The organism is Paraburkholderia oxyphila NBRC 105797 (genome assembly GCF_000685075.1).
Lineage (GTDB): Bacteria > Pseudomonadota > Gammaproteobacteria > Burkholderiales > Burkholderiaceae > Paraburkholderia > Paraburkholderia oxyphila.
The window spans coordinates 1-56,027 of sequence record NZ_BAYD01000045.1; the positions used below are offsets into that span (position 1 = coordinate 1).

The following is a 56,027-nucleotide window of genomic DNA, read 5'->3' on the forward strand; positions in this document are numbered from 1 at the left end:
GGGCAGACCCGCGTCCACGAGCAGGCGCGGCACGACGAGAAAGAGCGCGGTCTGCGTGGCGTGCAGCACGAGCACGCCGAAGTTCAGTCGCAGCAGCTCCACGTTGTGCAGGACTTCGGCGAACGGCGCGCGCACGTGCACGGGCTTGGGCGCATCGGGCACGATCCACAGCACGACGCCGACCGCCAGGATCGAGAACACGCCGACGAGCGCGAACAGGCCGCTCATGCCCAGCCAGTGGAACACGATGGGCGCGCCGACGATGGCGACCGCGAAGGACATGCCGATCGAGCCGCCCACCATCGCCATGGCCTTGGTGCGGTGCTCCTCGGAGGTGAGGTCGGCAATGAACGCGAGCACGGCGGAGGACACCGCGCCCATGCCCTGGATCACCCGGCCGACGATGATCCACGTCATGTCGTGCGCGCCGGCCGCCACGAAGCTGCCGATCGCGAAGATCACGAGGCCGGTGGCGATCACGCGCTTGCGCCCCAGCATGTCGGACGCCCAGCCATAAAAGATGTACAGGAGCGACTGCGTGACGCCGTAGGCGCCGAGCGCGATGCCGACGAGCAGCACGTTGTCGCCGCCGGGGATGGTTTTCGCATAGACCGAAAACACCGGCATGATCATGAACAGGCCCAGCATGCGCAGCGCGAAGATCGCGGCGAGCGACACGGTCGCGCGCATTTCGGGCGCGCTCATGCGTGAGGAAGTAGCGGGAGAGTTGGAGGACATCGGAGCGTTTTTTGATTGGGCCGCCGCTGCGCGCGCGTTACGCTGGTCCCAAGCCTGAAGACATTCCCGGCCGCCTGCTGTCGAACCTCTTTCGGCGCCCCTCGCGCAACCATTCGGGACCCTTTCAAGGACTGTCAGCAAGCCGTAACGGCGGTCTGGAAAAGTCGCTATAGTAGCAGGTTTAGCCTCCCTTTCTCCCGCAGGTTCATGGAACAAATCCGTATCCGTGGGGCCCGAACCCACAACCTGAAGAACGTCAATCTGGACCTGCCGCGCCACAAGCTCGTGGTGATCACCGGGCTTTCGGGCTCGGGCAAGTCGTCGCTGGCGTTCGACACGCTCTACGCGGAAGGCCAGCGGCGCTACGTGGAGAGCCTCTCGGCCTATGCGCGTCAGTTCCTGCAACTGATGGAGAAGCCCGACGTCGACCTGATCGAGGGTCTGTCGCCGGCCATCTCCATCGAGCAGAAGGCCACTTCGCACAACCCGCGCTCGACGGTCGGCACGGTCACCGAGATTCACGACTACCTGCGTCTGCTGTACGCGCGCATCGGCACGCCCTACTGCCCCGACCACGAGATCCCGCTCGAGGCGCAAAGCGTCTCGCAGATGGTGGACGCCGCGCTCGCGCTGCCCGAAGAGACCAAGCTGATGATCCTGGCGCCCGTGGTGGTCGACCGTAAGGGCGAGCACGCCGAGCTCTTCGACGACATGCAGGCGCAGGGTTTCGTGCGCTTTCGCGTGCGCTCGGGCGGCGGCACCGCCAACGAAGGCGAGGCGAAGATCTACGAAGTCGAGTCGCTGCCCAAGCTCAAGAAGAGCGAGCGGCACACCATCGACGTGGTGGTGGACCGCCTGAAGGTGCGGCCCGACATGAAACAGCGTCTCGCGGAGTCGTTCGAAACGGCGCTGCGTCTCGCCGACGGCCGCGCCATCGCGCTCGAAATGGACACGGGCCGCGAGCACCTCTTCAGCTCGAAGTTCGCCTGCCCGATCTGCTCGTACTCGCTGCCGGAGCTCGAGCCGCGCCTCTTCTCGTTCAACAACCCGATGGGTGCGTGCCCGGAGTGCGACGGCCTCGGCCAGATCACCTTCTTCGACCCGAAGCGCGTGGTGGCGCATCCGTCGCTCTCGCTCGCCGCGGGCGCGGTGAAGGGCTGGGACCGGCGCAACCAGTTCTACTTCCAGATGCTGCAGAGCCTCGCAGCGTTCTACGATTTCGACATCGACACCGCGTTCGAGGACCTGCCCGAGAAGGTGCGCAAGATCCTGCTCTACGGCTCGGGCAAGCAGGAGATCCCGTTCTCGTACATCAACGAGCGCGGCCGCACCTCGGTGCGCGAGCACGTGTTCGAGGGGATCATCCCGAACCTCGAGCGGCGCTACCGCGAAACCGACTCGGCCGCCGTGCGCGAGGAGCTTTCGAAGTACCAGAACAACCAGGCCTGCCCGCACTGCGAAGGCACGCGTCTGCGCCGCGAGGCGCGCTTCGTGCGGATCGGCGCGGGCGATGAGGCGCGCGCCATCTACGAGGTGAGCGGCTGGCCGCTGCGCGATACGCTCGGCTACTTCCAGACGCTGCGTCTCGAAGGCGCCAAGCGCGAGATCGCCGACAAGGTGGTCAAGGAAATCGTCGCGCGCCTGATGTTCCTCAACAATGTCGGGCTCGACTACCTCTCGCTCGAGCGCAGCGCCGAAACGCTCTCGGGCGGCGAGGCGCAGCGCATCCGGCTCGCCTCGCAGATCGGCTCGGGGCTCACGGGCGTGATGTACGTGCTCGACGAGCCGTCCATCGGCCTGCATCAGCGCGACAACGACCGCCTCATCTCCACGCTCAAGCACCTGCGCGACCTCGGCAATTCGGTGATCGTGGTCGAGCACGACGAGGACATGATCCGCATGGCCGACTACGTGGTCGACATGGGCCCCGGCGCCGGCGAGCACGGCGGCATGGTGATCGCCGAGGGCACGCCCCAGGAAGTGGAGCACGACCCGGCCTCGATGACCGGCCAGTACCTCTCGGGCGCGCGCCGCATCGACTACCCGGACGAGCGCATCGAACCCGGCGAGCGGCGCCTGCGCATCGTCGAGGCCTACGGCAACAACCTGAAGCGCGTCACGCTCGACCTGCCGGTGGGCCTGCTCACCTGCGTGACGGGCGTCTCGGGCTCGGGCAAGTCCACGCTGATCAACGACACGCTTTACCACGCGGTGTCGCAGCATCTGTATGGTTCGTCGGCGCAGCCGGCGCCGTTCGAGGCCATCGAGGGCATGGAGCACTTCGACAAGGTCATCAACGTCGACCAGTCGCCGATCGGGCGCACGCCGCGCTCGAACCCGGCCACGTACACGGGTCTGTTCACGCCCATCCGCGAACTGTTCGCGGGCGTACCGGCGGCCAAGGAACGCGGCTACGAATCAGGCCGCTTCTCGTTCAACGTCAAGGGCGGCCGCTGCGAAAGCTGCCAGGGCGACGGCGTGCTGAAGGTCGAAATGCACTTCCTGCCCGATGTCTACGTGCCCTGCGACGTCTGCCACGGTAAGCGCTACAACCGCGAAACCCTGGAGATCCAGTACAAGGGACGGAACATCAGCGAAGTGCTCGACATGACGGTCGAGGCCGCCTACGAGTTCTTCAAGGCGGTGCCGGTCGTGGCGCGCAAGCTCAAGACGCTGCTCGACGTGGGTCTGGGCTACATCCGCCTCGGCCAGTCGGCCACCACGCTTTCGGGCGGGGAGGCGCAGCGCGTGAAGCTCTCGCTCGAACTGTCCAAGCGGGACACGGGCCGCACGCTGTATATACTCGACGAGCCGACCACGGGTCTGCATTTCCACGACATCGCGCTCTTGCTGGAGGTGATCCACCGGCTTCGCGACCAGGGCAATACGGTGGTGATCATCGAGCATAATCTCGATGTCATCAAAACCGCCGACTGGATCGTGGACATGGGCCCCGAAGGCGGCGCGGGCGGCGGCCAGATCGTGGCGCAGGGCACGCCCGAGCAGGTGGCGAAGGCGAAGGCGAGCTTCACGGGCCGCTATCTCGCGCCGCTGCTCAAGCGCCAGGCGGCCACGCTCGATGCGGCCTCGGGAAAGTAAGCAGTAGAAAACGCTGCTCCGACAACCGCTGCAGCGGTTGCCACAGCAACACAGAACGGGGGCGCTTGCGCCCCCGCGGTCTGGAGACGGAATACATCCAACATGGTCAAGCGCAACGAAGCGACCGACGATAAACAGGTGCGCGACCTGCGGCCAAGGCCGGTCAGGCTCACGAGCGATATGAGCCTGCCGAAACTCTCGGCAGTGGAGATAGGCAGCTATATGGCGGCGCTCGCCGGATTGTGGGCGGTGCTGCACCTGGACCTGCTCGGCGCGCTGCTCGCGGGGATGCTCGTCTTTCAGCTCGTGCACACCATCGCGCCGCTGATCGAGCGGCGCATGCCGAGCCAGCGCGCGCGCTGGCTCTCCGTCGTGCTGGTTTCCATTGTGATCGTGGGCGTGCTCACGGGCATTACCGTGGGCGTCATCGAGCAGTTCGAAAGCGACGTGCCGAGCGTGCAAAAGGTCATGGCGCAGATGATGACCTTCGTCGACCAGGCGCGCGGCAAGATCCCCGACGCCATCGCGGCCTATCTGCCCGTCGACGTCGCCCAGATGAAGCTCAAGGCCATCGCGCTCATGCACGAGCACGCCACCCAGCTTGGCCAGGGCGGCAAGAACGCCGCGCGCATCTTCGGGCGGATCGTGATCGGCATGATCATCGGCGCGATCATCGCCATTGGCGCGCAAAAGAACGCCACGCGGCTGCCGCTCTCGACGGCCTTCGTCACGCGCGTGGCGCGCTTCGCCGATGCGTTCCGCCGCATCGTGTTCGCGCAGGTGAAGATCTCGGCCATCAACACCGTGTTCACCGGGCTCTTCCTGCTGCTCGTGCTGCCGCTCTTTCACGCGCCGCTGCCGCTCGCGAAGATGCTTGTGGTGGTGACTTTCGTGGTCGGTTTGCTGCCGGTGATCGGCAACCTGATCTCGAACACGCTGATCGTCGCGATCGCGCTCACCGTGAGCCTGCCCGCGGCGGTCACGGCGCTCGTGTTCCTGATCGTGATCCACAAGCTCGAATACTTCCTGAACGCACGCATCGTGGGCGGCCAGATCGAGGCGCGCACGTGGGAGCTGCTGGTCGCGATGCTCGTGATGGAAGCCGCGTTCGGCCTCCAGGGCGTGATCGCCGCGCCTATCTTCTATGCCTATATCAAGCGCGAGCTGATCTATCTGCGGCTCGTTTGAGCGTGCGGCGTGGAGGACAGGACCGCGCAGAAGCGGTTACGCCGTCGTGCAACAAGCGTAGTTCGAAACACCGTAGCGTGCCGTGTGACACGCTACGGCAAGTTGTCGCAGCAGCAACCCGTCTGGACGACAGCGGATTAGCGGAACACCACCGTCTTGTGCCCGTTGAGCACGATGCGATGCTCGACGTGCCACTTCACTGCGCGCGCGAGCGTCACGCATTCCACGTCGCGGCCGATTGCCGTGAGCTGGTCCGGCGTCATGTTGTGATCGACGCGCTCGACTTCCTGTTCGATGATCGGGCCTTCGTCGAGATCGGACGTCACATAGTGCGCCGTCGCGCCGATCAGCTTCACGCCGCGGTCGAACGCCTGGTAGTACGGCTTCGCACCCTTGAAGCTCGGCAGGAACGAATGGTGAATGTTGATCGCACGGCCTTTGAGCGCATCGCACAGCTGCGGCGAGAGAATCTGCATGTAGCGCGCAAGCACCACGAGGTCGGCGCCCTCGCCGTTCACCACGTCGAGCACGCGCGCTTCCTGCGCGGCCTTGTCCGCCTCGCTGCCGCCGAGCAGCGGGAAGTGATGGAACGGGATGTTGTAGCTCGCCGCGAGTTGATAGAACTCCTTGTGATTCGAGATGATCGCGGGAATCTCGATGGAGAGCTGGCCGGTGCGGTAGCGGAACAGCAGATCGTTCAGGCAGTGGCCGATCTTCGAGACCATGATGACCACGCGCGGCTTCACGTTCGCGTCGTGCAGCTCCCAGCGCATGCCGAACTCATCGGCGAGCGGCGCGAACGCGGCGCGCAGGCCCTCTAGCCCCGGGTCGCCGCCCACTTGCTGAAAATGCACGCGCATGAAGAACTCGCCCGTGTGGCTGTCGCCGAACTGGGCCGAATCGAGAATATTGCTGCCGCGCTCGAACAGGAAACCCGACACGGCATGCACGATGCCCGGCCGGTCGGCGCACGACAGTTTGAGAATGAAGCTGTGATCGGTCGACATGACCCTGGTAACTCCCGTCAATTCTTTGGTGATTCAGAAGGGCTTTCGGTGCTGACGAAAAAACCGGCGCCCTTTCACAGCGTCGGCGGCTCGAAGATCGCGGCGATGCCCTCGCACGCGTCTTCGTCTATCCATTGGCGGCGCAACAACAGATCGAGCGTCGCGAGGCTCGCATCCACCGTCATCTTGCCCTCTTCGATCCAGCGCGCGGCTTCGTCGATGCGCGCGAGGCGGTGCTCGCCGACTTCGCCGTCCTGATTGTGCGGCACGAAGTCCTCGGGCAGCGCGAGGTCGTAGACGAAGATCTGTTCGGCCTGGGTGCCCTCGGGCAACGACTGCAGCACGTGCACGGTGCGGCCCGCCCTGGCCTGCGCAGCCAGCCCGGCGGCAACGCCCGCCTCTTCCCAGCATTCCTTCACGAGCGTCTCGTCGATGCCGAAGCCCCAGCCGATGCCGCCCGCCACGACGTTGTCGAGCATGCCGGGGTCGGTGGCCTTGGTGTCGCTGCGGCGCGCGATCCACAACTGCGGCGCGCGGGGCGAAGCAGAGCCCGCGTATTCTACGACGCCGTTCAAATGCACCGCATACGTCATCGTGCCGAAGAAGCGCGAGGCGGCGCGCTCGATGAAGGCGAGCGGCGGCGCGTCGAAAGCGTTGCGGATCGCGTAGGTCTCGTCGCGCCAGCCGGGAATGCGGCCCTCGGCGGCAAGCGCGCCGATCACCGCGCCCAGCGCGGCGCTGCGCGCCGTCACGCTGTCGAACTTCGCGGCGAGCGTGACGCGCGCGCGTTCGCCGGCGCGTTCGCCCGTATCAGTGATCTCGAACACATCGGGCCAGCGTGCGAGCAGCGCGACGTCGCCGCGGCGGATCCAGCCCACGCGTTCGTCGCCGAAGAAAAACGGCAGATGCGCGCTCGCGTCGAAGCGGCGCGCGTCGGTGATGCAAGGCAAGGTCATCTCGTGAAGCTCCAGGCGTCGTGCGGATGCGTCAGTCGCGCAGCGCAATGCGCATGCCGATGGCGATGAAGGTGAGCCCCGCAAGGCGGTCGAGCCACAAGCCCGCGCGCGGCCGGCGCTTGAGCCAGCCGCCGATGGTGCCCGCGCACAGCCCGAACAGCGAGAACACCACGACGGTCTGCGCCATGAACACGAGACCGAGCTCGAGCATCTGCAGCGTGACGCTGTGCGCGCCGTGGGTATCGACGAACTGCGGCAGGAACACGACGAAGAAGAGCGTCACCTTCGGATTCATCACGTTGCCGAGCACGCTCTGGCGAAAGATCGTGGCAAGCGGCTGGCGCGGCTTGTCGCCGGCGGCGGCCAGGCCCTGGCTGCGCAGCGCCTTCACGCCGATCCAGATGAGGTACGCCGCGCCCGCGAGCTTGAGGATCTGGAACGCGAGCGGCGACGAGCGCAGCACGGCCGCGATGCCGAGCGCCGCGAGCGTCGTGTGGAACGTCACGCCCGCGGCAAAGCCGAGCGCGGCGACGAGGCCCGCCGCGCGGCCCTGCGAGATGCCGCGCGCGAGCACTTGCAGGTTGTCGGGACCGGGCGCGAAGGTGATGGCGAGCGAAGTGGCGAGAAACAGTGCGAAGTTGGGCATGGCGTGAAGGGTATCCGTGGAATCGGTGGCCGCACGAGGGTCACCCGGTGAGCGCGCATTGAACACTCAGTGAACGAGCGCTCGGTGACCACCTGGTGACCAACCACTCAGTGGCCGCCAAACGCGGTCACGGTGAAGAGCGGCAGGCCCGCTTCGGTGAGCAGCTTCGAGCCGCCCAGGTCCGGCAGGTCGATGATGGCCGCACCCTCCACCACCGTCGCGCCAAGGCGCTCGAGCAGCAGCTTGCCCGCGAGCATGGTGCCGCCCGTGGCGATCAGGTCATCGACGATCACGACGCGGTTGCCCTTGCGGCAGGCGTCTTCATGGATCTCGACGGTCGATTCGCCGTATTCGAGCTTGTAGGTCTCGGAAACCGTCTTGTACGGCAGCTTGCCGATCTTGCGGATCGGAATGAAGCCCACGTTCAATTCGTACGCGACGATCGGCCCGATGATGAAGCCGCGCGCATCGAGACCCGCGACGTAGTCGAGCTTCGCATCGACATAACGCTCGACGAACAGGTCAATCAGCACGCGCAGGCCCTTCGGGTGGCCGATAAGCGGCGTGATGTCGCGGAACTGCACTCCCGGCTGAGGCCAGTCGGGCACCGTGCGAATCAGGCTGTTGACGAACTGCGAGGCTTCGGCGCTCGCGTTCGCAGGTGCGTTGGCCATGATGTCTCCGGGTAATGGCGAGAATAAAGAACAGGGTTCGGTTAATCGGGGCAGGACCCCTAAAGCATTACGGCGCGCGTTTTCGCGTCCCGCGACGTCCTGCGGCGGCGTGCGTTCAGGCCGCCGCCGCGCCCGCGCCGGTGGCGCCGGTCTTGCGGTGGCGCGAAAGGAGCTCCTCGGCTTGCGCCAGTTGCTCGGGCAGGCCGCGCAACACGACGATGTCCGCTTCGCGCAGCTTCGTCGACGGGTCGGGCTCCACGCCGCGAATACCATGCCGGCGGATCGCCGTCACCTCCACGCCAAGGTCGAAGAGGCCCAGATCGGCGAGCGTGCGGCCCACCGCCTCGGCGCGCGCGTCGACCGGTACGGATTGTAGCCGCACCTGCTCGTGACCGTCCTCGCCCACATCGTCGGTGCCGTGGAAGTAGCCGCGCAGCAGGCTGTAGCGCTCGTCGCGCATTTCTTCCACGCGCCGCACCACGCGGCGCATCGGCACGCCCATCACCACGAGCATGTGCGAGGCGAGCATCAGGCTGCCCTCCACGATCTCGGGAATCACCTCGGTCGCGCCGGCCGCGAGCAGGCGCTCGAGATCGGCATCGTCCACGGTGCGCACGATCACGGGCAGCGTGGGCTCCAGCTCGTGGATGTGGTGCAGCACGCGCAGCGCCGACTGCGTGTTCGCGTAGGTGATCGCCACTGCCGCGGCACGGTGGATGCCCGCCGCCACCAGCGACTCGCGCCGCGCCGCATCGCCGAACACCACCGACTCGCCGGCCGCCGCCGCCGCGGCCACGCGGTCGGGGTCGAGGTCGAGCGCCACGTACGAGAGCCCTTCATATTCGAGCATGCGCGCGAGGTTCTGCCCCGCACGGCCGTAGCCGCAGATGATCACGTGGCCGCTCTGCTTGATGCTCTGCGTGGCGATGCGCGTCATCATCAGCGACTGCTGCATCCATTCCGTGGACGACAGGCGCAGCACGATGCGGTCGGCGTTCTGGATCAGGAACGGCGCCAGCAGCATCGAGAGCAGCATCGCGGCGAGGATGGCCTGGAGCAGCGTGGGATCGACGAGATGCTTGTCGAGAATGAGGTTCAGCAGCACGAAGCCGAATTCGCCGGCCTGCGCGAGGCCGAGCCCGGTGCGCATCGCCACGCCTGGCGAGGCGCCAAAGAGGCGCGTGAGCGCCGTGATGAGCACGGCCTTGAGCACGACCGGCCCGACGAGGAAAGCGGCCACCATGAACGGGTGCTGCCAGATCACGTGCGGGTTGAGCAGCATGCCCGTGGTCACGAAGAACAGGCCCAGCAGCACATCGCGAAACGGCTTGATGTCCTCTTCCACCTGATGCTTGTACGGCGTCTCGGCGATCAACATGCCCGCGATGAACGCGCCGAGTGCGAGCGAGAGGCCGAATTTGTCGGTGACGAACGCCGCGCCCAGCGTGACGAGCAGCACGTTCAGCACGAACAGCTCCTGCGAACGCCGCCGCGCGACCACGTTGAACCAGCGCGTCATGAACTTCTGCCCGACGATGAGCAGGATGCCGAGCGCGAGCACGATCTTGATGGCGGCCATGCCGAGCGACTCGACGAGCGAGGCCGACGAGCCGCCGAACGCCGCGATCACGATCAGCAGTGGCACCACGGCGAGATCCTGGAACAGCAGCACGCCCAGAATATTGCGGCCATGCTCGGATTCGATCTCCAGCCGCTCCGCCAGCATCTTGCTCACGATGGCCGTGGACGACATGGCGAGCGCGCCGCCGAGCGCGACACAGGCCTGCCAGGTGATATGGACCCACGGATGGAGGACGAGCCCGAGCCCGAGCGCGACCACGATGGTTCCCATCACCTGCGAGAGACCGAGGCCGAACACGGCGCGCCGCATCGCGCGCAGCTTGGTGAGCGAGAATTCGAGGCCGATGGAGAACATCAGGAACACGACGCCGAACTCGGCCAGATTCTTCGCGCCCGCCGTGTCCGGCACGATGCCGAGCGCGCGCGGACCGACCAGAATGCCGACCGTGAGATAGCCGAGCATCGGCGGCAAGTTCAGATAACGGAACAGCACGACGCCAACCACCGAGGCGAGCAGCAGGAACAACGTCATTTCCAGCGGGGAGATCATCGTGTGAAGCGTCCTCGTTCCATACGTTGCCAAAGCCTTATCGAGCGCGCGTGGCCGCCGATGCAAATTGTGCCCGCGCCGGTCGGGTCCATGATCGGCGCAAATCGGGGTCCAGGGGAAGTCTTGCGGAAGAGACGTGCAAAAGCGGCAAAAGCCGGGGCTTTCGCGCTGGGGGCGCCGGCGCGGCGCGCATACGCCTTTGCTATACTCCGCGAATGATAGCGAAAATCAATGGCGACCGGGCGCTGAAGCTCGCTCGCGACGTGCTCGACATCGAAGCTGACGCCGTGCGCGGGCTTCGCGACCAACTCGATGACAACTTCGTCGGCGCGGTCGATCTCATCCTCAGTTGCCGCGGACGCGTGGTCGTTTCCGGTATCGGCAAATCGGGTCACATTGCCCGCAAACTCGCGGCCACCCTCGCCTCCACGGGCACGCCGGCGTTCTTCGTGCATCCCGCCGAAGCGAGCCACGGCGACCTCGGCATGGTGACCGCCGACGACGTCTTCATCGGCCTGTCCAATTCCGGCGAATCGGAAGAGCTCGTGGCGATCCTGCCGCTCGTCAAGCGCATCGGCGCGAAGCTGATCGGCATGACGGGGAACCGGCCGCAATCGACGCTCGGCAAGCTCTCGGACGTGCATCTGAACGCTGGAGTCGAGAAGGAAGCCTGCCCGCTGAATCTCGCGCCCACCGCCAGCACGACGGCGGCGCTCGCGCTCTCCGACGCACTCGCGGTCGCGGTGCTCGACGCGCGCGGCTTCGGCGCCGACGACTTCGCGCGCTCGCACCCGGGTGGCGCGCTCGGCCGGCGCCTGCTCACCTATGTGCATGACGTGATGCGCACGGGCGACGCCATTCCGAAGGTGCGCGCGGACGCCACCGTGCGCGACGCGCTCTTCCAGCTCACCGCGAAGCGCATGGGCATGACCGCCATCGTCGACGAAGATGACCACGTTGCGGGCATCTTCACGGACGGCGACCTGCGCCGCGTGCTCGAGCGCGCCGGCGATTTCCGCGACCTGCCGATCGCCCAGGTGATGACGAGAGGCCCGCGCACGATCGGTCCCGACCAGCTCGCAGTCGAAGCCGTGGAACTGATGGAGCGCCATCGCATCAATCAGATGCTGGTGGTCGACGCCGAAGGCGCGCTCATCGGCGCACTCAATATGCACGACCTGTTCTCCAAGAAGGTGATCTGATGAATGCGGCCCCCGGGCTTGACGCGAACGCGCGTGCCGCGCGCGTGCGCTTGATGATTTTCGACGTCGACGGCGTGCTCACCGACGGCGGCCTGCTTTTCACGGGCGCCGGCGACACGATGAAGGGCTTCAACTCGCTCGACGGCCACGGCGCGAAGCTCTTGCGTGAAGCCGGCATCGACACGGCGATCATCACCGGGCGCCGCTCGGAGATCGTCGCCGTGCGCGCGAAGGAGCTGCGCATCACGCATCTGTACCAGGGCGTCGAGGACAAGCGCGTCGCGTTCGAGACCTTGCTCGCCGAGACCGGCGTGACGCGCGAGCAATGCGGCTACATGGGCGACGACTGGCCCGACCTCGCCGTGATGCTCCAGTGCGGCTTTGGCGCGGCGCCCGCGAACGCGCATCCGGAAGTGCTCGCGCGCGCCCACTGGGTCACCGACAAAACCGGCGGCCACGGCGCCGTGCGCGAAGTCACCGACCTGATCCTGCGCGCCCAGGGCCATTACGACGCCATGCTCGCGGCCGCTTGCGCCCCCTCCGCCCCGCGCGCCGCGGAGTCCTGATGAGACAGCCTCGATTCAGCCTGACCTCGCTCGTGCCGGTCGTCTGCGTCGCCGTGCTTGCCGGCTTCACCTGGTGGCTGATGCAGGCCGTCAAGCCACGCGAAAGCGAAGCCCCGCCGCGCCCGCTCACGCACACGCCCGACTATTTCGCCGATAACTTCTCCGTCTCCGAGCTCGACCAGTCGGGCTCCACGCAGTACCGCCTCACCGCCGTGCACATGGTGCATTACGAGGACGACTCGAACAGCGACCTCACGATGCCGGCGGTGCGCGCGTTCCAGCCCGGCAAGCCGGTGGTCACGGCCACGGGCCAGCGCGGCACGGTCAACGGCGACGCTTCGATCGTCGATCTGTACGACCACGCGCGCATTCTGCGTGCCGCCGGCGCCGGCGACCCCGACATGCAGGCTGATTCCGAGCATTTCCGCGTGCTCGTGAACGACGATGTGATCCTGACCGAAAAGCCGGTTAAACTTCGTCGCGGCCAGTCGGTCATGACGGCCACCAGCGGCATGAACTACAACAACGTCACCCGGGTCATCCAGCTCTTCGGCAACGTCCGCGGCGCGATCGCCCCGGCTGACTCCGGCGGCTCGTCCTGATCCCCCGGGCCGTCCACCCAAGGCACGACTGCATGAACGATTCGCTTCCCCGACCTTTGTCCGGCCGCCCGCTCGCGCAGGGCTGGCGCCGCGCTGCGTTCGCGACGCTGGCCGCGTTCGCAGCCGCGATCCCGCTCGCATGCGTGGCGCCCGCCGCGCACGCCGAGCGCGCCGACAAGGACAAGCCGCTCAACATCGAAGCGGACAACATGACGTATGACGACCTGAAGCAGCAGACCATCTTCACCGGCCACGTGGTCGCCACGAAGGGCACGATCCTGATCAAGGCCGACAAGCTCGTCGTCACGCAAGACCCACAGGGCTATCAGTACGCGACCGGCACGGTGGCGCCGGGCACCCCGGAAGCCAACCTCGCCTATTTCCGCCAGAAGCGCGAAGGCATCGACGAATACGTCGACGGCACGGCCGAGCGCATCGACTACGACGGCAAGCAGGATCTCACCACGCTCACCACGCGCGCGACGGTGCGCCGCCTGCAAGGCCTCTCGACCGTGATGGACACGGTGCATGGCAGCGTCATCACCTATGACGGCCAGAACGACTTCTATACCGCGAAGTCGGGCTCGGACGTCGCGGGCCCCGGCAACCCGACGGGCCGCGTGCGCGCGATGCTCTCGCCGCGCAACGGCGGCGCACAGCCGCTCGCCGGCGCGTCGGCCACGCTCGCGCCCTCCACGTCAATCAAGGGAGCGCCGCAACCGTGAACACCGCCACCGCCTCCCCCATCCATCAGCGCCCGGCCGCGGGCAAGACGAGCTCGCTCGTCGTGCGCAACCTCAAGAAGCGTTACGGCTCGCGCACCGTCGTCAAGGACGTCTCGCTCGACGTGAAGAGCGGCGAAGTGGTCGGGCTGCTCGGGCCCAACGGCGCGGGCAAGACCACCTCGTTCTATATGATCGTGGGCCTCGTGCCGCTCGACGCGGGCGAGATCGACCTCGACGGCGAGTCCATCAGCCTGTTGCCGATTCACAAGCGCGCGGCGCTCGGCCTTTCTTATCTGCCGCAGGAAGCCTCCGTGTTCCGCAAGCTCACCGTGGAGGAGAACATCCGCGCGGTGCTGGAACTGCAGACCGACGAGCAGGGCAAGCGCCTCTCGAAGGACGCCATCGCCACGCGCTCCGACGCGCTCCTCGACGAGCTCCAGATCGCGCACCTGCGCGACAATCCGGCGCTCTCGCTGTCGGGCGGCGAGCGCCGCCGCGTGGAAATCGCACGCGCGCTCGCGACCGATCCGAGCTTCATCCTGCTCGACGAGCCGTTCGCGGGCGTCGACCCGATCGCCGTGCTGGAAATCCAGAAGATCGTGAAGTTCCTCAAGCAGCGCAACATCGGCGTGCTGATCACGGACCACAACGTGCGTGAGACGCTCGGCATCTGCGACCACGCGTACATCATCAGCGATGGCAGCGTGCTCGCCGCGGGCGCCCCCGGCGAGATCATCGAAAACGAGAACGTGCGCCGCGTCTATCTCGGCGAACACTTCCGCATGTGACACGCCCCACCCCGGGCGCTGGCTGCACAGCCCGCGCCCGGAATGCCGCGCGCCCTACCCGGGCCAGTGCGGCCGGCCACGCGCCATCTGCCGTGCCTCTAGCTTCCCCCTGAGTTTTCCGTAGTGTTTGCCCGCTGGTGGCCGCCCAATGAGGCGCGTGCGCCACAAACGGCGCGCCCGTATGCGCGGGCATCTCGCGCACGCCTGTTTGCGCACCAAATTCGCCCCTGTGGCCGGGCCGCGCACCACCGCAGAGCACACGCGTTTTCGCGAATGTCGCGTGGTATCGCGAGCGTGGCAAACTCTTTACAATGAATCGCACACCGCCATGAAAGCCAGCCTCCAACTCCGCCTCTCGCAGCATCTCGCGCTGACCCCGCAGCTACAACAGTCGATCCGGCTGCTGCAGCTGTCGACGCTCGAATTGCAGCAGGAGGTCGCCACGGCGATCTCGCAGAACCCGCTGCTCGAGAACGAGGACGACTGGATCGCGAGCCCGCTGCGCGTGGCGGCGGACGGCTCGGTCATCGCCCAGCCGCCCACGCCCTCTGGCGCCGAGCCGATGCAAGGCGCGGACCACGGCACGACGTCGTCGGGCAGCGGCAGCGAAAGCGGCGAAGGCGAGCCGCGTGGGGTGGACGAATACGACGGCCTCGGCGGCGACGCGAACGGCGAGGCCAGCCAGTGGAATCTCGACGACTACGGCCGCTCCGGCAGCGCCTCCGACGACGACGACCTGCCGCCGCTGCAAATCCACGAATCGACCACCACGCTGCGCGACCATCTGATGGCGCAACTGCGCGAGACCAATGCGAGCCAGCGCGATCGCGCGCTCATTACGTTCCTGATCGAATCGCTCGACGAAGACGGCTACCTCTCGGCGACCTGCGAGGAAATCCTCGCCGATATCCCGGAAGAGCTGGAAGTCGATGCCGACGAGCTGAGTGCGGCGCTTGCGCTGCTGCACAGCTTCGACCCGGCGGGCGTGGGTGCGCGCTCGGCATCGGAGTGCCTGAAGCTGCAATTGCTGCGCGTCAATTCGTCGCCTACGCGCACGCTCGCGCTCGAGATCGTGTCGAACCATCTGGAACTGCTCGCCGCACGCGACTTCACGCGCTTGCGCAAGCAACTGAAGACCGGCGACGACGAATTACGCGAAGCGCATACCTTGATCCGCTCGCTCGAGCCATTTCCGGGCGCGGCGTACGGCAAGGCCGAAGCCGACTACGTGGTACCGGACATCATCGTGAAGAAGACGGGCCAGAACTGGCACGCCGAGCTCAATCCGGAGGTGGTGCCGAAGCTGCGCATCAATCACCTGTACGCCAACATCCTGCGCAACAACCGGGGCGACCCGGGCAGCGGGTCGCTGCGGCAGCAGTTGCAGGAAGCGCGCTGGCTCATCAAGAACATCCAGCAACGCTTCGAGACGATCCTGCGCGTCGCGCAGGCCATCGTCGAGCGTCAGAAGAACTTTTTCGTGCATGGCGAGATTGCCATGCGCCCCTTGGTTTTGAGGGAGATTGCTGATACGCTGGGCCTACACGAATCAACTGTCTCGCGTGTGACAACCGGTAAATACATGCTGACTCCATTCGGGACACTTGAATTTAAGTACTTCTTCGGATCGCACGTTTCAACGGACACCGGTGGCGCCGCATCGTCTACCGCCATCCGCGCCCTCATCAAGCAACTCATAGGAGCCGAGAACACCAAATCCCCTCTTTCGGACAGCCGCATAGCCGAACTGCTGGCGGAACAGGGTTTCGTGGTCGCGCGACGCACCGTCGCGAAATACCGTGAAGCGCTGAAGATTCCAGCGGTCAATCTGCGCAAGTCTCTTTAAGCCTGTTCCGGCCTTAACGGAATGGGCACCTTCCGGCCGCGGCGCCAGTTGGCGGATAGGGCCGGCCGAGCTAGCCCCTCGTAACGGCCTTTCGGGGAGCCGTACGACCTGGGCAAGTCAGTCGACCGGCACAGCCGCGCTTCACGCGTCACGCGGCCAATAGCCTGGAGAAGCACTATGAATCTGAAGATCAGTGGACACCATCTCGAAGTAACGCCAGCGTTGCGAGAATACGTGATCACCAAACTGGACAGGGTGCTAAGACATTTCGATCAGGTCATCGATGGCAATGTGGTCCTCTCGGTCGACAACCATAAGGAAAAGGACAAGAGACAGAAGGTTGAAGTGAACCTTCATCTGAAAGGCAAGGATATTTTCGTGGAGAGCGCAAACGGCGACATGTACGCCGCCATCGATCTCGTGGTCGACAAGCTCGATCGCCAGGTCGTGCGTCATAAGGACCGCCTGCAAGGGCATCAGCACGAGTCGCTGAAGTATCAGCCGGCCGCCCCGATCGAAGTCCCGCCGCAATGATGCGCTGAACGCCGGGGCTGCGGATGCGGCCCCGCTTCAAGGTAAAAGCGAAAGTGCAGACGCGGTCCTGAATAGACCGCAAACGAAGCCGCCCCTGCCGGGCGGCTTTTTTGATGAGTATTTTGATGGGTGCCAGGCATGAACGAGCGGCACCGAACGGTGCTCCGGGGTGCAACCGCGCAACAATGGTTGCGCCAATGCATGGCGCATCGCACCATCGGCCAGTACGCTTGTTCTATAATGGTCCAGTCGCTTTCGGGGTAATACGTCCCCACGGTCCCGGCACCGCGCTGGTTGAGCCAGGCGAGGCGCCGGCTGCGCAGGGTTTCTCTTGCGCGCAACGGCATGCCGCCTGGCGCATCAACTGCGCCGAATGTCGGTGTGAGGAGCATTCAGGCCACGTTTTCGCCTGCCAACATGAATCGTTTAGCCAAAATACTTCCCATCGAGAACGTCGTCGTCGGCCTGTCCGTTACCAGCAAAAAGCGCGTCTTCGAACAAGCTGGCCTGATCTTCGAAAACCAGAACGGCATTGCCCGCAGCACGGTTACTGACAATCTGTTCGCGCGCGAGCGCCTCGGCTCCACCGGCCTCGGTGAAGGCGTGGCCATTCCGCACGGACGCATCAAGGGCCTGAAGCAACCGCTCGCCGCCTTCGTACGCCTTGCCGAGCCGATCCCCTTCGAAGCCCCGGACGGCCAGCCCGTCTCGCTCCTGATCTTCCTGCTCGTGCCGGAACAGGCCACGCAGCAGCACCTTGAAATTCTGTCCGAGATCGCCCAACTGCTGTCGGATCGCGAAACCCGCGAGCGGCTGCACACGGAAGAAGATCGCGAAACGTTGCATCGACTGCTCACCCAGTGGCAAGCTTGATGTAACGCGCGGCTTTTCGTGGTTTTTTGCGCATTTTGCGCCAGGACTCATGGACACTTCCAGCATCAACGCCCAAAGCATCTTCGACGACAACGCCACCACGCTGAAGCTGAGCTGGCTGACGGGGCACGAAGGCTGGGAACGCGGCTTTTCGGCCGAGACGGTGGCAACGGCAACGGCCAGTGCGGACCTCGTCGGCCACCTGAACCTGATCCACCCGAACCGCATCCAGGTGCTCGGCGACGCCGAGATCCACTACTACCAGCGCCAGACCGACGAAGACCGCTCGCGCCACATGGCCGAGCTCATCGCGCTCGAGCCGCCGTTCCTCGTGGTCGCCGACGGCATGACCGCGCCGCCCGAGCTGGTCCTGCGCTGCACACGCTCGTCCACGCCGCTCTTCACAACGCCGATGTCGGCGGCCACCGTCATCGACAGTCTGCGCCTCTACATGTCGCGCATCCTCGCGCCGCGCGCGACGCTGCATGGCGTGTTCCTCGACATTCTCGGTATGGGCGTGCTGCTGACCGGCGACTCGGGCCTCGGCAAGAGCGAGCTGGGTCTCGAGCTGATCAGCCGCGGCCACGGCCTCGTGGCCGACGACGCCGTGGACTTCGTACGCCTCGGCCCCGACTTCGTCGAAGGCCGCTGTCCGCCGCTCCTGCAGAACCTGCTCGAGGTGCGCGGCCTGGGCCTGCTCGACATCAAGACGATCTTCGGCGAAACCGCCGTGCGCCGGAAGATGAAGCTCAAGCTCATCGTGCAACTGGTGCGCCGGCCCGACGGCGAATTCCAGCGCCTGCCGCTGGAAAGCCAGACGGTGGACGTGCTCGGCCTGCCCATCAGCAAGGTCACGATCCAGGTGGCGGCGGGCCGCAACCTGGCCGTGCTCGTCGAGGCCGCCGTGCGCAACACGATTCTGCAGTTGCGCGGCATCGATACCCTGCGCGACTTCATGGACCGCCAGCGCCTCGCCATGCAGGACCCGGACAGCCAGTTCCCCGGCAAGCTGATCTGACGCGCCGCGCCTCGGGAGCGTCATCACCGCGGCGCAGATCGGATGCTATGATGACCCAATCGGGTTCATCTACTTTCCCATGCGTATCATCCTGATCACCGGCATCTCGGGTTCCGGCAAGTCAGTGGCGCTCAATGCGCTCGAAGACGTCGGCTACTTCTGCGTCGACAATCTGCCACCGCGCTTTTTGCCGCAGCTCGCCCAATATCTCTCCGAAGACGGTTACGAGCGTCTCGCGGTTGCCATCGACGCGCGCTCGAGTTCCTCGTTCGAGGACATGCCGGAGATGATCCGCGACCTCGCCCGCGAGCACGACGTGCGCGTGCTGTTCCTCAATGCGAGCACGCAGTCGCTCATTCAGCGCTTTTCGGAGACACGCCGCCGTCACCCGCTCTCGGGTTCCGTCACGCACGACGCCAACGTCGGCATGCTCAAGTCCCTGGAAGAAGCGATCGAGCACGAGCGCGAACTGGTCGCGAATCTCGCCGAATTCGGCCATCAGGTCGACACGAGCAGTCTGAGCGCCAACGCGCTGCGCCAGTGGATCAAGGTGTTCGTCGAAGGCGGGCGCGGCTCGTTGATGCTCACCTTCGAATCGTTCGGCTTCAAGCGCGGCGTGCCGCTAGACGCGGACCTCGTGTTCGACGTGCGCACGTTGCCGAACCCGCACTACGACGCCCGCCTGCGCCCGCTCACCGGGCTCGACCAGCCCGTGATCGAGTTTCTGAACGGGCAGTCGGCCGTCCACGCAATGATTGACGACATCTACGCGTTCGTCGCGAAATGGCTGCCGCATTTTCGCGACGACAACCGCAGCTATCTGACCGTCGCGATTGGCTGCACCGGCGGCCAGCATCGCTCGGTCTACATTGCCCAGACGCTCGCCACGCGCTTTGCCGGCGAGTCGAACGTCATCGTGCGTCATCGCGACGCGCCACTCGACGTCGGAGAATCCTCCCGGCTGATCGCCTAACTGGCCGCGCCAGCGCGGCCTTAACCGAAAGCGTTGCGCCATGTCCTCTTCTTCTGCCGTGCTCGCCGATTTGCCGCTGTTTCCGCTGCATACGGTGCTCTTCCCTGGCGGCCTGTTGCCGCTGAAGATCTTCGAAGCGCGTTATCTGGACATGGCGCGCGAATGTCTGCGTGAGCAAACGCCGTTCGGCGTGTGCCTGCTCAAGAGCGGCGCCGAAGTCGCACAGCCCGACGAAACCGCGGCCGTGCCCGAAAACGTGGGCTGTCTCGCCGAAATCGAACAGTGCGACGTCGAGGCGTTCGGTATGCTGTTGATCCGCGCGCATGGCACGCGACGCTTCCGGCTGCTCTCGCATCGCTCGGAAGCCGACGGCTTGCTCGTCGGCATGGCCGAGCCGCTCCCCGAGGACATCCCGCTCGAAGGCTCGGAGCGCCTCGCGCGCTTTGGTGCGTGTGCGGAGGTGCTCGAGCGCATCATCGCAACGATACGCGAGCGCGACCCGGCAAGCCTGCCGTTCGCGGAGCCGTTCCGTTTCGACGATCCATCGTGGGTCTCGAACCGGCTCGCGGAAGTCCTGCCAATCGCGCTGCGCGCGCGTCAGAAGCTGATGGAGCTCGACGACGCCGGTGCGCGTATCGACGTCGTGCATCACTACATGCAGCAGCATCAGCTGCTCTAATGGCGCTTTCGGCGGCTTTCCTAGCGCCGCGCTCAGCGCCCGCGTTTTTGCCTCAAATTAAGGAGCCGCGCAGGCTATCGAGCAGCTTGCGTACCGGCGCAGGCACACCATAGGCGTCGATCTCGCGCAGCGCGACCCACACGGTTTCCCCCTCGTTCGCCATGAGCGCGGCGCCCTTCTGCTCGATCTCGACCACGCGAGGCTCGATGTCGAGCTTGAAGTGCGTGAACGTGTGCGTGAGTGGCGCGAGCGGCGAGGCCTTCGCTGTCGCGCCGAACATCTGCGCGCGCTCGGCCAGCGCCGCTTCGCCGGCCGCTTCGGGCAGGCTCCACAGGCCACCCCAGATACCCGTGGGCGGGCGCTTCTCGAGCATCACCGCATCGCCGTCGAGCAGCACGAGCATCCACGTGCGGCGCGTGGGCACCGCCTTCTTCGGACGCGCGGCGGGCAGCTGGCGCTGACGGCCCGTCGTCTTCGCCACGCAATCGTCCGCGAAGGGGCAGCGCTCGCAATCGGGCTTGCCGCGCGTGCACAGCGTCGCGCCGAGATCCATCAGGCCCTGCGTGTAGGCGCTCACGTCCGCGTCGCTGGCATCGGCGCCCGGCACAAGCGACTCGGCGAGCGTCCACATCGCGTTCTCCACGCGCTTCTCGCCAGGAAAGCCTTCCACGCCGAACACGCGCGCAAGCACGCGCTTCACATTGCCGTCGAGGATCGTCGCGCGCGCGCCGAACGCGAACGAGGCGATCGCCGCCGCCGTCGAGCGGCCGATGCCGGGCAAATCGGCGAGCCCTTCGACCGTCGAAGGAAACTGGCCGCCGTGCTCCTCGGCCACCACCTGCGCGCATCGATACAGATTGCGCGCACGCGAGTAGTAGCCGAGGCCGGCCCAGAGCGCCATCACATCGTCGATGGGCGCGGCGGCAAGCGCCTCCACAGTGGGAAAGCGTTCGAGAAATCGCGCGTAATACGGAATCACCGTGGAAACCTGCGTCTGCTGCAGCATGATTTCCGAGAGCCAGATGCGATAGGGGTCGCGCGTGTTCTGCCATGGCAGATCGTGGCGGCCATGCTCGCGCTGCCATGCAATCAGGCGCGGCGCGAAGCTCGCGAGCAGGTCGTCGGGATAAGTGCCCGGCGCGAGTTTTTCAGTTGAAGCGGATGAAAGATACATGGAAGAGGGAAGAGCTTGCCAATCAGCGCTGACAGCGCGGACAGAAATAAGTGGACCGCTGGCCCTGCACGATCTGCTTGATCGGCGTGCCACATACGCGGCAGGGCTGGCCCGCGCGGTCATAAACGAAATATTCGAGCTGAAAGTAGCCGCTTTCGCCGTTGCTGCCGACGAAGTCGCGCAATGTGCTGCCGCCCTTCTCGATCGCCGAGGCCAGCACGGCGCGCACGGCGTCCGCGAGCAATTCATAGCGCGCGAGCGAGACGCGGCCCGCGGCCGTAGTCGGCCGGATGCCCGCGCGAAAAAGACTTTCCGACGCGTAGATATTGCCCACGCCCACCACGATGTCGCCGGCGAGCAGCGCCTGCTTGACGGAAACCTTGCGGCCGCGCGTCTCGCGAAACAGCAGTGCGCCCGAGAACGCGCTCGTGAACGGCTCGATGCCGAGATTCGCAAGCAGCGGATGGCCGAGCACGTCGCCCGCCTCGCGCGGATGCCAGAGCACGGCGCCAAAGCGGCGCGGATCGCGAAAACGCAGCGTGAAGTCGTCGAAGAGCCAGTCGACGTGATCGTGCTTCTCCGCCGCGGGCGGCCTTGGAAGATTACGTAACACGCGCAGCGTGCCGGTCATGCCAAGATGGACGATGAACCATCCCTCATCGACCTCGAAAAGCAGATACTTGCCTCGTCGGCCCACGGAACGGATCGTGCGGCCACGCAGCGTGCGTGCGAGCGTGGCCGGCACGGGCCAGCGCAGGGCCGGATTGCGAACATCGACGCGCTCGACACGGCGGCCCGCGACCCATGGCTCGATGCCCCTGCGGGTAACTTCAACTTCTGGCAGCTCTGGCATGTCTAAGGGCTTGTGAGGTTGTGCTGAAAGGTTCCGGCGAGCGTAGCAGGGCTGGTCTGCAACTTGCGTCATCGTTGTGCGCGTATTGTATCCAGCGCGTTACAATCGACCGAAACATTCGACGGAATTCCATGGAACTGTCTTTCGTAAAGCTGTTTGCGAAGCGCTCGCCGCAAGAGTCGAAAGCGGCAGCCCCGCGTCTGCGCGCAGCGTCGCCGCTGCGCGTGTTCGGACCCCGGCGCCTGATCGCGGCGGCGGTGCTCGCGGCGTGGGCGCTGACCACGTCGAGCGCGTATGCACAGGATGAGGCCCCCGACACGGACGACACTTCCGTCACCATGCCGGATGCATTCGGTCCCGCCTCGCCCGACGAGATGAAGGACCTGCCGAGCGTACCGCTCACGAGCCAGATCGTCTTCCAGGTGCTCGCCGCCGAAATCGCACTCCAGCGTGACCAGCCGGCGCCGGCCTATCAGACCTATCTCGCGCTCGCGCGCGACACGCACGACCCGCGCATGGCGCAGCGCGCGACGGAAATCGCCCTCGCCGCGCAAAGCCCCACCGACGCGCTCGCCGCCGTGCAGCTCTGGCAACAGTACGCGCCCGATTCCGAGCGCGCTGCGCAGCTCGACGCCTCGCTGCTCGTGCTCGCCGGCAAGCCTGCCGACGCGCAGCCGCTGCTCGCGCGCGAGCTGGCCCGCGTGCCGGCCGACAGCCGAGGCCAGGCGCTGCTCTCGCTGCAACTGCTGCTCTCGCGCGGCCCGAATCGCGCGGGTGGCCTCGACACGCTCAAGGCGCTGCTCAAGGACGACATGAACCGCCCCGAGGCGCAACTCGCCATCGGCCGCCAGGAACTGCTTGTCGACGACGTGCCCGCCGCACGCAAGTCGTTCGAGCAGGCGCTCACGATCAAGCCCGACTACCTGCCCGCCGCGCTGATGCTCGCGCAGATGGGGCCGGAGGAGCGCCAGGAAGGCATCGCGTCGATCGAAAAGTATGTTCAGCAGAATCCGAAGTCGCGCGAAGGACGTCTTGCGCTTGCGCAGACCTACCTCGCCGCCGACCGGCTCGACGACGCGAAAAAGCAGTTCGAAATCCTGCACAAGGCCAACTCGACCGACTTGATGCCGCTGATGGCGCTTTCGCTCATCGACGTGCAGCAGAAGAAGTACGACGAGGCCAGGCAGTATCTGATTCAGTACTCGCAGGTGGCCGAGAAAACGCCGGGCGCGGATCCGGGCCAGGGCTACATTTATCTCGCGCAGCTCGCCGCCGAGCAGAAGGACAATGCGCAAGCGCAGCAGTGGCTCGACAAGATCCAGCCCAACAGCCAGCAATACGTGCCCGCGCAAATCACGCGCGCGCAGATGCTCGACAAGGAGGGCAAGGTCGACGACGCACGCCGTCAGCTCGCGAGCATCCAGGCCGACGACCCGCGCGACCAGGCGCTGATCGCGCGCACGGACGCCGCCATCCTGTTCGACGCGAAGCGCTATCCGGAGGCAGAGGCGCGCCTGGCCAAGGCCACCGCCGACTTCCCGGACGACCCGGATCTCACCTATGACTACGCCATGGCCGCCGAAAAGAACGGCCATTACGACATCATGGAAGCGCAGCTGCGCCAGTTGATCAAATCGCAGCCGGACAACCCGCAGGCCTACAACGCGCTCGGCTACTCGCTCGCGGACCGCAACCTGCGCCTGCAGGAAGCGGACAAGCTCGTCGAAAAAGCTTCGGCGCTCGCGCCGGACGACGCGTTCATCATGGACAGCGTGGGCTGGGTGAAGTACCGCATGGGCGACAACGCCGACGCCATCAAGCTGCTGCGCCGGGCCTACGATCTGCAGCCGAACGCCGAGATCGGCGCGCACCTCGGCGAGGTGCTGTGGAAGAACGGCGACCAGGCCGGCGCGCTCCAGGCCTGGCGCGAGGCGCGCAAGCTCGAACCCGATAACGACACACTCCTGAAGACGCTCAAGCGCTTCCAGGTCAACGATCTCTGATGGCTGAACTTCCTCTGCATCACCGCCCTGCCGCCACTGCCGCCGTATTTGCGCGATCCGTCTCGAGCCGGATCGCCGGCCGATCGGTCCGGCGGCCGGTGCTGGGCGTGGCGGCAGCCGCGCTGCTCGCTCTCGCGGGCTGCGCGACGCAACTGCCGCACGAACCGTCCACCGCACGCGCCACGACTTCGCTCACCACGCAAACGAGCCGCGCCTACCATGGCCGCTTCGCCGTTCAGTACAACGACCAGAACGGCCAGCAGCGCAATGCCTACGGCAATTTCGACTGGCGCGAAACCGACTCGACCGTGACGCTGCAACTGCTCAATCCGCTTGGGCAGACGCTGGCCGTGGTCACGTCGTCGCCGGCCGAGGCCATGCTCGAGCTGCCGAACAAGCAGCCGCTCACCGCCGACAACGTCAGCACGCTGATGCAGCAGGCGCTCGGTTTCGCGTTGCCCGTGGAGGGCTTGCGCTACTGGCTGCAGCCATCGGTTGCACCCACGTCGCGCGCGCATACCACGCCCGATCCGAAAGATCCGCAGCGTCTCGCGCAGATCCAGCAAGACGGCTGGACCATCGACTATCTCGCTTACGCAGACGCACCCGCCACCGGCGTCAAGCGCGTGAACCTCACACGCGAAGATCCGCCGCTCCAGATCAAGCTCGTGCTCGACCAGTAAAGGAATCGCGCCTGGGCGGCGGCAGGCGCGATGCGCTTGCCGCCGCAGGGCGCCCAGTATCATGACCGAAACTCAGGACTCGCTGCGCGACTGCCTCGCGCCCGCGAAACTCAATCTTTTCCTGCACATCACCGGCCGTCGGCCCAATGGCTATCACGACCTGCAGACCGTGTTCCAGTTGCTCGACTGGGGTGACACGCTGCATTTCACGCGCCGCCTCGACGGCCGCATCACGCGCACGACGGAAGTCGACGGCGTCCCTGCCGAACACGACCTCACCGTGCGCGCCGCAACGTTGCTCAAGCAACATACCGGCACGAGCGAGGGTGTCGAGATCGACATCGAAAAGCGTCTGCCGATGGGCGCGGGTCTTGGCGGCGGCAGCTCCGATGCGGCCACCACGCTGCTCGCCCTCAATCGCCTGTGGAAGCTGAACGTGCCGCGCGAGGAACTGCAGGCGCTCGCGCTCAAACTCGGCGCCGACGTGCCGTTCTTCGTGTTCGGAAAAAATGCGTTCGCGGAGGGTGTTGGAGAGGCGCTGGAGGCTGTACAATTGCCCCCGCGTCATTTTTTGGTGGTGACGCCGCGGGTTCATGTTCCTACTGCTGAAATTTTTTCAGAAAAGTCGTTGACAAGGGACACAAAGACCTGCACAATAGCAGTCTTTCTTGCACAGCAAGCAACGCAGAACGGATGGCCAGACAGCTTCGGCCACAACGATATGCAAGCGGTTGTCGCAGGAAAATACGCGGAAGTAGCGCAGGTGCTCGAATGGTTTGGGAATATCTCAAGCAGCATCGCACCAGCGCGGATGACCGGGTCGGGCGCAAGTGTTTTTGCAGCGTTCGCCAGTCGGGCTGAAGCAGAAGCGGCGCAAGCGCAGCTTCCGGCAGACTGGAGAAGCGCAGTCGCATCGAGCCTGGACAAGCATCCACTCTTCGCTTTCGCGGCATAGTTTTGCGTGACTGATCGCTCTGCCGGTCAGTCAGGCTCGAAGTTGAGTGTAGGGGAGTCGCCAAGTTGGTTAAGGCACCGGATTTTGATTCCGGCATGCGAGGGTTCGAGTCCTTCCTCCCCTGCCAAAAATTCTAAAGCAGTTCGCCCAAGTAGTTCCTCTCGCCCCCCCAAGTCCGCAGCAGGTGCATGATGAGCAGCCATGACGGCCTGATGGTTTTTACTGGCAACGCCAATCCCGCGCTTGCACAGGAAGTCGTCAAGATCCTCGGTATCCCCCTCGGTAAGGCTATGGTTAGCCGCTTCTCCGACGGTGAGATCCAGGTCGAAATCCAGGAAAACGTGCGCGGCAAGGACGTCTTCGTCCTGCAGTCGACCTGCGCGCCGACCAACGACAACCTGATGGAACTGATGATCATGGTCGATGCGCTCAAGCGCGCATCCGCTGGCCGGATCACCGCAGCCATCCCCTACTTCGGCTATGCCCGTCAAGACCGCCGCCCCCGTTCGGCGCGCGTCGCCATCTCGGCGAAGGTCGTGGCGAACATGCTGGAAATCGCGGGCGTCGAGCGGATCATTACGATGGATCTGCACGCTGACCAGATCCAGGGTTTCTTCGATATTCCCGTCGACAACATCTACGCAACGCCCGTGCTGCTCGGCGATCTGCGCAAGCAGAACTACGAGAACCTGCTGGTCGTTTCGCCGGACGTCGGCGGCGTGGTGCGCGCCCGTGCGCTCGCCAAGCAACTGAACTGCGATCTCGCGATCATCGACAAGCGCCGTCCGAAGGCGAACGTCGCCGAAGTGATGAACATCATCGGTGAAGTCGAAGGCCGCACCTGCGTGATCATGGACGACATGGTCGACACCGCCGGCACGCTCTGCAAGGCAGCGCAAGTGCTCAAGGAACGCGGCGCGAAGAAGGTGTTCGCTTACGCCACGCACCCGGTTCTTTCGGGTGGCGCAGGCGAGCGCATCGCGGCATCGTCGCTCGACGAGCTGGTCGTGACCGACACGATTCCGCTGGGCGCCGAAGCGCGTTCGTGCGCGAAGATCCGTTCGCTCACGAGCGCGGGTCTGCTGGCAGAAACGTTCTCGCGTATCCGTCGCGGCGACTCGGTGATGTCGCTGTTCGCGGAAAGCTAAAGCAATTCGCGCCAAAGCGCGGCATTCGCAAGGGTGCCGCGCTTTGGTGTAATCGGCGCAGACGGACGAAGGTTTGCGCCGTACCGTTGGGGCCTTTCGGCTGCAATAATGCCTGAACGGCCCCGTTTTACTGACTGCCTGGTCGCGGGCAGTGCAATAACTGAGAACACCATGAAAGTCATCGCTTTCGAACGCAATCTGCAAGGTACGGGTGCGAGCCGCCGCCTGCGCAATGCTGGCAAGACGCCGGGCATCGTCTACGGTTTCGGCGCTGAGCCGCAACTGGTCGAGCTCGACCACAATGCGCTGTGGCACGCCCTGAAGAAGGAAGCCTTCCACTCGTCGATCCTCGACCTCGAAGTGGCCGGCAAGTCGCAGCAAGTTCTGCTGCGCGACGTGCAATACCACCCGTTCCGTCAGCTCGTGCTGCACGTGGACTTCCAGCGTGTCGATCCGAACAAGAAGATCCACACGAAGGTGCCCCTGCACTTCATGAACCAGGAAACCAACCCGGCCGTCAAGCTGGGTGGCGCGATCATCTCGCACGTCCTCTCCGAAATCGAAGTGGTGTGCCTGCCGGGCGCGCTGCCGGAATTCCTCGAAGTCGACCTCGCGAAGATCGAAGCTGGCCAGTCGCTGCACGCCAAGGACATCACGCTGCCTGCAGGCGTGACGCTGGTCCCGCACGTTGAAGCCGAAAACCCGGTGGTCGCGTCGGCACCCGTGCCGGCTGGCGCCCAGGCGGCTGCTGAAGGCGAAGCGCCGGCTGCTGAATAAGCGCCGCGGCTTTATAGCCTGCTTTACAGCAAATAAGCTGATCCTCTCGATCCGTTTCAAAGAAACGGACGACGTGACCCGCCGCGGTTCGCCCCGGCGGGTTTTTTTTCGCAGTTTTTTCGTACACTTGGCGGTTGCTTCAACGAATTCTGCAGGCGGAACACCACAATGATCAGGTTGATCGTCGGGCTCGGCAATCCGGGCGCCGAATACACGGCAACGCGCCATAACGCGGGCTTCTGGCTCGTGGACCAGCTCGCGCGCGAAGCCGGCACGACGCTGCGCGACGAGCGGCGCTTCCACGGCCACTATGCGAAGGCGCGCCTCTACGGCGAGGAAGTGCATCTGCTCGAGCCGCAGACTTATATGAACCGCTCGGGGCAGTCGGTCGTCGCGCTCGCGAATTTCTTCAAGATCCTGCCCGACGAGATCCTCGTCGCGCACGACGAGCTCGACCTGCCGCCCGGCACCGTCAAGCTCAAGCTCGGCGGCGGCAGCGGCGGCCACAACGGCCTGAAGGACATTTCCGCGCATCTGTCGACGCAGCAATACTGGCGCCTGCGCATCGGCATCGGCCATCCGCGCGACCTGATTCCCGAAGGCGCGCGCGCGGGTGCCAAGCCCGATGTCGCGAACTTCGTGCTCAAGCCGCCGCGCCGCGAAGAGCAGGACGTGATCGACGCGTCGATCGAACGCGCGCTCGCCGTCTTGCCCACCTTCGTGAAGGGCGAGGCCGAGCGCGCCGTCATGCAGCTGCATCGCAACGGGTGATCTTCGCGCGCGTACGTCGCGTGCATTGTCAGCAGGCCCCATGAAGCATTGAAGGAGAGCGTCTTGAGTCGTTACTGGAGTGACATCGTCCACCGCCTCGTGCCTTACGTGCCGGGCGAGCAGCCCGCGCTCGCGAAGCCGGTGAAGCTCAACACCAACGAGAACCCGTACCCGCCCTCCCCGCGCGTGCTCGAAGCGATCCGCGCCGAGCTCGGCGAGACGGCCGAGTCGCTGCGCCGCTATCCGGACCCGGTCGCGAGGCGCCTGCGCGCCGCGGTGGCCGCGCACCACGGCATCCGCGCGGACCAGGTGTTCGTGGGCAACGGCTCCGACGAAGTGCTCGCGCACGCATTCCAGGCGCTGCTCAAGCACGACAAGCCGATCCTCTTTCCCGATATCACGTACAGCTTCTATCCGACGTACGCGCGTCTTTACGACGTCGAGTACCGCACGGTGCCGCTCGACGCGCAGTTCGCGATTCGCGTCGACGACTATCTGCCGGCGAATGGCGCGACGAACGGCGGCGTGATCTTCCCGAATCCCAACGCGCCCACCGGCCACGCGCTGCCGCTCGCGGAAGTCGAGCGCCTCGTGGCGGCGAACGCCGACTCGGTGGTGATCGTGGATGAGGCCTATGTGGATTTCGGCGCGCAATCGGCGATCGCGCTGATCGACCGCTACCCGAACCTGCTGGTGGTGCACACGACGTCGAAATCGCGCTCGCTTGCTGGCATGCGCGTGGGCTTCGCGTTCGGCCACGCCGATCTGATCGACGCGCTCAACCGCGTGAAGGACAGCTTCAACTCGTATCCGCTCGACCGCCTCGCACAAGCCGCGGCGACGGCGGCCTACGAGGATGCCGAGTGGCTGGAAAGCACGCGCAGACACGTCATGGAGAGCCGTGAGCGCCTGACGGCCTCGCTCGAAGCGCTGGGCTTCGAGGTCGTGCCCTCGGCGGCCAATTTCGTGTTCGCGAAGCATCCCGCGCACGACGCCGCGCAACTCGCCGCGAAGCTGCGCGAGAAAGAGATCTTCGTGCGCCACTTCAACGCGCCACGCGTGAGCCAGCACCTGCGCATCTCGATCGGCACCGACGACGAATGCGCTACGCTGGTCGCAGCCCTGAAGGTCATCGTCGGCTAAAAGCCGCGCATCAAACAAAAAACGCGCCTCATCGAGGCGCGTTTTTTTATTTCCGCATGGGCGCGAGGCCTGCCTGCGCTTCAAGCGTTCTTCGCCGCCACAAGCGCGCGATACTTCTCCATCAACTGCTCGTGCGACTCCACATGTTCCGGATTTTTCGGAATGCACTCGACCGGGCAGACCTGGATGCACTGCGGCTCGTCGAAGTGGCCGACGCATTCGGTGCACTTCTTCGGGTCGATCACGTAGATTTCGGGGCCCATCGAAATTGCATCGTTCGGGCACTCGGGCTCGCAGACGTCGCAATTGATGCACTCGTCGGTAATCATCAGGGCCATACTACTCTCACGTTTCCCTTCAAAAACAAGCCATTATAGCGCCGCGGCCCGCGCCTTGCCGGGCCTTCGGAGCTTGTGACCGCTGCGCTTCAGAAAGGGAAGAAAGCCGCGCCGCGCGGCGCACGCCGCTCGAACCTGGCTCAGGCCGGCCCGCCGAGCGCGGCCACCTTGTCCTGCAGCCGCTTCTCCACCGAAGGAAACACGAACTTGCTGACATCGCCGCCCAACTGGGCGATTTCGCGCACGATCGTGCCCGAAATGAACTGGTATTGATCCGACGGCGTCATGAACATCGTCTCGACGTCGGGCAGCAGGTAGCGGTTCATGCCCGCCATCTGAAACTCGTATTCGAAGTCCGACACGGCGCGCAGGCCGCGCACGATCACGCGCGCGTTGTTGTTGCGCACGAAATCCTTGAGCAGGCCCTTGAAGCTCATCACCTGAACGTTCGGATAGTGGCCGAGCACCTCGTGCGCAATCTCGAGCCGTTCCTCGAGGGAGAAGAACGGCTTCTTGTTGCGGCTGTCGGCGACACCGACCACCAGCGTGTCGAAAATGCTCGACGCGCGCCGCACGAGATCTTCGTGACCGCGCGTGAGCGGATCGAACGTACCGGGGTACACGGCGACTACCATGAGGCTTCTCCTCTCAACAGAAATGGGGCGCAATGTGCGGCTCGTGCGCCGCATGCGCGAGTGCCTGCGTGGCGCCTGAAGCCGCCCGCCGCTTCTTTATCGAACGCGCATTATTCCTCATTTTCGCGCTGCAGCAAATGATAGCGAACCGCCCCCGCCTTGCCCTCGCGCACCACGCTCCAGCCCGCCAGCGCGGGCTGCGTCGCGGGAGCCACGACCTCGCCCGACTCCACGTAGAGCCAGCCGTCGGCTGCGACGAGCGGCGCGGCCAGCTCGAGCGAGCGCGCGAGCAGCGCGGCATCGCCGAACGGCGGATCGAGGAACACGACGTCGAACGAGCGTGGCGCGAGACTGGCGGCGAGGCGCAGCGCATCGGCTTCGGCAACCTCGATCATGCGCGCGCCAAGGCGCGCCTGGTTCGCGCGCAGCTGGGCGGCGGCGCGCGCATTGCGCTCGACCATCACCACGCGTGCAGCGCCACGCGACGCCGCTTCGAAGCCGAGCGCGCCACTGCCCGCGAACAGGTCGAGACAGCGCAGGCCGTCGAGGCGCTGGCCGAGCCAGTTGAAGAGCGTCTCGCGCACGCGGTCGGGCGTGGGCCGCAGGCCCTCGAGATCGAGCACCGGCAGCGGCGTGCGCTTCCAGTCGCCGCCAATGATGCGGATCGTGTGCGGGCCGCCGGCACGGCCGGACGGCGAGCCGGATTGGGCACCACGAACTGCGCGGGCGCCTTGCGGGCGCGGGGAGGATGAACGGGGCATGCGTTTTTTTCTGAGTGAATCGGTACTGTTGCGCACCGGCGCTCGCCGCCCGGACGGCGGCAGGCACGGCACGACTTGCCGCGCGCGCAAGCGCCGCGCTGGCCAATGCGCGAACGTTACCACAGGGTTGCGCAGGCGCTGGGATGGATACCGCACGCCTGCCCCGACGACGCGCCCGGAGGCGCCTGATAAAATGACGTGTTTTCCACGCGTTGCCCGCTTGAGCTACGTCCATGACCGTCCCTCGGTCAGACCGCGGCGCGTTTTCCTCACACCAGACCATGTTCAGTTTCTTTAAACGACTCCGGGGCTCGAAGGGCGCCGGGAACGAGGCGGCCGAAACGGACTCGCAGGCTGCGCCCGACGAAGCGGCCGCAGATGTCCCGTCCTCCGTTTCCGCGCCCGCTGCGCACATTCCGGCTGCGGTGAGCGCCGCCGCGCCACAGGCCGTGGAGAGCGAGCTCGAAACCGTCGAAATCGTCCCGCCGCCCGCGCCCGACGCCAACGCGAAGAAGTCGTGGCTCTCGCGCCTGAAGTCGGGGCTTTCGAAGACGAGCTCGAACATTCAGAGCATCTTCGTCAACGCGAAGATCGACGACGACCTCTACGAGGAGCTCGAAACCGCGCTACTGATGTCCGACGCGGGCGTCGACGCCACCGAGTACCTGCTGGAAACGCTGCGCCAGAAGGTGCGCGCTGAGCGCCTGACCGACGCCCAGCAAGTGAAGGACGCGCTGCGCCAGTTGCTCATCGACCTGCTCGAGCCGCTCGAAAAATCGCTCATGCTGGGCCGCGCGCAGCCGCTCGTGATGATGATCGCGGGCGTGAACGGCGCGGGCAAGACCACGAGCATCGGCAAGCTCGCCAAGCATCTGCAGAGCTTCGACCAGAGCGTGCTGCTGGCCGCCGGCGACACCTTCCGTGCGGCCGCGCGCGAGCAGCTCACGATCTGGGGCGAGCGCAACAACGTGACGGTCGTGCAGCAGGAAAGCGGCGACCCGGCCGCCGTGATCTTCGACGCGGTGAGCGCGGCGCGCGCGCGCGGCATCAACGTGGTGATGGCCGACACGGCCGGCCGCTTGCCCACGCAGCTGCACCTCATGGATGAGCTGAAGAAGGTCAAGCGCGTGATCGGCAAGGCGCTCGACGGCGCGCCGCACGAAGTGCTGCTCGTGATCGACGCGAATACGGGGCAGAACGCCCTCACCCAGGTGAAGGTGTTCGACGACGCGCTCGGCCTGACCGGCCTCATCGTCACGAAGCTCGACGGCACCGCGAAGGGCGGCATTCTCGCAGCCATCGCGCGCCAGCGCCCGATTCCGGTGTATTTCATCGGCGTGGGCGAGAAGGTCGAGGACCTGCAGCCGTTCGTGGCCGAAGAGTTCGCGGACGCGCTGCTCGGGAACTGATCCCGCTCCCAGGCGCAAAACAAAATGGCGTCGTTCGCGAGAACGACGCCATTTTTTTCATGCGCTCACGCGCTTGACTTTCACCCGGCTCACTCCGCATCCGGCTGCACGCCCGGCGCCGCGCGCACGAACGCGTCGAGCTGCATGGCGTAGTCATGAATGCGCTGGATGGTCGGATAGCGCGTCGTGTCGATCTTGAAGCGATTCGCGTTGTAGATCTGCGGCACGAGGCACAGGTCGGCCAGCGTCGGCGTATCGCCGTAGCAGAGCTTGCCCGTGCGCGGATCGTTCGCAAGGCGCTCTTCCAGCGTGGTGAACCCGGCTTCGATCCAGTGCCGATACCAGGCATCCTTGGCCTCATCGTCCACGCCCAGCGTACGCTTGAGGTATCTCAGCACGCGCAGGTTGTCGATCGGATGAATCTCGCACGCGATCTGCAGCGCGATCGAGCGCACGTGCGCTCGATCGGCGGGCGACTTCGGCAACAGCGGCGGCTCGGGATGCGTCTCCTCGAGATACTCGATGATCGCGAGCGATTGCTGGATCGTGTGGTTCTCATCGTCGATGAGCGTCGGCACGATCGCGTCGGGATTGACCTTGCGGTAGGCGGGCTTCAGTTGCTCGCCGCCCTCGCGCACCAGATGCACCGGCACGTACTCGTATGGCAGGTTCTTCAAATTCAGCGCGATACGCACGCGATACGACGCCGAACTCCGGAAATAGCTGTAAAGCCTCATGCTCCCCTCATGCTCTTCTATCAATGCGCTCACGCGACGTGCACGGCAAACTCGCCGATGCCGTCCACGCCGCCCTTCATCACGTCGCCCGGCTTCACCGCGCCGACGCCCTCCGGCGTGCCCGTGTAGATCAGGTCGCCCGCCTTCAGCTCGAACAGCGTGGAAAGAAACGCGATCGTGTCGGCAACCGGCCAGATCATCTGCGAAATGTCCGAGCGCTGTTTCTCCTCGTCGTTGACCGTGAGCCAGATCGCCCCACTGGCCAACTGGCCGACTTGCGCGACGGGATAGATCGGACCGATGGGCGCGGAATGGTCGAAGCCCTTCGCGGTGTCCCATGGGCGGCCGAGCTTCTTCGCTTCGGCTTGCAGGTCGCGGCGCGTCATGTCGAGACCGAGCGCGTAGCCGAATACGTGGTCGAGCGCGCGCTCGACGGGAATGTTCTTGCCGCCCTTGCCGATCGCGGCGACCAGCTCCATTTCGAAATGGACGTTCTGCGATTGCGCGGGATACGGAAATTCGGCGGTCGTACCGGGCGCGACGTAGAGCAGCGCGTCGGCGGGCTTGGCGAAAAAGAACGGCGGCTCGCGGTCCGGATCGTGCCCCATCTCGCGCGCGTGCGCCTCGTAATTACGGCCGACGCAGTAGATGCGCCGCACCGGAAATTGTGCGTCGGTGCCGGCCACGGGCACTGCGGCTTGCGGCACCGGGTCAAATACGTAGGTCATCGGTTTCTCCGTCTTCGTGATGGACCGCGCGCGGTTCAAGGCGCGCGGCAAGCGAGTGAGGCACGCGGCCGCAGCGGTGCGGCATGCGCGGCGTAGAACGCGAGTGTAACGCGCTACGGTGGCGGTGGACCGAGGCGCTCGTGCGATACTTCCCGTACCCCGGACCGATCCAGACCAAAACGCAGACGAAAGCGGCGTCATTGCCCCTCATCACGCCGCCATTGCGCTGCGTGCCGCCTGCACCACACTCACGCCGCCATGAACGCCCCCGACTCCACCGAAACTTTCTCCTGCGCCCGCTTCATCAAGGAGATCGGCCGCGGGCCGCACGGCGCGCGTTCGCTGTCGCCGGAAGACACGCATGCGCTCTATGCGGCGATGCTCGACGGCCGCGTGCCCGATCTCGAACTGGGCGCTGTGCTGCTCGCCTACCGGCTCAAGGGCGAAACCGCCGACGAACTCGCCGCCATGCTTGCGGCCGCGCACGCGTCGTTCGCACCGATCGCGTTGCCCGAAGGCGCGTTTCGCCCGGTGTCGATCCCGAGCTACAACGGCGCACGCAAGCAGCCGAACCTCGTGCCGCTGCTCGCGCTGCTGCTCGCGCGCGAAGGCGTGCCGACGCTCGTGCACGGCGTCGTCGTCGATCCGGGCCGCGTGACGAGCGCCGAAATCTTCGCGGCGCTGAACCTGCCCGGCGCCAGCGATCACGCGACGATCGAGGCGCAGCTTGCCGGGCGGCGCGTGGCGTTCGCGTCGATCGAAACGCTCGCGCCCAAGCTCGCGCGGCTCTTGTCGCTACGCCGGCGCATGGGCGTGCGCAACTCCACGCACACGCTCGTCAAGCTGCTGCAGCCGTTCGCGCAGCCCGGCCTGCGGCTCGTGAACTACACACATCCGCCCTATCGCGAAAGCCTGAGCGCACTGTTCGCGGCGCACCCGGAGGCCGCCGTGGGCGGGGCGCTGCTCGCACGCGGCACCGAGGGCGAAGCCGTCGCCGACACGCGCCGCCAGGTGCAGGTGGACTGGCTGCACGACGGCGTCTGCGAGACCTTGATCGAGCCGGTGCGCTCGTCGCCGGACAGCCCCGAAATCGATCTGCCCGAAGGCCGCGACGCCCCCACGACAGCCGCCTGGATCGAGGCCGTGCTGCGCGGCGACGCGCCGGTGCCCGAGGCCATCGCCCGCCAGGTCGAGACGATCAAGCGCATCACGAAGCGCGTGTAACGCCGCTCATCTGCGCGCAACTCCGCGACGCAAAAGCACGCATTCGCTGTTGACAGGTTCGCCAGTCCTCGCTTACATTGGACGAATGCGTTCCTTTCCGAACACCCTCCGAATTACCTCCGGCCGCCTAGCGGCCCTATCGCTACGTCTAGCGTAAGCCAGGCGTAGCGCTGCGCGACCCCCTCTCCGGTCGGCAGTCCTCCCAAGCAGTTCTCGCAGTACCCCAAACCGTAGTTTCTCCACAACCAGTCGTCTGCATTCGTCCGTTTACCGTTCGGACGAGTCGCGAGGGTCAAAATGCACGTTGCATGGGCTTCGTTCATGTCCGCTTCTGCCGCGCCGGTTACCGCCGTCACCGTGGCCATCTTCTTCGCGTTCGCGGTTGCCGCCCGTTCGCCCGAAGTTGTGCGCATCGTGCCTCGTCGTCAGCCAGCCAGCCGCCCGCTGCCGACCGCCATCGCAAACGACACCACGAAGAACGAGGCATGTCATGTTGCGTAATCCCGCCGAGAAGTACCGCCCTTTCCCCGCCATCCGCCTGAACGGCCGCCGATGGCCCACGCGCACCGTCGAACACGCGCCCATCTGGATGAGCACCGACCTGCGCGACGGCAACCAGTCGCTGATCGAGCCGATGAGCATCGAGCAGAAGCTCGAATTCTTCGAGATGCTGGTCGCGATCGGCTTCAAGGAAATCGAAGTCGGCTTTCCGTCGGCGTCGCAAACCGACTTCGATTTCGTGCGCAAGCTGATCGAAGAAAAGCGCATTCCGGAAGACGTGACGATCGAAGTGCTCGTGCAGTCGCGCGAGGAACTCATCGCGCGCACGTTCGAGGCGCTCGAAGGCGTGCCGCGCGCGATCGTGCATCTGTACAACGCGATCTGCCCGTCTTTCCGCAAGATCGTGTTCGGGCAGTCGAAAGACGAGGTCAAGGCGCTCGCGGTTGAAGGCACGCGCCTCATCCGCCAGTACGCCGACGCGCGCCCCGGCACGCACTGGATCTACCAGTACTCGCCGGAAACCTTCAGCATGACCGAACTCTCGTTCGCACGCGAAGTCTGCGACGCCGTGGCCCAGACCTGGCGCCCGACGCGCGATCACAAGATGATCGTGAATCTGCCGGCGACCGTCGAAGCCGCGATGCCCAACGTCTACGCCGACCAGATCGAGTGGATGGACCGCAACCTCGCGTACCGCGACAGCATCGTGCTCTCGGTGCATCCGCACAACGACCGCGGCACGGCCGTGGCCGCCGCCGAAATGGCGCTGCTCGCGGGCGCGGACCGCATCGAAGGGTGCCTGTTCGGCAACGGCGAGCGCACCGGCAATGTCGACCTCGTGACGCTCGCGATGAATCTCTACACGCAGGGCATCGACCCGGGCCTCGACTTCTCCGATATCGACGCCGTGCGCCAGGTGGTCGAGCGCTGCAATCAGCTGCCGGTGCATCCGCGCCACCCGTATGCGGGCGACCTCGTGTTCACGGCATTCTCGGGCTCGCACCAGGACGCGATCCGCAAGGGCTTCGCGCAGCAAGAAGCCGATGCGCTGTGGGAAGTGCCCTATCTGCCGATCGATCCCGCCGATCTCGGCCGCAGCTATGACGCGGTGATCCGCGTGAACAGCCAGTCGGGCAAGGGCGGCGCCACCTGGCTGCTCGAGCGCGGCATGGGCTTCACGCCGCCGCGCCGCGTGCAGATCGAATTCAGCCACGCCGTGCAGACGGTCACCGACGGCTCGGGCGAAGAGATCTCGGGCGACGCCATTTGCGCGCTCTTCTCGCGCGAATACCTCGAGACGCGCGGGCCGGCCGCGCACGCAGGCGCGGGACGGGTGCGCTGGGAGGGGCGCGAAGTCGCCATGCCGGCGGCGGCGCAGATCGACGAGGCGCATGCGCGGGCCGTGGGCGCGGCGATCGCGGCGGCCGCGGGCGTTGGCGTCGAAGTCACCTCGTTCGAAACCCTGCGCACGGCGCAGGGCGCCACGGCGGTCTTCGTCGGTTGCCGGGTGGGCGGCCAGCCGCTGCGCCATGGCGTCGGGGTCGCCGACGACGCCGCCCATGCGGCCGTCGCCGCCATGGTGAGCGCGGTCAACCGCGCCGCGTGGCCGCAAGTCGATCAGCGCGCGGCGGCTTGATCACACCAGGGCGCACTCGGACGTGCGCGAAGTGACGCTGCCGCGCGTAAGCGCGGCGGCACAGTGAAAGAAGCGGTTTAGTGGAAGCAGCAAGGGGTGACGCCGTTGAGCGTCGGCGGCAAGACGGGCCGCCGGCGTGCGCCCGATACGCCCAGAAGGCGGTATCGGCGAGTGGACCTACCGGTCGTCACTCGATCGCGCAACGCGTCGCCTGCCACGCGAGCAGACGCCAGTGGCCATCCTCCTGGGTCTGAATCGCCGTATAGGCAATCGGATAGAGCAGCGCGCCGTTGTTCGCTTCCATTTCGATCAGCGCGCGGCCCGAGATCACGCAGGTCTCGCGCCCCACCGGCAGCACGTCCTGCGACTGGATCTCGATCTGGCGGTAGCGGCGGCGCCCGGCCGTGATCGCGTCGATGAACTGCTGTTTGGTCTCGCGTTTGCCGTTCGTGTGGACGAAGGTGGCGTGGTCGGACAGCAGTTGATCCAGCGACGAGCCGTCGCCGTCCACCATCGCGCGAAACCGCTCGCGCTCCAGCCCGCGAATTGCTTCGATTACTTTTGCAACCATTGCCAGAGCCCCTTGCGCACAAGTCCACGTCACCGCGCCGACTCGCACCGAAGATTTATCGCACGCGCCTCGCTGAAATTTATACCAGGTTTTGACGCATGGATACTTGCGATCAAATGGATCGCCCCCATATGAGGCCAATACGACACAGGTAGACGTCGAAGGCCGTGCAAAGCGCGCCTCACCGCCCCTGCCCGTCCGGCCGTGCCTATCTGGCCGCGCCTGACCGGCCGTGCCTCGCCGGCCGCACCTGACCGGCCGTGCCCGAATGTCGCATCGCAGCACTTTTGGCCCGATCCCGTGTCTATTAGACAGGTCCGGGCATCGAAATTCGGGCCCGATATCCAGACATCGCCGCGAGGCGGCGGCCGCCCGAAAACCGATCACTCCAACCCCTTTTTCTCCTCCGCATCCGCCACGGATGACGGCCACGTTCTAGAGTATTCCTTCGGCCCGCCGGTGTGTGCGGGACCTCGACGGGCGGCAAGCCCCGTCCAGCTTGCCTCTCAGTGTTTCGCTGAAATCTATCGAAACAAATATTTCGATAGTGGCGGCGGAACCTTGAAGCCCCTACAGACTCGAAGTATTAGCACTCGGTAATTGAGAGTGCTAACATCCACCGTGGAGTCGATGTCTGACTTTTGCAAGATTCCTGAGGAGTTCGCTACGTGAGCAACGCAATGACCATGACCCTTCCGAATATGCTTAGCCCGTCGTCGGCCAAGGCCGGGGGTTCGGGTGTACTGGCGCTCGCGAACGCTTCCATGCTGCCTGGCCAACTGGGCAACATCGACGCCTACATTCAGGCCGTGAACCGGATCCCGATGTTGACGCCGCAAGAGGAGCGCCAGTTCGCGACCGAGTATCGCGAGCAAAATAATCTCGAAGGCGCGCGCCGCCTCGTACTGTCGCACCTGCGACTCGTGGTGTCGATCGCGCGCAATTATCTGGGCTATGGCCTGCCGCATGCCGACCTGATCCAGGAAGGCAATATCGGCCTGATGAAGGCTGTGAAGCGCTTTGACCCCGAGCAGAACGTGCGTCTCGTGTCGTACGCCATGCACTGGATCAAGGCGGAGATCCATGAATACATCCTGCGCAACTGGCGCATGGTGAAGGTCGCCACGACCAAGGCCCAGCGCAAGCTGTTCTTCAACCTGCGCAGCCACAAGCAGGGCCTGCAGTCGTTCACGCCCGAGGAAATCGACGGCCTCGCGCAGGAACTGAACGTGAAGCGCGAAGAAGTCGTGGAGATGGAAACGCGTCTGTCGGGTTCGGATATCGCTCTCGAAAGCCAGAACGACGACGGCGAGGAGTCGTTCGCCCCGATCGCCTGGCTCGCCGACTCGCACAGCGAGCCGACCGCTGTGATCGCTTCGCGTCAGCGCGACCGTCTGCAGTCGGACGGCATCGCGAGCGCGCTGGAGGCACTCGACGCGCGTAGCCGCCGCATCATCGAGGCGCGCTGGCTTAACGTCGCCGACGACGGCACGGGCGGCTCGACGCTGCACGAGCTGGCCGACGAGTTCGGTGTCTCGGCCGAGCGCATTCGCCAGATCGAAGCGAGCGCCATGAAGAAGATGCGCACAGCACTCGCCGACTACGCCTAAGGCTCAAGTCACACGGCGCGGCCGCCAGGCCGCCCACATGAGCTTCCCCCATAGCCCCACTCTTACCGAGAGTGGGGCTTTTCTTATGGGCTGGCAGTAATTCGTACACCTTCGCGCCGCCTTTTCCCATTCCCTCATAAGATAGTTCCGGATGTTGAACGGACCGAATCTGACATCACAAGATCTAAATCAAAATAAGCCGCCATCGATTGGCCTATAAAGATCGCAATGCCGAATCGAGGCAGGCACTTGCCGCTCAGCGCTGCTGCAGCAAAACCAGGATTCAGGAGCCATTGTCATCGTGATGATCTCGACCTCCAGCCGGCACGCGCAACCTTTGCTGCGAAAGCGCTTCCTCCAGTGGGCACGCGGCCCCACCTTTGGCCGCGACATCGTTCTCGTGCTCGCCTTCAAGCTCGTGTTGCTGATGGCGCTCAAATACGCATTCTTCAATCATCCTCAGGCCGAGAACATGACCATGCCGCCGGCGGCGGTCGCACAGGCCCTCCTCTCCGTGCCCGTGCCGCCCGACGCTCGCCCGCCCGGCGCAAATCCACCCCAAGGGGACCCGCACCATGCCAATTAGCGAAACCGTCGATCTATCGCGCCTGCAGTTCGCGGTCACCGCGCTCTATCACTTCCTGTTCGTGCCGCTCACGCTGGGTCTGTCGTGGCTGCTCGTCATCATGGAATCGGTCTACGTGATGACCGGCAAGCAGATCTACAAGGATATGACGCAGTTCTGGGGCAAGCTCTTCGCGATCAATTTCGTGATGGGCGTCACCACCGGCCTCACGATGGAATTCCAGTTCGGCACGAACTGGTCGTACTACTCGCACTACGTGGGCGATATCTTCGGCGTGCCGCTCGCCGTGGAGGGGTTGGCCGCCTTCTTCCTCGAATCGACCTTCGTGGGCCTGTTCTTCTTCGGCTGGAACCGCATGACCAAGGGCGGGCATCTGCTCACGACGTTCTTCGTCGCGCTCGGCTCGAACCTTTCCGCGCTGTGGATTCTCGTCGCCAACGGCTGGATGCAGAACCCCGTGGGCGCCGCGTTCAACTACGAAACCATGCGCATGGAGCTCACGAGCCTCTTCCAGGTGATCTTCAACCCGGTCGCCCAGGTCAAGTTCGTGCACACGGTGTCGGCCGGCTATGTGACGGCGTCGATGTTCGTGCTCGGCATTTCGTCGTGGTATTTGCTGCGCCGCCGCGACGTGGACTTCGCGCTGCGCTCGTTCGCCATCGCCGCGGGCTTCGGCCTCGCGTCCACGCTCTGCGTGATCGTGCTCGGCGACGAATCGGGCTATCGCACCGGCGAAGTCCAGGAGATCAAGCTCGCCGCCATCGAAGCCGAATGGGACACGGCACCCGCACCGGCGCCGTTCACGCTGTTCGGCATCCCTAACCAGCAGGAAGAGCGCACCGACTACGCGATCCGCATTCCCTACCTGATGGGGATCATCGCGACGCGCTCGATCGACGAACCGGTGATCGGGCTGAAGGACCTGATGGGCCGCGCCGAAGTGCGGATCCAGAACGGCATGCTCGCCTACGCCGCGCTGCAAAAAATGAAGGAAGGCACCGCCGACACGGCCACACGTGACGTATTCGACGCGCACAAGGCCGACCTCGGCTACGGCCTGCTCCTCAAGCAGTTCGCGCCGAACGTGGTCGACGCCACGCCCGAGCAGATCAAGGCCGCCGCGAAGCACTCGATTCCGCCCGTCGCTCCGGTGTTCTGGTCATTTCGCGTGATGGTGGGCCTCGGCATGCTGTTCCTCGCGACCTTCGTGCTCGCGTTCTGGTTCTGCGCGCAGCGCTCGCTGCTCAAGGACAACCGCCGCTGGTTCCTGAACTGGGTGGTGTGGGCGATTCCGCTGCCGTGGCTCGCCGCGGAATTCGGCTGGGTCGTCGCGGAGCTCGGCCGCCAGCCGTGGACCATCGCCGAAGTGCTGCCCACGCACCTCTCGGCGTCGAGCCTCGCGCCTGGCGACGTGTGGCTGAGCCTCGCGGGCTTCGTGGTGTTCTACACGGCGCTCTTCATCATCGAGATCACGCTGATGTTCAAGTACGCGCGGCTCGGCCCGTCGTCGCTGAACACAGGGCGCTACTTCCACGAGAAGGGCGCAATGGCCGCGGCGAGTGGCAATCGCGTCTCGTGATGCAGGCCCGGAACGTGTCGCAAGACCCGCACAGGAAACACACAGGAACCACACCATGGACTACGCAACGCTCAAAGTGATCTGGTGGGTGCTGATCGGCGTGCTCTTGATCGGCTTCTCGCTCACCGACGGCTTCGACATGGGCGCCGCCGTGCTGCTGCCCTTCATCGGCAAGACCGATGCGGAGCGCCGCATCGTCATCAACACGGTCGGTGCGACCTGGGAAGGCAACCAGGTCTGGCTCATCACTGCGGGCGGCGCGATGTTCGCCGCCTGGCCGCTCGTTTATGCGGCGTCGTTCTCGGGCTTCTACTTCGCGATGCTGCTCGTGCTGTTCGCGCTCTTCTTCCGGCCCGTGGGCTTCGACTACCGCGGCAAGCGCGAGAACCCGAAGTGGCGCAACGCATGGGACTGGGCGCTCTTCATCGGCGGCTTCGTGCCGGCGCTCGTGTTCGGCGTGGCGTTCGGCAACCTGCTCGAAGGCGTGCCGTTCAGCTATGACTCCGACCTGCGCGTGACGTATCACGGCAGCTTCTTCGCGCTGCTCAATCCGTTCGCGCTCCTGTGCGGGCTCGTGAGCCTCACCATGCTCACCGCGCACGGCGCCGCGTTCGTGAAGCTGAAGAGCGAAGGCGTGGTGGCCGAACGCGCGTCGAAGGCACTGCGCATTGCCTCGGCGCTCGCCGTCGTGTTCTTCGTGGTGGCGGGCGCGCTCGTGGCGACGCTGATCGGCGGCTATACGATCACGACGCCCGCGCCGTACGACTCCGTCGCCAATCCGCTGCTCAAGAGCGTCGAGCCCGGCGCGGGGCTGTGGATCAGCAACTACGGACTCTATCCGTGGATGGCCGCTGCGCCGATTCTCGGCATCCTCGGCGGCGCGATCGCATTCGTGCTGGCCGGCTCGCGGCTCGAAAAGACCGCCTTCCTCGGCACCTCGCTCCTGATCATCGGCGTGATTCTCACGGCGGGCTTCTCGATGTTTCCGTTCATCATGCCCTCGTCGCTGGACCCGCGTTCGAGCCTCACGGTGTGGGACTCCACCTCCAGCAAGACCACGCTCGAAATCATGCTGGTGGCCGTGATCATCTTCCTGCCGATCGTGCTGGGCTACACCACCTGGGCGTATCGCATCATGCGCGGCAAGGTGACCCTCGAGGCCGTCGAGGACAAGCGCAATTCGCTGTATTGACCGAGTCGTGCAGCCCGGCGCGCCGGGCTGCATCGCCATTTACGCAGGAGTGGAAATCATGTGGTACTTCACCTGGATACTGGGCATTGGCGTGGCGCTTGGCTTCGGCATCATCAATGTGATGTGGCTCGATCAGCAACGCAAAATGGATGCAGCCGATAGCGGGGAGTAGGGCTTTGGGCGGGCGGCGTGCAAACGCACGAGACATAAAAAAACCGGCAAGCGCCGGTTTTTTTGCAACAAGAGACCGCTCAGGCCGCCTGCAACGCAAGCTCACGCGCGTAACGCTGCGCCGCGTCGCCCACGACGATATGCAGCGTATCCGCCGACACCCAGGCCACATCGAGCGCGCCAAGCTGCGCACGGTCAACCGCGGCGGGGTCGCGCAGGATCACGCGCAAACGCGTGACCGCGACCGCGTCGATCGACACGATGTTCGCCGCGCCGCCCAACACCGCCAGCCAGCGCGACGGGTTCGGATCGAGCGGACCGGCTGCCTGCACCGGCTGAGCGGCAGACTGCGAGACTGACTGTGAAGCGGACTGTGAAGCCGGCTGCGCCGCCGGCACCGCCTTGGCCGCGGCTGCCGCCGGGCGCCCGCTGGCAATCTCGCGACGGATTTCATCGGCGATCATGTCGGCTTCCGGCCCGATGATGACCTGCACGCTCTCGCCGCCGCGCTTGAGCACGCCACGCGCGCCGATGGCCTTCAGCGCCGGCTCCGACACATGCGCCGGGTCCGACACCGTGAGACGCAGACGCGTCGTGCACGCATCGACCACCTTCAGGTTGGCCGCGCCGCCGAGCGCATCGATATAGCGCGCCGCACGCGACAACGACGTGGCAGCGGCCGCGCCACCCGCCGGCACTTCCACGCCCGACATCGACGAGGCGATTGCCGTGTCGCCAACCGAAGCTTCGCGGCCCGGCGTCGGCAGATTGAAGCGGCGGATGAAGAAGCGGAACAGCGCGTAGTAGACCACCGCATACGCAATGCCGAGCGGAATCGCTTCCCAGCCGTGCGTGGAGAGGCCGTAGTTCAGCACGTAGTCGATCGCGCCCGCCGAGAACGTGAAGCCGAGCTTGATGCCGAGCAACGAGCAAATGGCGAGCGACAGACCCGTGAGCACGGCGTGGATGCCGTACAGCACCGGCGCGAGGAACATGAAGGTGAACTCGATCGGCTCGGTCACGCCCGTGAGGAACGAAGTGAGTGCCATCGAGAGCAGCAGGCCGCCCACCATCGCGCGGCGTTCCTTGGGCGCCTCGTGCAGCATCGCGAGACACGCGGCCGGCAGGCCGAACATCATCACCGGGAAGAAGCCGGCCATGAAGCTGCCCGCGGTGGGGTCGCCCGCGAAGAAGCGGTGCAGGTCGCCGGTCACGGCCGCGCCGCCGGCGGCGGGCGTGAACGAGCCGAACACGAACCACACGAGCGAGTTCAGGATGTGATGGAGACCGGTCACGAGCAGCAGACGGTTCAGCAATCCGTAGACGAACGTGCCGACCGCGCCCGCCGTGGTGAGCCAGTGGCCCGCCGTGTCGATCACGTGCTGCACCGGCCCCCACGCATAGCCGAACACGATGCCGAGCACCACGCACACGAGCCCTGTGACGATCGGCACGAAGCGCTTGCCGCCGAAGAAGGCAAGGAACTCGGGCAGCTTGATGTCCTTGAAGCGGTTGTACAGCATCCCCGCCACGACGCCGGCCACCACGCCCGAGAGCACGCCCATGTTGAGCTTGTCGTTGATGTCCTTCATCACGGCGGTCTCGACCAGATAGCCGAGTGCGCCCGCGAGCGCCGCAACGCCGTTATTGTCTTTCGCGAAACCCACCGCGATGCCGATTGCGAACAAGAGCGGCAGATTGTCAAAGATCGCGCCGCCTGCGTCGGCGATGATCTTGATGTTGAGCATGTCGGCCTGCCCGAAGCGCAGCAGGATGCCGGCCACCGGCAGCACTGCGATCGGGAGCATCAGCGCGCGGCCGAGGCTCTGAATCTTGAGAAACGGATTGCCATCCATTGAACTGCCTCCAGTCCCTGTCTCTTGCGTGACGAAAGTGAGGTGAATAAGCCCGGCACGCGATCGCTGCGCCCGCCGGTGTGGGGTTATCAAGGAAACCGAATGATTGTGGTGCTATCAACTACCCGAGAGGTGAGTGGCCAATCGCTCAGCCACTCACGAGATCAAGCGATCAATCAATCGAGCGGCCAGTGCGCACGGCTCGCCGCGCGCACCGCCTGCGCCGACTCCAGCGCGAGGACCTCGAATGCACGCTCGCGGCACTGGCTGTAATCGAGCTTGCGCACGCGCGCCTTGATCGACGGCACGGAAACCGGATCGACCGACAGCTCGGTGACACCGAGGCCGATGAGCAGCGGCACCGCGAGCGGGTCGCCCGCCAGCGCGCCGCACACGCCCACCCACTTGCCATGCTTGTTCGCGCCCTCCACCGCGACGGAGACGAGACGCAGCACGGCGGGATGCAGGCCGTCGGCCTGCGCCGCCAGATCGGGCTGGCAGCGATCCATCGCGAGCGTGTATTGCGTGAGATCGTTGGTGCCGATCGAGAGGAAATCGGCGTGGCGCGCGAGCTGGTCGGCCAGCAGCGCCGCCGAGGGCACCTCGATCATCACGCCCACCTCGATGCGGCCCGTGCGGCCCGCTTCGCGTGCAAACGTGTCGATGCGCTCGCGCAGGCGCACGAGCTCGCCCACGTCGGTGACCATCGGCAGCAGGATGCGCACGGCGCCCATCGGCTCGACTGCGAGCAGCCCGCGCAACTGGTCGTCGAGCAGATCGGGGCGCACCTGCGCGAGGCGGATGCCGCGCAGGCCCAGCGCGGGGTTCGGCTCGGGCGGCAGCGTCAGATAGTCGACTTCCTTGTCCGCGCCGACGTCGAGCGTGCGGATGATCGCCGTGCGTCCGCCCAGTGCCTCGGCGATCGCCTGGTAGCCCTCGCGATGCTCGTCCACCGTCGGCGCCGCCTGGCGATGGATGAACATGAGCTCGGTGCGCAGCAGGCCCACGGAATCCGCGCCGTTCTCCACTGCGGTGCGCGCGTCCTCGAGCGTCGCGATATTCGCCGCGACTTCGACTGCGTGGCCGTCGCGCGTGGCTGCGGCCTCATGCGAGGTACGCCGGTTCGCCTCACGCACGCCGGCAAGGCGCTGCTTTTCGGCGCGGGCGCGTTCGACGTCCTGCGGGCTCGGCGCGAAGGCGAGGCTGCCGGCGCCCGCGTCCACCACCACCTGGGTGCCTTCTTCGATCTTGTGCAAGGCGTCGCCGAGCGCGACGAGTGCCGGAATGCCCGCCTGGCGCGCGATGATCGCAGCGTGCGAGGTCGCGCCGCCGCGCGCCATCACGAGCGCGGTCACGCGCTTGCGGTCGAGCGAGGCGAGGTCGGAGGGCGTGAATTCGTCGGCGGCGAGCACGGCTTCTTCGGGCAGCTCGCGCTGGGCCGCGCCCATCGCGTTGCCTGCGCCGCTTGCGTTCGCGAGCGCGCGCAGCACGCGCTTTTCGAGGTCTCGCAGATCGGCGGCGCGCTCCGCGAGCAGCGGGTCGTCCACCTTGCCGAGCACCGCGATCTGCTCGCGGATCGAGGCGCGCCACGCAAAGCCCGCGCTCTTGCCGAGGCTGATGAGGTCACGCGCGGCGTCGACCAGCGTCGGGTCTTCGAGCAGCACGCGATGCATCTGGAAGATGCCCGCTTCGCCGATCGCGCCGCGCTGCGAGGCTGCGCGCACGGAGGCGTCCAGCTCGCCGTCGACGGACGCGACGGCCTTGTCGAGCAGACGGCTCTCCGCCGACGAAGGGCCGCTCGCGAGCTCGGACGGCTCGAGTTCGGCGTCGTCCCAGCGCACCAGCTTGCCGACGGCCACGCCAGGCGCCGCACATACGCCGATCAGCGTACCTGGCGCGCTTCGCGGGGCTTGCTGCGCGGCAACGCCAGCGCCAGCCGTGCTAGCCACGGGGGCAACCACCGGCGCCGGCGACAGTTGCCGCGCGGGCGCCTCGCCGCCTTCGCCCGGCGCTTCGCGCAGGAGCTCGTTAGCGACGGCATCGACAGCCTTCTGCGCCTCATGGCCCAAGCCGACGAGTTCGATGGTCGCGCCCTCGCCCGCGCCCAGCCCGAGCAGGCCCACCACGCTTTCGATGGCGGCCTTGCGCTCGCCGTAGCGCACTTCCACGCACGCATCGATCCCGCGCACCGCTTCGCGCGCACGCGCCGCAGGGCGCGCATGGAGGCCGCCCGCATGCGTGAGCGTCACGCTGCGGCGCGCTTCGTTGGTCACCACCTCCACGGGGCCTGCGGCGGCCACGGCGCCGTCACGCGCACGCAACACGAGGAGCGGCGTCTCGCCGGCCTCGGCATGGCTCGCGTAGCCCGCGCGGTCGACGACTTCGAACGCATCGGAGTTCGCCACCGCGATCACGGAGACGAGGCTGGGCGCGTTGCACGCCACCACGTCGAGATCGAATTCGATCAGCAGGTCGCCACGGCGCACCTGGGCGCCCTGCTCGACCTTCGGCGCAAAGCCCTTGCCGTTCAGCTCGACCGTGTCGATGCCGATATGCACGAGCACCTGCGCGCCTTCGGCGGTCTGCAGCGTGACGGCGTGACCGGTGCGCGCGAGGTGCATGACCGTGCCGTCGCACGGCGAAACGAGCCGGCCGACCAGCGGATCGACGCCGATGCCGTCGCCGAACAGGCCTTCCGAAAACACCGGATCGGGCACGGAGGCGAGCGGCACGACCGGGCCGCTCAGCGGCGCGATCAAAACGATACGACCTTCTGTGGCATTGTCCGGGCTCATCAGGCGGGACTCCTGGATGCGTTCCATCAGCGTTCCAATCTAGTGGGTTTCGGTGACTTTGTTCAGGTAGCGCGGCTCGTCAGGGTTGCGGCCGCGCGCGGCGGCGAGACTCGCCGCCATCACGTAGAACGAAAGAATGGCGGCGATCGGATCGAGCGCCGGGTCGGCCGTCGTCACGAGCGGCAGCGTGGCCTCCGGCACGTCGGCGGGCGCGGCGAGCAGCACGCGCGCGCCGCGCTTTTGCATGTCGCGCGCGAGCTGCACGAGGCCCGCCTGCTCCGGTCCGCGCGGGGCGAACACGAGCAGCGGATAATCGCGGTCGATCAGCTCCATCGGGCCGTGGCGCACTTCGGCGCTCGAGAACGCTTCGGCCTGGATGCCCGAGGTCTCCTTGAGCTTGAGCGCCGCTTCCTGCGCGATGGCAAGACCCGGGCCGCGGCCGATCACGATCATCTGCGAGACGTCGCGCAGCTCGTCCACGGCCCGCGACCAGTCGAGCGCGCCCGCGCGGTCGAGCGCCGCCGGCAGTGCGCGCACGGCGTCGAGGAACGCGGCGTCGCGCTGCCAGAACGCCACGAGCTGCGCCGACATCGCGAGCATCGCGATATAGCTCTTGGTGGCCGCGACGCTCAGTTCGGGGCCCGCGAGCAGCGGCAGTTCGTTGCCCGCGGCTTCGGCGAGCGGCGAGCCGCCCACGTTGACCATGGCCGCCGTGAGCGCGCCCGCGTCGTGCAGGGCGCGCATCGTGGCGACAAGGTCAGGACTCCTGCCCGATTGGGAAAAAGCAAGGGCAAACTGGCCCTTTACGCGTAATGGCGCCTGTTGCAGCGTCGCGATCGACATGGGAATCGAGGCAACCGGCACGCCGATGCGGCTCATCGTGAGCGAGGCGAAATAGCTCGCCGCGTGGTCCGAGCTGCCGCGTGCGACCGTGAGCGCGACGTGGCGCGGCTCGGCCTCGAGCGCGCGGGCGAGCGCCTCGACACGCGAGGTGTCGGCGAGCTGCGCGGCGACGACGCCGGCCGAGGCCAGCGCTTCTTTAAGCATATTCGACAATCGATTCTCCTTCGACGTAGGTCGCGGTAAGCGTGAGTTCGCGGTCGAACACGTTGGCATCGGCCCATGCGCCGCGCGCGAGGCGGCCACGGTCTTCGATGCCGAGATAGTCGGCCGCGTAGCGCGACAGGCGCGCGGAAACATCTGCGATGGGCAGGCCGAGCGAAACGAGATTGCGCAAGGCCTGGTCCATGGTGAGGGTGCTGCCAGCGAGCGTGCCATCCGCGAGACGCACACCGCCGAGGCATTTGGTCACGTGCTGGCTGCCGAGGCGGTATTCGCCGTCGGGCATGCCGGTGGCCGAGGTGCTGTCGGTCACGACGTAGAGGCGCGGAATGGCGCGCAGCGCCGCGCGGATCGCGCCCGGATGCACGTGCAGCAGGTCGGGGATGATCTCCGCGTATTCCGCGTGGGCGAGCGCGGCGCCGACCAGACCCGGGTTGCGGTGATGCAGCGGCGACATCGCATTGAAGAGGTGCGTGAAGCCACACGCACCGTGCTTGAGCGCGGCGACGGCATCGTCGTAGGTCGCGAGCGAGTGGCCGAGCTGCACGCGCACGCCGCGCGCCGCCATCTCGCCGATGATCTCGATATGGCCCGCGATTTCCGGGGCCACGGTCACCACGCGGATCGGCGCGATCGACAGATACTTGAGCACTTCGTCGAGCACGGCGGACACGGCCGCGTCGGGTTGCGCGCCGAGCTTGCCCGGATTGATGTACGGCCCTTCAAGGTGCACGCCCAGCACGCGCGCGCCGCCCGGCGTGCGCCGGCGCGCCACGTCGCCGAGACCCGCGACCACGCTCATCAGTTCGTCGCGCGGCGCGGTCATGGTGGTGGCGAGCAGGCTCGTCGTGCCGTAGCGCGCGTGGGTGCGCGCGATGGTTTCGATGGCGTCGCCCGCTTCCATGACGTCGGCGCCGCCGCCGCCGTGCACGTGCAAGTCGATGAAGCCCGGCAGGATGTAGGGCTCGTCGTTCTTCGCCGGATCGACGGCCTCGCCCTCGATCGACCTGATGCGTCCGTTTTCGAACGTCAGCGTGCCGTTGATCCAGCCACCCGGGGTGAGAATGTTTCCGCTCAGCATGAGATTTTTCCGATTTTGCGCACGACAAATTGGGGTGCGCGATGAGTCGTGACGGTGACGTGCATGAGAGATTCGTGGCGCGGCGTTCCGTTCCCGCGAGCCGTCTTCGCTACTGCGTTCATTGCCTGAGCTCCGCGACGAAGTCGTAAAAGCCGTCGCGGCAATAGGTATCGGTGAGTTCGATGGCGTGCTGGTCGCGCGAAAAACCCACGCGCGTGATCACGAGCAGCGCCGCACGCGCCTCTACGCCCATCAGCGTCGCGATTTCGCCTGTCGCGTTGACCGCGCGGAAGTGCTGGAGCGCGCGCACGACCGGCACGCCGCGCCCTTCGAGATACGCATAGAGCGAGCCGTCGATGGCGTGCGGGTCCGGCACGATGGACGCGGGCAGCGCCGAGTGCTCGACGGCCATCACGATGCCGTCCGCGCGCCGCAGGCGCCGCAGGCTCGCGACCGAGGCCCCCGGCGAGAGCCCAAGCTGCACGATCTCCTCACGGTGTGCCGCGCGCAACTCGCGTTCCAGCCAAACCGAGTCAGGCGTGAAGCCGCGCTGCTCCATCTTTTTCGTGAAGCCGGTCAGCCGCGAGAGCGGATCTTCGACACGCGGCGTGATGAAGCTGCCGGCGCCGCGTGCGCGCCGGATCAGCCCCTGCTCGACCAGCAGCTCGATGGCCTTGCGCGCCGTGATGCGCGATACGCCGATGGCGTCGGAGAGCGTGCGCTCCGAAGGCAGCGCCTCGCCCGCCGACCACACGCCGCAATGAATGGCCGTCGCAAGATTGCGCGCCAGCTGCAGATAGAGCGGCGTGACGTTGCGCGCATCGGGCATCAGGGCAGACCAACGGGTTTCCATGGAACTCCGGCCAGCGGTTGGACAGATCGTGGGGGCTTCCGGACAAACCATCTGACACTTTCAACGTTGCCGTCGTGGTCACTGCCCGGTGCAAATTTGAGCCCATTATATAACCACAATAATACCAGTCAACATGCGCGAGAACCGCATTTCGATCGGCATAAATACCTTATAAATCAATAGTTTATATGATTTACAAAGGCTCTCCGGGTAGCGCGACAAGTATCGGTATTTTCCCTGGAGAGATACCTGTGGGCTCTTTTTGAGAGACCAGCAAGCCTCTCGGAGCACCAAACAGACAGACCAAAGTGATACCAAGTCAGGACCACCAGTCTGTTTCGGGGACACAACGACGACACCGCTGCGCCCTGACATCCCATATAGTGACAACTGACAAACATCAACAAATGACGACGGGGTACAAAGTTGTCAAACGATTCCACCATGAAACGGCGCGCCGAGGCCGTCCTGCAGTTCAATCGCTTCTATCGAAAATTTCTTGGCGAGCGACACAGCGAGCTCCCGCGCACCTCTTTTTCCTTGACCGAGATTCGCATCCTGCGCGAGCTGGAGAGCGGCCGCACGGATACCGCTGCGGCACTCGCACGCGACCTGACGCTCGACTCCGGCTATCTGAGCCGGATCCTCACCGGATTCGAGCGTCAGCAGTTGATCTCGCGGCGCGCCTCGGAAGCCGACGCGCGCCAGACGCTCCTGAGCCTGACCGAAACGGGGCGAGCCGCTTGCGCATCGCTTGCCGCGGCGGCGATCGGCGGTGTGGTGGGCTTGCTCGCGACACTCTCGATCGCCGAGCAGGAACAGTTGATCGACGCGATGGAACTCGTGCAGAAGTTGCTGGGATGACAGTGCCACTCCAGGCGTGGCTGTAGCGGGCCTCGCACCACGCGACACCCATCGTAGGACCTGCCCGGCCACGCTGCGGGCGCAAAAAAGCCGCTTACAGGAAGCGGCTTTTCTTTTGCTGGATCGCCAGCGGGCGCGGCTTGTTGGCCGCGCGCTGCGATCGGGAGCGCGGATTCGGCGTCGCTTAGAACGACGGAATCATCGAGCCCTTGAACTCGCTCTTGATGAACTGGCGCACGTCTTCCGACTGATAAGCCGCGACCAGCTTCTTCACCCACGGCTTGTCCTTGTCCTGGACGCGCACGGCGATCAGATTCGCGTACGGGCTGTGGATGTCTTCCAGCGCGATCGCGTCCTTGGTCGGCTGCAGGCCCGCTGCCAGCGCGTAGTTCGTGTTGATCACGGCGGCGTCCACGTCGCCGAGCGCGCGCGGCAGTTGCGCAGCGTCCAGTTCGACGAGCTTCACCTTCTTCGGATTGTCGGCCACGTCGAGCGGCGTCGCGTTGTTGCCGTTCGTACCCGCACCGGCGCGCAGCTTGATCACGCCCTTGTTCTGCAGGAGCAGCAGCGCGCGGTTCTCGTTCGACGGGTCGTTCGGCACCGCGACCTTCGCGCCTTGCGGCAGGTCATTCAGCGACTTGAACTTCTTCGAGTACACGCCGATCGGCGAGATGTACGTGAGGCCCGCGTTCACGAGCTTGTAGCCGCGCTGCTTGATCTGGCTGTCGAGGTACGGTCCCGTCTGGAAACTGTTGGCGTCGAGGTCGCCCGAGTCGAGTGCCGCGTTCGGCTGCACGTAGTCGTTGAATTCGATGACCTTCACGTTCAGGCCTTCGCGCTTGGCGACCTTCTGGACCACGGCCCAAACCTGGGCGTCCGGACCGGAAACGGTACCGACCTTGATGACCTTGTCGTCGGCGTGGGCGCCGAAGCTGGCTGCGAGCGTGGTGGCGGCGACGCCGGCGAGGAGAGCTTTAATCAGATTTCTGCGCTGCATGGAGAGGATGTTCCTGCTTGTTGCGTGTTTGTTACTGTCGTGTCCCGGCTGCGGCGGCATTGTGTGCCGCCCGCCTGGAGGGCACAAATGGTCTCATATGGCACTGGCCGCGCGAAATATAGAAATCGCATACGGGTATACCAGCGGGCGCCAGTGAGGGGTAGCAGCTTGGGTCGCGCCTTCGGCGGACCGCAAAGCGCCAGTGGCCTAACCCGACCGGCCTGAACGACCTGGCTGGCCCAGGCGTCCTCAGTCGTTCGAGGCGAGCAGGATCTTCAGATCGTGCAGCCAGGGGGTCACGCCCTGCCCGTCGCGCGCAAAGAGGCGCAGCTTGCCGGTGGTGTCGAACACGTAGCTCGCGGCGGTGTGATCCATCGTGTAGCTACCGGGCGTATTGCCGGGCACCTTCGCGTAGTAGACGCGGAAGTCCTTCGTGACCTGCTTGAGTTGCGCCTCGTCGGCGGGGCGCAGCGCAATGAAGGTGGGATTGAAGGCGCTCACGTACTGGCTCAGGATCTGAGCGCTGTCACGCTCAGGATCGACGCTCACGAAGAGCACCTGCACACGCTTCGCGGCATCGGGGCCCAGTTGCTGGAGCGCCTGCGAAAGCTCGGCCATGGTGGTCGGGCAGACGTCCGGGCAATGCGTGTAGCCGAAGAACAGCACGACCACCTTGCCCTTGAAGTCGGCAAGCGAGCGCATCTTGCCGCTCGTGTCCGGCAGCGAGAAGTCCTTGCCGAACTGCGTGTTGCCGGTGATGTCGAGGTTCGAGAACGACGGCGGCTGCGGACCGCAGCCTGCGAGCATCAACGTGCCGCCGAGCGCGCCCGCTGCTGCGAGCGCAATGAGAGAGACACGCGCGGCACGCGCCGCGCGCGCGAACAGGGAGCGGGCCATACCGTTACATCCCGATGAGCGCGTGCACGTAATGATCGACGAGCAGCGCGGCGAACAGCACCGAGAGGTAAACGATCGAATAGCGGAAAGTCTTGCGTGCGAGCGCGTCCGAATACTCGAGGTAGATCTTCCACGCGTAGGCGAGGAACACCGCGCCGAGCAGGACCGCCGCGACGAGATACAGCATGCCGCTCATGCCCGAGATATAGGGCATCAGCGTGACCGCGAACAGGATCACGGTATAGAGCAGGATGTGCAGGCGCGTGTACTTCTCGCCGTGCGTGTTGGGCAGCATCGGCAGGCCGGCGTTTTCGTAGTCTTTGCGGCGATAGAGCGCGAGCGACCAGAAGTGCGGCGGCGTCCACACGAAGATGATGAGCACCAGAATCCAGGCGTCGCCGGGCACGTGGCCCGTGACGGCGGCCCAGCCGAGCGCCGGCGGCATTGCGCCCGAGGCGCCGCCGATCACGATGTTCTGGGGTGTGGCGGGCTTGAGCAGCAGCGTGTAGATGATCGCGTAGCCGATGAAGGTCGCGAACGTGAGCCACATGGTGAGCGGGTTGGTGAACGTGTAGAGCGTCCACATGCCGATGCCGCCGATCAGCGCGGAGAACAGCAGGATCTGCACGCTGGTGATCTCGCCGCGCGCCGAAGGACGCCAGGCCGTGCGACGCATGCGCGCATCCACCTTCTGCTCGACGAGGCAGTTGATCGCGAAGGCTGCGCCGGACGTCAGCCAGATGCCGACGGTGCCGCCGACCAGCTGTTTCCAGGGCACCATGCCCGGCACGGCGAGGAACATGCCGATGACCGCGCAAAACACGGCCAATTGAGTGACGCGGGGCTTCGTGAGCGCGAGATACTGCGAAATCCGGCTGCCGGGCCTGCCAGGATTTTGGGAGAGGGTTGTACTTTCCATAGGGGGCGGGATCACACCGCAGCGGTATCGCGCGCAGGGAGGACGGCGCGGCCGGGGCGGCTACAAGCAATTCGAAAGTTTAGCACGACGACCAGAAGCAACAGGATCGCCGCGCCACCGTTGTGCGCAACTGCCACAGGCAGCGGCCACTGCAGCACGATGTTCGATAGTCCGGTCAAAAACTGGATCGCGATCACGATCAGGACCCAGTTAGCGGGGCGCCGCAGTGAAGCGTAGCGGCGCAACTTGAGGGCGAACCATACCAGATATGCGATCACGGCGAACGCGAACGTGCGGTGCGTCCAATGGATTGCAACGAGTGCGTCCTGGGTGATCACATCGCCGTTGCCGTCCATGCCGAGCGCGCGCCAGAGGTGGAAGCCGTGGTGGAAGTCCATCGGCGGGATCCACGCGCCGTTGCAAGTCGGGAAGTCCGTACAGGCGAGCACCGCGTAGTTCGTGCTCACCCAGCCGCCCAGCGCGATCTGCACGACCAGCAGCACGAGCGCCGCCAGCGCGGCCACGCGCCAGCGCGCGGCGTCAGGCTCGAACGTGGGCAGCGGCGTCATGCGCGCGGCGAGCCACGCGAGCGCGCCTAGCAGCGTCAGGCCAAGCATCAGGTGCGTGGTGACGATGATGGGCTGCAGCTTCATCGTGACCGTCCATGCACCGAACACGCCCTGCACGACGATCAGGCCGAGCAGCGCCGTGGGCCACCACGGCGAGACGTGCAGCGGCATGCGCTTGATGCGCGCGCGCCAGGCGATGGCCGTCTGCGCGATGATCAGGACACCGATGGCCATCGCGAAATAGCGGTGAATCATCTCGATCCACGCCTTCGTCATGCTCACGGGCCCGCTCGGCATTGCGAGATGCGCGGCCGCGATCTGCGCATGCGCGATGAACGGCGACGACGTCCCATAGCAGCCCGGCCAATCGGGGCAGCCGAGGCCCGAATCGGTGAGGCGCGTGAAGCCGCCGAACATCACGAGGTCGAGCGTCATGAAGGTCGTGAGCCACACGAGCTTGCGGAACTTGTCGTCGTCGGCCTTCACCCAGACCCACGACAGCGGCAGCAACGCGATGCACAGGCCGATCAGGCCCAGCTCCAGGATAAACATCTCTCGTACTCTTTTCTGTCAGACTCGCGCTGCGCACCTTAACCGATACGCGACCACTTGAGGAGTTTGGTCACGTCTTCTTTGATCCTGGACGGATCTGGCTGCGTCGGAAACCGCATCATCAGGTTGCCGTTGGGATCGACCATGTAGAT

General features: G+C 65.6%; 54 protein-coding genes and 1 tRNA gene (1 of these 55 running past the window's edge). 31 read left to right on the plus strand and 24 right to left on the minus strand.

Features of this window, described 5'->3' with window-relative positions:
* On the minus strand, positions 1-705 hold a 705-nt coding region (locus BO1_RS25450; protein WP_028219956.1), incomplete at its 3' end, for an MFS transporter.
* Between the two features lie 240 nt (positions 706-945).
* On the opposite strand from BO1_RS25450, the gene uvrA reads away from it, so the two are divergent.
* Both uvrA and BO1_RS25460 read left to right on the plus strand, forming a co-directional pair.
* Positions 946-3,837 (plus strand): excinuclease ABC subunit UvrA, encoded by a 2,892-nt coding sequence (gene uvrA / locus BO1_RS25455; protein ID WP_028219957.1) that lies wholly within the window; start codon positions 946-948, stop codon positions 3,835-3,837.
* Positions 3,838-3,939: 102 nt separating this feature from the next.
* Positions 3,940-5,025 (plus strand): AI-2E family transporter, encoded by a 1,086-nt coding sequence (locus BO1_RS25460; RefSeq protein WP_028219958.1) that lies wholly within the window; start codon positions 3,940-3,942, stop codon positions 5,023-5,025.
* 137 nt (positions 5,026-5,162) lie between these two features.
* Here the strand turns inward: BO1_RS25460 and purU are convergent, their stop codons facing one another.
* The 5 genes from purU to BO1_RS25485 form a co-directional block, all read right to left on the minus strand.
* Positions 5,163-6,032: a formyltetrahydrofolate deformylase gene (gene purU, locus BO1_RS25465; RefSeq protein ID WP_028219959.1), complete on the minus strand. Its 870-nt coding sequence runs from the start codon at positions 6,030-6,032 to the stop codon at positions 5,163-5,165.
* Between the two features lie 74 nt (positions 6,033-6,106).
* Positions 6,107-6,988: an NUDIX hydrolase gene (locus tag BO1_RS25470; RefSeq protein WP_028219960.1), complete on the minus strand. Its 882-nt coding sequence runs from the start codon at positions 6,986-6,988 to the stop codon at positions 6,107-6,109.
* Positions 6,989-7,019: 31 nt separating this feature from the next.
* Positions 7,020-7,634, minus strand: a complete 615-nt coding sequence (locus BO1_RS25475) for a LysE family translocator (RefSeq protein ID WP_028219961.1) — start codon at positions 7,632-7,634, stop codon at positions 7,020-7,022.
* Between the two features lie 107 nt (positions 7,635-7,741).
* Positions 7,742-8,308 carry an adenine phosphoribosyltransferase gene (locus BO1_RS25480; RefSeq protein WP_028219962.1) on the minus strand — a complete coding sequence of 189 codons (567 nt, stop codon included), beginning with the start codon at positions 8,306-8,308 and terminating at the stop codon, positions 7,742-7,744.
* A 115-nt stretch (positions 8,309-8,423) separates the two neighbouring features.
* Positions 8,424-10,439: a cation:proton antiporter domain-containing protein gene (locus BO1_RS25485; RefSeq protein WP_028219963.1), complete on the minus strand. Its 2,016-nt coding sequence runs from the start codon at positions 10,437-10,439 to the stop codon at positions 8,424-8,426.
* Positions 10,440-10,654: 215 nt separating this feature from the next.
* Here BO1_RS25485 and kdsD point away from each other — a divergent pair, with 215 nt between their 5' ends.
* From kdsD to BO1_RS25540, 11 genes are all read left to right on the plus strand, one after another.
* The gene (gene kdsD / locus BO1_RS25490) at positions 10,655-11,641 is read left to right on the plus strand and encodes an arabinose 5-phosphate isomerase KdsD (RefSeq protein ID WP_028219964.1); all 987 of its coding nucleotides are present in this window, start codon (positions 10,655-10,657) and stop codon (positions 11,639-11,641) included.
* Positions 11,641-12,207, plus strand: coding sequence for a KdsC family phosphatase (locus BO1_RS25495; protein ID WP_028219965.1), 567 nt, complete (start codon positions 11,641-11,643; stop codon positions 12,205-12,207). Before kdsD ends, BO1_RS25495 begins: the two co-directional genes overlap by 1 nt.
* Positions 12,207-12,809: an LPS export ABC transporter periplasmic protein LptC gene (gene lptC, locus BO1_RS25500; protein WP_028219966.1), complete on the plus strand. Its 603-nt coding sequence runs from the start codon at positions 12,207-12,209 to the stop codon at positions 12,807-12,809. The genes BO1_RS25495 and lptC overlap by 1 nt, the downstream gene beginning before the upstream one ends.
* 32 nt (positions 12,810-12,841) lie before the next feature.
* The gene (gene lptA / locus BO1_RS25505; RefSeq protein ID WP_028219967.1) at positions 12,842-13,534 is read left to right on the plus strand and encodes a lipopolysaccharide transport periplasmic protein LptA; all 693 of its coding nucleotides are present in this window, start codon (positions 12,842-12,844) and stop codon (positions 13,532-13,534) included.
* A 20-nt stretch (positions 13,535-13,554) separates the two neighbouring features.
* Complete coding sequence (gene lptB, locus BO1_RS25510; RefSeq protein ID WP_028219968.1) at positions 13,555-14,322, plus strand: LPS export ABC transporter ATP-binding protein; 768 nt, start codon at positions 13,555-13,557, stop codon at positions 14,320-14,322.
* A 328-nt stretch (positions 14,323-14,650) separates the two neighbouring features.
* On the plus strand, positions 14,651-16,168 hold the full coding sequence (locus tag BO1_RS25515) for an RNA polymerase factor sigma-54 (protein WP_028219969.1): 1,518 nt from the start codon (positions 14,651-14,653) through the stop codon (positions 16,166-16,168).
* A 177-nt stretch (positions 16,169-16,345) separates the two neighbouring features.
* Complete coding sequence (gene hpf / locus BO1_RS25520; protein WP_028219970.1) at positions 16,346-16,702, plus strand: ribosome hibernation-promoting factor, HPF/YfiA family; 357 nt, start codon at positions 16,346-16,348, stop codon at positions 16,700-16,702.
* A gap of 417 nt (positions 16,703-17,119) precedes the next feature.
* Positions 17,120-17,575, plus strand: a complete 456-nt coding sequence (gene ptsN / locus BO1_RS25525) for a PTS IIA-like nitrogen regulatory protein PtsN (RefSeq protein ID WP_028219971.1) — start codon at positions 17,120-17,122, stop codon at positions 17,573-17,575.
* A gap of 49 nt (positions 17,576-17,624) precedes the next feature.
* On the plus strand, positions 17,625-18,593 hold the full coding sequence (gene hprK / locus BO1_RS25530) for an HPr(Ser) kinase/phosphatase (protein ID WP_027795920.1): 969 nt from the start codon (positions 17,625-17,627) through the stop codon (positions 18,591-18,593).
* A 79-nt stretch (positions 18,594-18,672) separates the two neighbouring features.
* On the plus strand, positions 18,673-19,566 hold the full coding sequence (gene rapZ / locus BO1_RS25535; RefSeq protein ID WP_028219972.1) for an RNase adapter RapZ: 894 nt from the start codon (positions 18,673-18,675) through the stop codon (positions 19,564-19,566).
* A 40-nt stretch (positions 19,567-19,606) separates the two neighbouring features.
* Entirely contained in the window at positions 19,607-20,245 is a 639-nt protein-coding gene (locus tag BO1_RS25540; RefSeq protein WP_028219973.1) for an LON peptidase substrate-binding domain-containing protein, read from the plus strand.
* Between the two features lie 52 nt (positions 20,246-20,297).
* On the opposite strand, the gene mutY is transcribed toward BO1_RS25540, so the two are convergent.
* Both mutY and mutM read right to left on the minus strand, forming a co-directional pair.
* The gene (gene mutY / locus BO1_RS25545) at positions 20,298-21,419 is read right to left on the minus strand and encodes an A/G-specific adenine glycosylase (protein WP_084688190.1); all 1,122 of its coding nucleotides are present in this window, start codon (positions 21,417-21,419) and stop codon (positions 20,298-20,300) included.
* A 22-nt stretch (positions 21,420-21,441) separates the two neighbouring features.
* Entirely contained in the window at positions 21,442-22,272 is an 831-nt protein-coding gene (mutM, locus tag BO1_RS25550) for a bifunctional DNA-formamidopyrimidine glycosylase/DNA-(apurinic or apyrimidinic site) lyase (RefSeq protein WP_028219975.1), read from the minus strand.
* 131 nt (positions 22,273-22,403) lie between these two features.
* Here mutM and BO1_RS25555 point away from each other — a divergent pair, with 131 nt between their 5' ends.
* The 8 genes from BO1_RS25555 to hisC all read left to right on the plus strand — a co-directional run bounded on the left by BO1_RS25555 (position 22,404) and on the right by hisC (position 29,752).
* Entirely contained in the window at positions 22,404-24,275 is a 1,872-nt protein-coding gene (locus BO1_RS25555; protein ID WP_028219976.1) for a tetratricopeptide repeat protein, read from the plus strand.
* Positions 24,275-24,958, plus strand: coding sequence for a lipoprotein insertase outer membrane protein LolB (gene lolB, locus BO1_RS25560; protein ID WP_084688191.1), 684 nt, complete (start codon positions 24,275-24,277; stop codon positions 24,956-24,958). Before BO1_RS25555 ends, lolB begins: the two co-directional genes overlap by 1 nt.
* A 61-nt stretch (positions 24,959-25,019) precedes the next feature.
* Positions 25,020-25,913 carry a 4-(cytidine 5'-diphospho)-2-C-methyl-D-erythritol kinase gene (gene ispE, locus BO1_RS25565; RefSeq protein ID WP_028219978.1) on the plus strand — a complete coding sequence of 298 codons (894 nt, stop codon included), beginning with the start codon at positions 25,020-25,022 and terminating at the stop codon, positions 25,911-25,913.
* A 50-nt stretch (positions 25,914-25,963) separates the two neighbouring features.
* Positions 25,964-26,040, plus strand: a tRNA-Gln gene (locus BO1_RS25570).
* Between the two features lie 64 nt (positions 26,041-26,104).
* Positions 26,105-27,061, plus strand: a complete 957-nt coding sequence (locus tag BO1_RS25575) for a ribose-phosphate pyrophosphokinase (RefSeq protein WP_028219979.1) — start codon at positions 26,105-26,107, stop codon at positions 27,059-27,061.
* Between the two features lie 171 nt (positions 27,062-27,232).
* Complete coding sequence (locus tag BO1_RS25580) at positions 27,233-27,838, plus strand: 50S ribosomal protein L25/general stress protein Ctc (RefSeq protein WP_028219980.1); 606 nt, start codon at positions 27,233-27,235, stop codon at positions 27,836-27,838.
* 168 nt (positions 27,839-28,006) lie between these two features.
* On the plus strand, positions 28,007-28,609 hold the full coding sequence (pth, locus tag BO1_RS25585; protein WP_028219981.1) for an aminoacyl-tRNA hydrolase: 603 nt from the start codon (positions 28,007-28,009) through the stop codon (positions 28,607-28,609).
* 63 nt (positions 28,610-28,672) lie between these two features.
* The gene (gene hisC / locus BO1_RS25590; protein ID WP_028219982.1) at positions 28,673-29,752 is read left to right on the plus strand and encodes a histidinol-phosphate transaminase; all 1,080 of its coding nucleotides are present in this window, start codon (positions 28,673-28,675) and stop codon (positions 29,750-29,752) included.
* A gap of 80 nt (positions 29,753-29,832) precedes the next feature.
* On the opposite strand, the gene BO1_RS25595 is transcribed toward hisC, so the two are convergent.
* The 3 genes from BO1_RS25595 to rsmD form a co-directional block, all read right to left on the minus strand.
* Complete coding sequence (locus BO1_RS25595; protein ID WP_028219983.1) at positions 29,833-30,090, minus strand: YfhL family 4Fe-4S dicluster ferredoxin; 258 nt, start codon at positions 30,088-30,090, stop codon at positions 29,833-29,835.
* Between the two features lie 140 nt (positions 30,091-30,230).
* The gene (coaD, locus tag BO1_RS25600) at positions 30,231-30,725 is read right to left on the minus strand and encodes a pantetheine-phosphate adenylyltransferase (RefSeq protein ID WP_028219984.1); all 495 of its coding nucleotides are present in this window, start codon (positions 30,723-30,725) and stop codon (positions 30,231-30,233) included.
* A gap of 110 nt (positions 30,726-30,835) precedes the next feature.
* Positions 30,836-31,486 (minus strand): 16S rRNA (guanine(966)-N(2))-methyltransferase RsmD, encoded by a 651-nt coding sequence (gene rsmD, locus BO1_RS25605; RefSeq protein ID WP_028219985.1) that lies wholly within the window; start codon positions 31,484-31,486, stop codon positions 30,836-30,838.
* A gap of 281 nt (positions 31,487-31,767) precedes the next feature.
* On the opposite strand from rsmD, the gene ftsY reads away from it, so the two are divergent.
* Positions 31,768-32,895, plus strand: coding sequence for a signal recognition particle-docking protein FtsY (gene ftsY, locus BO1_RS25610; RefSeq protein WP_028219986.1), 1,128 nt, complete (start codon positions 31,768-31,770; stop codon positions 32,893-32,895).
* 89 nt (positions 32,896-32,984) lie between these two features.
* Here ftsY and maiA read toward each other — a convergent pair whose 3' ends face one another.
* Both maiA and BO1_RS25620 read right to left on the minus strand, forming a co-directional pair.
* Entirely contained in the window at positions 32,985-33,632 is a 648-nt protein-coding gene (gene maiA, locus BO1_RS25615) for a maleylacetoacetate isomerase (RefSeq protein ID WP_028219987.1), read from the minus strand.
* Between the two features lie 29 nt (positions 33,633-33,661).
* Entirely contained in the window at positions 33,662-34,360 is a 699-nt protein-coding gene (locus tag BO1_RS25620) for a fumarylacetoacetate hydrolase family protein (protein ID WP_028219988.1), read from the minus strand.
* Positions 34,361-34,618: 258 nt separating this feature from the next.
* Between BO1_RS25620 and ybiB the strand changes: the two genes are divergently transcribed.
* The 3 genes from ybiB (at position 34,619) to leuA (ending at position 37,721) form a co-directional block, all read left to right on the plus strand.
* Positions 34,619-35,584, plus strand: coding sequence for a DNA-binding protein YbiB (gene ybiB / locus BO1_RS25625; RefSeq protein ID WP_028219989.1), 966 nt, complete (start codon positions 34,619-34,621; stop codon positions 35,582-35,584).
* A 321-nt stretch (positions 35,585-35,905) separates the two neighbouring features.
* Complete coding sequence (locus BO1_RS25630) at positions 35,906-36,085, plus strand: hypothetical protein (RefSeq protein ID WP_156992401.1); 180 nt, start codon at positions 35,906-35,908, stop codon at positions 36,083-36,085.
* Positions 36,075-37,721: a 2-isopropylmalate synthase gene (leuA, locus tag BO1_RS25635; RefSeq protein WP_028219991.1), complete on the plus strand. Its 1,647-nt coding sequence runs from the start codon at positions 36,075-36,077 to the stop codon at positions 37,719-37,721. The genes BO1_RS25630 and leuA overlap by 11 nt, the downstream gene beginning before the upstream one ends.
* 187 nt (positions 37,722-37,908) lie before the next feature.
* Here leuA and BO1_RS25640 read toward each other — a convergent pair whose 3' ends face one another.
* Positions 37,909-38,292 carry a nuclear transport factor 2 family protein gene (locus BO1_RS25640; protein WP_028219992.1) on the minus strand — a complete coding sequence of 128 codons (384 nt, stop codon included), beginning with the start codon at positions 38,290-38,292 and terminating at the stop codon, positions 37,909-37,911.
* A gap of 668 nt (positions 38,293-38,960) precedes the next feature.
* On the opposite strand from BO1_RS25640, the gene rpoH reads away from it, so the two are divergent.
* The 5 genes from rpoH to cydX all read left to right on the plus strand — a co-directional run bounded on the left by rpoH (position 38,961) and on the right by cydX (position 43,431).
* Positions 38,961-39,902, plus strand: a complete 942-nt coding sequence (gene rpoH, locus BO1_RS25645) for an RNA polymerase sigma factor RpoH (RefSeq protein ID WP_028219993.1) — start codon at positions 38,961-38,963, stop codon at positions 39,900-39,902.
* Positions 39,903-40,206: 304 nt separating this feature from the next.
* Positions 40,207-40,488 (plus strand): cytochrome oxidase putative small subunit CydP, encoded by a 282-nt coding sequence (gene cydP, locus BO1_RS25650; protein ID WP_028219994.1) that lies wholly within the window; start codon positions 40,207-40,209, stop codon positions 40,486-40,488.
* Positions 40,478-42,067 (plus strand): cytochrome ubiquinol oxidase subunit I, encoded by a 1,590-nt coding sequence (locus BO1_RS25655; protein ID WP_028219995.1) that lies wholly within the window; start codon positions 40,478-40,480, stop codon positions 42,065-42,067. The genes cydP and BO1_RS25655 overlap by 11 nt, the downstream gene beginning before the upstream one ends.
* Before the next feature lie 55 nt (positions 42,068-42,122).
* A complete protein-coding gene (gene cydB / locus BO1_RS25660; protein ID WP_028219996.1) occupies positions 42,123-43,259 on the plus strand; it encodes a cytochrome d ubiquinol oxidase subunit II in 1,137 nt (378 codons plus the stop codon).
* Positions 43,260-43,317: 58 nt separating this feature from the next.
* Positions 43,318-43,431, plus strand: coding sequence for a cytochrome bd-I oxidase subunit CydX (gene cydX / locus BO1_RS56945; RefSeq protein WP_063744714.1), 114 nt, complete (start codon positions 43,318-43,320; stop codon positions 43,429-43,431).
* 79 nt (positions 43,432-43,510) lie between these two features.
* Here the strand turns inward: cydX and nagE are convergent, their stop codons facing one another.
* The 5 genes from nagE to BO1_RS25690 all read right to left on the minus strand — a co-directional run bounded on the left by nagE (position 43,511) and on the right by BO1_RS25690 (position 51,077).
* Complete coding sequence (gene nagE, locus BO1_RS25670; protein WP_028219997.1) at positions 43,511-45,286, minus strand: N-acetylglucosamine-specific PTS transporter subunit IIBC; 1,776 nt, start codon at positions 45,284-45,286, stop codon at positions 43,511-43,513.
* Positions 45,287-45,462: 176 nt separating this feature from the next.
* Positions 45,463-48,108, minus strand: a complete 2,646-nt coding sequence (gene ptsP / locus BO1_RS25675; RefSeq protein WP_028219998.1) for a phosphoenolpyruvate--protein phosphotransferase — start codon at positions 48,106-48,108, stop codon at positions 45,463-45,465.
* 12 nt (positions 48,109-48,120) lie between these two features.
* Entirely contained in the window at positions 48,121-49,128 is a 1,008-nt protein-coding gene (locus tag BO1_RS25680) for an SIS domain-containing protein (RefSeq protein ID WP_028219999.1), read from the minus strand.
* Positions 49,121-50,224: an N-acetylglucosamine-6-phosphate deacetylase gene (gene nagA / locus BO1_RS25685; protein WP_028220000.1), complete on the minus strand. Its 1,104-nt coding sequence runs from the start codon at positions 50,222-50,224 to the stop codon at positions 49,121-49,123. The genes BO1_RS25680 and nagA overlap by 8 nt, the downstream gene beginning before the upstream one ends.
* A gap of 118 nt (positions 50,225-50,342) precedes the next feature.
* Positions 50,343-51,077 carry a GntR family transcriptional regulator gene (locus BO1_RS25690; RefSeq protein WP_028220001.1) on the minus strand — a complete coding sequence of 245 codons (735 nt, stop codon included), beginning with the start codon at positions 51,075-51,077 and terminating at the stop codon, positions 50,343-50,345.
* Positions 51,078-51,521: 444 nt separating this feature from the next.
* Between BO1_RS25690 and BO1_RS52750 the strand changes: the two genes are divergently transcribed.
* Complete coding sequence (locus BO1_RS52750) at positions 51,522-51,941, plus strand: MarR family winged helix-turn-helix transcriptional regulator (RefSeq protein ID WP_043286484.1); 420 nt, start codon at positions 51,522-51,524, stop codon at positions 51,939-51,941.
* 184 nt (positions 51,942-52,125) lie between these two features.
* Here the strand turns inward: BO1_RS52750 and BO1_RS25700 are convergent, their stop codons facing one another.
* From BO1_RS25700 to BO1_RS25720, 5 genes are all read right to left on the minus strand, one after another.
* A complete protein-coding gene (locus BO1_RS25700) occupies positions 52,126-52,938 on the minus strand; it encodes a MetQ/NlpA family ABC transporter substrate-binding protein (protein WP_028220002.1) in 813 nt (270 codons plus the stop codon).
* A gap of 249 nt (positions 52,939-53,187) precedes the next feature.
* On the minus strand, positions 53,188-53,835 hold the full coding sequence (locus BO1_RS25705; RefSeq protein ID WP_028220003.1) for an SCO family protein: 648 nt from the start codon (positions 53,833-53,835) through the stop codon (positions 53,188-53,190).
* 4 nt (positions 53,836-53,839) lie between these two features.
* A complete protein-coding gene (cyoE, locus tag BO1_RS25710) occupies positions 53,840-54,754 on the minus strand; it encodes a heme o synthase (protein ID WP_028220004.1) in 915 nt (304 codons plus the stop codon).
* Positions 54,755-54,765: 11 nt separating this feature from the next.
* Complete coding sequence (locus tag BO1_RS25715) at positions 54,766-55,875, minus strand: COX15/CtaA family protein (protein ID WP_028220005.1); 1,110 nt, start codon at positions 55,873-55,875, stop codon at positions 54,766-54,768.
* Between the two features lie 38 nt (positions 55,876-55,913).
* Positions 55,914-56,027 carry the final stretch of an SCO family protein gene (locus BO1_RS25720; protein WP_043286487.1) on the minus strand. It continues 507 nt past the right edge of the window, so 114 of the gene's 621 nt are visible here — the last part of the coding sequence; its start codon lies beyond the right edge, outside the window; the stop codon is at positions 55,914-55,916.

Excerpts from the sequence above, each read along its gene's own strand:
- uvrA (WP_028219957.1), top strand. The coding sequence starts at position 946 with ATGGAACAAATCCGTATCCGTGGGGCCCGAACCCACAACCTGAAGAAC.
- BO1_RS25460 (WP_028219958.1), top strand. The coding sequence starts at position 3,940 with ATGGTCAAGCGCAACGAAGCGACCGACGATAAACAGGTGCGCGACCTG.
- purU (WP_028219959.1), bottom strand. The coding sequence starts at position 6,032 with ATGTCGACCGATCACAGCTTCATTCTCAAACTGTCGTGCGCCGACCGG.
- BO1_RS25470 (WP_028219960.1), bottom strand. The coding sequence starts at position 6,988 with ATGACCTTGCCTTGCATCACCGACGCGCGCCGCTTCGACGCGAGCGCG.
- BO1_RS25475 (WP_028219961.1), bottom strand. The coding sequence starts at position 7,634 with ATGCCCAACTTCGCACTGTTTCTCGCCACTTCGCTCGCCATCACCTTC.
- BO1_RS25480 (WP_028219962.1), bottom strand. The coding sequence starts at position 8,308 with ATGGCCAACGCACCTGCGAACGCGAGCGCCGAAGCCTCGCAGTTCGTC.
- BO1_RS25485 (WP_028219963.1), bottom strand. The coding sequence starts at position 10,439 with ATGATCTCCCCGCTGGAAATGACGTTGTTCCTGCTGCTCGCCTCGGTG.
- kdsD (WP_028219964.1), top strand. The coding sequence starts at position 10,655 with ATGATAGCGAAAATCAATGGCGACCGGGCGCTGAAGCTCGCTCGCGAC.
- BO1_RS25495 (WP_028219965.1), top strand. The coding sequence starts at position 11,641 with ATGAATGCGGCCCCCGGGCTTGACGCGAACGCGCGTGCCGCGCGCGTG.
- lptC (WP_028219966.1), top strand. The coding sequence starts at position 12,207 with ATGAGACAGCCTCGATTCAGCCTGACCTCGCTCGTGCCGGTCGTCTGC.
- lptA (WP_028219967.1), top strand. The coding sequence starts at position 12,842 with ATGAACGATTCGCTTCCCCGACCTTTGTCCGGCCGCCCGCTCGCGCAG.
- BO1_RS25515 (WP_028219969.1), top strand. The coding sequence starts at position 14,651 with ATGAAAGCCAGCCTCCAACTCCGCCTCTCGCAGCATCTCGCGCTGACC.
- hpf (WP_028219970.1), top strand. The coding sequence starts at position 16,346 with ATGAATCTGAAGATCAGTGGACACCATCTCGAAGTAACGCCAGCGTTG.
- ptsN (WP_028219971.1), top strand. The coding sequence starts at position 17,120 with ATGAATCGTTTAGCCAAAATACTTCCCATCGAGAACGTCGTCGTCGGC.
- hprK (WP_027795920.1), top strand. The coding sequence starts at position 17,625 with ATGGACACTTCCAGCATCAACGCCCAAAGCATCTTCGACGACAACGCC.
- rapZ (WP_028219972.1), top strand. The coding sequence starts at position 18,673 with ATGCGTATCATCCTGATCACCGGCATCTCGGGTTCCGGCAAGTCAGTG.
- BO1_RS25540 (WP_028219973.1), top strand. The coding sequence starts at position 19,607 with ATGTCCTCTTCTTCTGCCGTGCTCGCCGATTTGCCGCTGTTTCCGCTG.
- mutY (WP_084688190.1), bottom strand. The coding sequence starts at position 21,419 with ATGTATCTTTCATCCGCTTCAACTGAAAAACTCGCGCCGGGCACTTAT.
- mutM (WP_028219975.1), bottom strand. The coding sequence starts at position 22,272 with ATGCCAGAGCTGCCAGAAGTTGAAGTTACCCGCAGGGGCATCGAGCCA.
- BO1_RS25555 (WP_028219976.1), top strand. The coding sequence starts at position 22,404 with ATGGAACTGTCTTTCGTAAAGCTGTTTGCGAAGCGCTCGCCGCAAGAG.
- lolB (WP_084688191.1), top strand. The coding sequence starts at position 24,275 with ATGGCTGAACTTCCTCTGCATCACCGCCCTGCCGCCACTGCCGCCGTA.
- ispE (WP_028219978.1), top strand. The coding sequence starts at position 25,020 with ATGACCGAAACTCAGGACTCGCTGCGCGACTGCCTCGCGCCCGCGAAA.
- BO1_RS25575 (WP_028219979.1), top strand. The coding sequence starts at position 26,105 with ATGAGCAGCCATGACGGCCTGATGGTTTTTACTGGCAACGCCAATCCC.
- BO1_RS25580 (WP_028219980.1), top strand. The coding sequence starts at position 27,233 with ATGAAAGTCATCGCTTTCGAACGCAATCTGCAAGGTACGGGTGCGAGC.
- pth (WP_028219981.1), top strand. The coding sequence starts at position 28,007 with ATGATCAGGTTGATCGTCGGGCTCGGCAATCCGGGCGCCGAATACACG.
- BO1_RS25595 (WP_028219983.1), bottom strand. The coding sequence starts at position 30,090 with ATGGCCCTGATGATTACCGACGAGTGCATCAATTGCGACGTCTGCGAG.
- coaD (WP_028219984.1), bottom strand. The coding sequence starts at position 30,725 with ATGGTAGTCGCCGTGTACCCCGGTACGTTCGATCCGCTCACGCGCGGT.
- rsmD (WP_028219985.1), bottom strand. The coding sequence starts at position 31,486 with ATGCCCCGTTCATCCTCCCCGCGCCCGCAAGGCGCCCGCGCAGTTCGT.
- ftsY (WP_028219986.1), top strand. The coding sequence starts at position 31,768 with ATGTTCAGTTTCTTTAAACGACTCCGGGGCTCGAAGGGCGCCGGGAAC.
- maiA (WP_028219987.1), bottom strand. The coding sequence starts at position 33,632 with ATGAGGCTTTACAGCTATTTCCGGAGTTCGGCGTCGTATCGCGTGCGT.
- BO1_RS25620 (WP_028219988.1), bottom strand. The coding sequence starts at position 34,360 with ATGACCTACGTATTTGACCCGGTGCCGCAAGCCGCAGTGCCCGTGGCC.
- ybiB (WP_028219989.1), top strand. The coding sequence starts at position 34,619 with ATGAACGCCCCCGACTCCACCGAAACTTTCTCCTGCGCCCGCTTCATC.
- BO1_RS25630 (WP_156992401.1), top strand. The coding sequence starts at position 35,906 with ATGTCCGCTTCTGCCGCGCCGGTTACCGCCGTCACCGTGGCCATCTTC.
- leuA (WP_028219991.1), top strand. The coding sequence starts at position 36,075 with ATGTTGCGTAATCCCGCCGAGAAGTACCGCCCTTTCCCCGCCATCCGC.
- BO1_RS25640 (WP_028219992.1), bottom strand. The coding sequence starts at position 38,292 with ATGGTTGCAAAAGTAATCGAAGCAATTCGCGGGCTGGAGCGCGAGCGG.
- cydP (WP_028219994.1), top strand. The coding sequence starts at position 40,207 with ATGATCTCGACCTCCAGCCGGCACGCGCAACCTTTGCTGCGAAAGCGC.
- BO1_RS25655 (WP_028219995.1), top strand. The coding sequence starts at position 40,478 with ATGCCAATTAGCGAAACCGTCGATCTATCGCGCCTGCAGTTCGCGGTC.
- cydB (WP_028219996.1), top strand. The coding sequence starts at position 42,123 with ATGGACTACGCAACGCTCAAAGTGATCTGGTGGGTGCTGATCGGCGTG.
- cydX (WP_063744714.1), top strand. The coding sequence starts at position 43,318 with ATGTGGTACTTCACCTGGATACTGGGCATTGGCGTGGCGCTTGGCTTC.
- nagE (WP_028219997.1), bottom strand. The coding sequence starts at position 45,286 with ATGGATGGCAATCCGTTTCTCAAGATTCAGAGCCTCGGCCGCGCGCTG.
- ptsP (WP_028219998.1), bottom strand. The coding sequence starts at position 48,108 with ATGGAACGCATCCAGGAGTCCCGCCTGATGAGCCCGGACAATGCCACA.
- BO1_RS25680 (WP_028219999.1), bottom strand. The coding sequence starts at position 49,128 with ATGCTTAAAGAAGCGCTGGCCTCGGCCGGCGTCGTCGCCGCGCAGCTC.
- nagA (WP_028220000.1), bottom strand. The coding sequence starts at position 50,224 with ATGCTGAGCGGAAACATTCTCACCCCGGGTGGCTGGATCAACGGCACG.
- BO1_RS25690 (WP_028220001.1), bottom strand. The coding sequence starts at position 51,077 with ATGGAAACCCGTTGGTCTGCCCTGATGCCCGATGCGCGCAACGTCACG.
- BO1_RS52750 (WP_043286484.1), top strand. The coding sequence starts at position 51,522 with ATGAAACGGCGCGCCGAGGCCGTCCTGCAGTTCAATCGCTTCTATCGA.
- BO1_RS25700 (WP_028220002.1), bottom strand. The coding sequence starts at position 52,938 with ATGCAGCGCAGAAATCTGATTAAAGCTCTCCTCGCCGGCGTCGCCGCC.
- BO1_RS25705 (WP_028220003.1), bottom strand. The coding sequence starts at position 53,835 with ATGGCCCGCTCCCTGTTCGCGCGCGCGGCGCGTGCCGCGCGTGTCTCT.
- cyoE (WP_028220004.1), bottom strand. The coding sequence starts at position 54,754 with ATGGAAAGTACAACCCTCTCCCAAAATCCTGGCAGGCCCGGCAGCCGG.
- BO1_RS25715 (WP_028220005.1), bottom strand. The coding sequence starts at position 55,875 with ATGTTTATCCTGGAGCTGGGCCTGATCGGCCTGTGCATCGCGTTGCTG.